Genomic DNA, 56,079 nt, shown 5'->3' on the forward strand with positions numbered 1-56,079 from the left:
ACTCGAGCACGGTGACGTCGTGGTCGGGGGCGAGTTCGTGGGCCACGGCGAGGCCGGCGATGCCGCCGCCGACGATGGTGATGTCCATGGCCCGACGCTACGCGGCAGGTGCCGGCGGCGCATCCCTGGTATCCCCCGAACGCAGCCCTGTCAGGCAACAGAGCCGCCCCATCACCCGGCACCCTCGCCGAGATCTACGTTCCAGGTGCCACCGCGCCCTGTGGCACCGACGACGCAGAGCTCGACCCGGCGGCGCGGGCGGCAGAGGCAGGTCTGGTCCGTCAGCCTCCGGTCGGAGGCGTTCCTCTCTCCACGGCCGTCGGCTCGCCGGCCACCGCAGCCGTCTCCCCCGTCACGGCCGCCATCTCCCCGGTCACCGCGGCCACCTCCCCGGTGACGGCGACCGACCCCTCGAGCACGGCCTCCTCCTCGTCGGGGTCGACGCCGGAGGCGAACTGCGACCAGTACAGGCGGTGGTAGGCGCCCTCGGCGTCCAACAGGGCATCATGGTCGCCCTGCTCGACGATGTCACCGTGCTCCATCACCAGGATCACGTCGGCGTCGCGGATGGTGGACAGGCGATGGGCGATGACGAAGCTGGTGCGGTCGGTGCGCAGCGCGGCCATGGCCTCCTGGACGAGGACCTCGGTGCGGGTGTCCACGGAGGAGGTGGCCTCGTCGAGGATCAGCAGCGCCGGGTCGGCGAGGAAGGCGCGGGCGATGGTGATCAGCTGGCGCTCGCCGGCGGAGATGTTCGCGCCCTCGTCCTCGATCACGGTGTCGTAGCCATCAGGCAGGGTGCGCACGAAACGGTCCACGAAGGTGGCCCTGGCGGCGGCGATCACCTCGTCGTCGCTCGCCTCGAGCCGGCCGTAGCGGATGTTCTCGACGATGGTCCCGCCGAACAGCACCGCATCCTGCAGCACCATGCCGATCTGGCTGCGCACCGCGCCGCGGTCCAGCGCACGGATGTCCACACCATCCAGGCGGATCTCGCCGGCGTCGATCTCGTAGAAGCGCATGATCAGGTTGACCAGGGTGGTCTTGCCGGCCCCGGTGGGCCCGACGATCGCGACCGTCTGCCCGGGTTCCGCGACGAGCGAGAGATCGGTGATCAGCGGTTTGTCCGGGCTGTAGGAGAAGGCGACATGGTCGAACTCGATGTGACCGCGGGTGGGTCCGGTGAGCTCGGCGCGCTCGATGCGGCGCTCCGCGGCCTCCCCGTCGGGCCCGGACGAGGCCACGGTGATCTCCCCGTCGGCCTCCTGCTCCTCGGCGTCCAGCAGCTCGAAGATCCGCTCGGCCGACGCCACGCCGGAGATCAGCATGTTCGCCATCCCGGCCACCTCGCCCAGCGGTGCGTTGAACTCGCGGGAGTACTGGATGAAGGCGACGACCTGGCCGAGACTCATCTGGCCGCCGGCGATCCGCAGGCCGCCGACCACGGCGATGCCGACGTAGCCGAGGTAGGTCACCCACTGCATGATCGGCATGATCATGCCGGAGTAGAACTGCGCCTTGAAGGAGGCCTCGAACAGCTCCTCGTTGCGCTCATCGAAGGTCTCGCGCATCGCGTCCTGGCGGTCGAAGACGGTGACCAGATCGTGCCCGGTGAAGGATTCCTCGACGTGGCCGTTCAGCCGGCCCGTGTTGCGCCACTGGGCGGTGAACAGCTTCTGCGACTTCGCGCCGACGATGCCGATGACCACCGCGGAGATCGGCAGCGCGATCAGGGCGATCACCGCCAGCTGCCAGGACAGCCAGAACATCATCGCGGTGATGCCGACGATGGTCAGCACCGCGTAGACCAGCGAGGCGAAGGCCTGCTGGAGGGCGGTCTGGACGTTGTCGACGTCGTTGGTGGTGCGCGAGAGCAGGTCCCCGCGCTGGCGGGTGTCGAAGTAGCTCAGCGGCAGGCGGTTGACCTTGGCCTCGATCTTCTCGCGCAGCACGTACACGATGCGCATGACCACGTCGTTCAGCAGCCGGCCCTGCAGCCAGTCGAACAGCGAGGCGATCACGTACATGCCCAGCACCGCCAGCAGCAGGCGGCCCAGTGCCGGGAAGTCGACGCCGGCGCCGGAGCGGACCCCGTCGTAGATGACGTCCATCGCATCGCCGAGGATCGAGGGTGCCCACACCGTCAGCGCCGTGGAGACGATCCCGAAGACCAGCACCACGGCCAGTCCCATCTTGTGGTCGGCGAAGGTGCCGGCCAGGCGGGTCGCGGAGGGCCAGAAGGCCTTCGCCTTGCGGGGCGCGGATTCGCCCCACTCTCCGCTCATGGAGTCCTGCATCTGAAGGATCTCCGCCTCGGTGAGATCCGCGGTGGCGCCCCCGGTCACGGCCGAGCCGCCCGGTGCGGCAGAGTTCCCCGACGTGGCAGAGCCGCCCGACGCGGCCGAGCCGTCGGGTGCGGCCGACGGTCTCGTCGCGGACTCGCCCTGGGAGCCCCGGTGCTTCTTCGCGCGGCTCATACCGGCTCCTCCACGGTGATCTGGGAGTCGACGATCTCCCGGTAGGTCCGATTCGTATCGAGCAGCTGCTCGTGCGTGCCGCGGCCGACGATCCGCCCCTGTTCGAGCACGAGGATCTGGTCCGCGGCGGTGATGCTGGAGATACGCTGGGCGACGATGATCATCGTCGCGCCTTCGGTGTGCGCGTCCAGGCCCTCGCGCACCGCGGCGTCGGTGGCGACGTCGAGCGCGGAGAAGGAGTCGTCGAAGACGAACACCCGCGGCCTGGCCACCAGGGTGCGGGCGATGCACAGCCTCTGGCGCTGACCACCGGAGACGTTGGTGCCGCCCTGGGAGATCGACGACTCCAGCCCGGTGCGCAGGGCCTCCCCCTCGCCGGTGGTGCGGTCGGCGACGAACTCGGTGGCCTGGGAGACGTCGAGCGCCTCCCACAGCTGTTCATCGTCGGCCGTCGGATCGCCGAAGCGGAGGTTGTGGCCGACGGTCCCGGAGAACAGATAGGGCCGCTGGGGGACGAGGCCGACGGTCTTCGAGATGGTCGCGCGGGAGAGGTCGGTGACCGCGGCGCCGTCGAGCAGCACCTGCCCGCTGGTGGCGTCGTGCAGGCGCGGGATCAGACTGATCAGGGAGGTCTTTCCGGAGCCCGTGGATCCGATGATCGCGGTGGTGCGGCCGGCCTCGGCAGTGAAGGAGACGCCGTCCAGAACCGGCGCGTCGGCGCCGGGGTAGGAGAAGGTCACGTCGCGGAACTCGACGCTCGCTCCGCCGCCGGCATGATCGAGTGCGGTGGGGTCGGCGGGCTCGGCCAGGGTGGGTGCGGTCTCGAGGACCTCGCCGATGCGCCGGGCGCTGATGATCGCGCGCGGGAACATCATGAACATGAAGGTGCCCATCATGACGGCCATGAGGATCTGCAGCAGGTACTGCATGAAGGCCGTCAGTGCGCCCACCTGCACCAGACCGTCATCGACGCGGTGGCCGCCGAACCAGAGCACCGAGGCGGTGGCCAGGTGCAGCACGATCGTGATCGCCGGCCCCATGATCACGAAGAGTCGGCCGATCCGCACCGAGGTGTCGGTGAGGGTGGCGTTGGCGTCCTCGAAGCGGGCGGTCTCGTGCTTCTCCCGCACGAAGGCCCGCACCACGCGGATGCCCATGATCTGCTCGCGCATCACGGAGTTGATCGAGTCGATGTTGTCCTGCATCCGCTGGAACAGCGGCATCAGCTGCGTGACCAGCAGCCCGACGATCACCACCAGGATCGGCACGGAGACCCACACCAGCCAGGACAGCCCCGGGTCCTCCTGGATCGCCATCACGATCCCGCCGATCGACATGATCGGCACCATGACCATGACGTTCAGCGTCATCAGCACGAGCATCTGGACCTGCTGGACGTCATTGGTGGCGCGGGTGATCAGGGTGGGGGCGCCGAAGCGGGCCAGCTCCTCGGTGGAGAAGCGGTCCACCCGGGTGTAGATCGAGCGGCGCACGTCCCGGCCCATCCCCATGGAGACGCGCGCTCCGAACCAGACGGCGGTGATCGCGGTGATGACCTGCACCATCGCGACGATCAGCATGACTCCGCCGACGCGCCAGATGTAGTCCGTGTCCCCCGTGGCGACGCCCTGGTCGATGATGTCCGCATTGAGGCTGGGCAGGTACAGGGTGGCCAGCACGGTGGCGAGCTGCAGCACGACCACGGCCGCGATATGCGGGAGATAAGGGCGCACGTGGCGCCGGATGACGGTCCAGAGCATGGAGTTCCTCGGTCAGAGCAGGATGCGGAGGGCACAGGTCGACGACGTCGTCGCGGTCGGCGGCGCTATCGCAGTCGGCGACGGGATCGACAGTAGGAGCGAAGGCGGACAGATCCCGTCCGCAGAGCCGATCGTGGAGCGGGGCGCGGTCGGGTGGCGGGACGCGGTCGGGCAGGGCAGATCTCGGGCGGACCAGGGCTCGGGCAGGGCTCAGGGCGGGCCAGGACACGGGCAGGACGCGCACCGTTGCCCAGGCACGACCACGGCGCTCCATCCTCCCGGATTCAGGACGGATTCGCACCCGACTTTCGGAGGAGGTCCCCTACCCGCGCCGAGCTCTGCGCTCTCGTTTCCACCGGACGATGTGGCAACAGAACCGCAGAACTCGCCCGCCCTTCTGCGCTGCGAAGCACATGATCCACGCGTCGGCGGCTCGGCCGCCCGGGGCAGTGCTGCCGCTGCCGGCACCGTCCATCTCCTGCTCGAACGGCCGGACAGTCAGACCCCGGCGTCCTCCCGCGAGGCGAGCACCAGTCGTTCCACGAGCTCGTCCGGGATCGGTCTGCTCGGGGAGAAGGTGATCCCGGTCTTCGTCGCCTTGAGGCCGGCGGCCGCGATGTCCTCGGCATGCTCGGAGAGGGCGCCCGCCTGGAGATACAGCCCGCACTGCTTGCTGAAGGCCGCATAGCTCGCGACGACCGTGCCGCCGATCCGGAACCCCGGCATGTCGTAGGCCACCATCTCCTCTGCGTCCGGCAGGACGCGGCCGAGAATCCCCCGCAGCCTCTGCAGCGAGGGCTGGAAACGTTCGGGTGCCGCGGCGATGTAGGCGTCGTGGTCGGCTGTCGCCATCATGGAGAGGTCCCACCTTCGGTTCCTGGTTGCGGTCAGCGTCGTCGCTCACCCCTGCCCGAGACTACCGTCCGCCGCCCGGCCCCTTCAGGCGTTCAGACCGCGGGCCCGTCGGCCGTGAGCTCCTCGAGCAGCTCCTGCACCCGGTGATCGATGTCGTCCCGGATCAGGCGCATGCGTTCGGCGCCCTCGATGCCGCGCTCGGAGGGCTCATCGGTGCGCCAGGTGGTGATTGTTCCGGCCATCCCGGGGACCGGCTCGACCACGGCCTCCTGCCCCAGCACCACGACGCGATCGACGCGCACCAGCAGCGAGGGATCGATCAGCTTGGTGGCCCCGGCGGACATGTCCGCGCCGGCCTCGGCGACGACCTCGGCCGACAGAGCATTGATCGATGTGCCGGGCCGGGTCCCGGCCGAGTGCACCTCGACCGTGCCGGCGGCGCGGGCCTCCATCAGGGCGGCGGCCATCTGGGATCTGCCGCCGTTCTTGACGCAGACGAACAGGACGGACGGTACCGAGGACGAACCGGATGCCGCGGACGAGCTGTGGTGCGGGGTCTGGGCGCTCATGCGGGGACCTTCTCTCGGGAACGGGCGGGGACGGTGGGGTCGCCGGGGAACAGGCGTCGGCCCAGCCACAGCGAGACGTAGACCAGACCGACCAGCACGGGGACCTCGATGAGGGGGCCGACGACGCCGGCGAGCGCCTGTCCGGAGCTCACGCCGAAGGTGCCGATGGCGACGGCGATCGCGAGCTCGAAGTTGTTCCCGGAGGCGGTGAAGGCGACGGTGGTGGAGCGGGCGTAGTCCATGCCGACGGCGCGGCTGAGCAGCAGGGATCCCAGGAACATCAGCACGAAGTAGGCCAGCAGCGGCAGGGCGATCCGGGCGACGTCCCCGGGGGCCGACAGGATCGCGTCCCCCTGCAGCGCGAACAGCAGCACGATCGTCAGCAGCAGCCCGTAGAGGGTGAACGGGCCGATGCGCGGCAGGAAGCGCTCCTCGTACCAGGCGCGGCCCTTCGCCCGCTCCCCCAGCACTCGGGTGAGGATGCCGGCCAGCAGCGGGATCCCCAGGAACACCAGAACGCTCAGCACGATCGCGCCGATCGAGAAATCGGCCGAGGTGGTGGACAGCCCGAGCCACGAGGGCAGCGCCTGCAGGTAGAACCAGCCGAGCGCGCCGAAGGCGATCACCTGGAAGACGGAGTTGATCGCCACCAGCACGGCGGCGGCCTCGCGGTCCCCGCAGGCCAGGTCGTTCCAGACCAGCACCATGGCGATGCAGCGGGCCAGGCCCACGATGATCAGCCCGGTGCGATACTCGGGCAGGTCCGCCAGGAAGATCCAGGCCAGGGCGAACATGAGCGCGGGACCGACGATCCAGTTCAGCACCAGCGAGGTGATCATCAGCCGGCGGTCGGCGCTGATCCGGCGGGTCTCGTCGTAGCGCACCTTGGCGAGCACCGGGTACATCATCACCAGCAGCCCCAGGGCGATCGGGAGGGAGACGCCGGCGATGCTCACGGCCTCCAGTGCCGGACCGATGCCGGGGACCAGGCGGCCCAGCAGCAGACCCACCACCATGGCGAGCAGGATCCAGACCGGCAGGAACCGATCCAGGAACGACATCTCCCCGGCGACACCGGTCGGTGCGCCGGGCGCGGTGGTCGTCGTCATGACGGCGCTACCTCTTCCTGTGGACGGACATCGATGCGAACGGTACCCCGCGCCGAGCTCTGCGCTCTCGTTGCCACCGTCGCTCATGGCAACGGCAGTGCAGAGCTCGCATGCAGCGCTCAGCAGACGCAGCGCTCAGCCGACGCAGCGCTCAGCCAGTCACCAGCGCGGCCACGATCGGCAGCACGATCGTCATGACCAGGGCGTTCATCACCATCGCTGCGCTGGACCAGCCTCCCGCGACCGGGGACTCGGCGAGCGCGCGCGAGGTGCCGATGCCGTGGGACGTCATGCCGATGGCGAAGCCGCGGGCCCGCTCGTCGCGCACCCGGGCCAGGTTCAGCAGCGCCGGTCCGAGGGCGGCTCCGAGAACCCCGGAGATCAGGGTCAGCACCACCGCCAGCGGCACGGACGCGCCGAGGGTCTCGGCGATCGACAGGCCCACCGGGGAGGTCACCGATCGTGGCAGCGCGGCGCGCAGCATGTCCTCGCCCGCCCCGAAGGCGGTCATCGCCCCCACGGTGATCGCGATGCTCACGGCACCTCCGACGGCGAGGGTCGCCATCACGGCGAGGGCCGAGGAGCCCAGGGCCCGCCCGTTGCGCAGCAACGGCAGCGCGAGCGCCACCGTGGCCGGGCCCAGCAGCAGTGTCAGCACCGTGACCTGCTCGAGGTACTCGGCGTACGGCAGCCCGGTGAGCTGCAGGACCGCGGCGACGAGGACGATCGTGACCAGCACCGGGGACAGCAGCCCGAGCCGACCGGAACGCTGATGGAGCCACAGCGAGAACAGATAGGCGCTCAGGGTCAGGACCAGACCGAAGGCCGGGAGGTGGATGAGCGTGTTCATGCGCCGGCCCTCCCCGGGTTCCGTCGGCGGTCCTGGCGGCGCAGCAGCGCCTGCAGCAGCCACCCGGCGACCAGCAGGGTCGCCACGAAGGACCCGCCGACGGCGAGCGCGATCGGCAGCGCGTTCTGCGCGAGGGAGTTCATCTCCAGCACGATCCCGACGCCGGGCGGGACGAACAGCAGCTGCAGGTGCGCCAGCAGCGGGGTCGCGGCCGGTTCCGCCACGCGCAGCACCGCCCGTGTGGGGCGCAGCAGGCCCAGCACCACCAGCAGCACGATCCCGAGCACGACCCCGGGAATGGGCAGGCCGAGCAGCTCCGACACGGTCAGGCCCACCATCTGCGCGAGCAGCAGGACCACGAGGCCGAGCAGCACGGGAGGCAGGAGGGCGGCGCGGGACATCGTCGCCAGGGTAGCCCGAGCGGCGTCGCCGGAATCGCGTTGACCACCGCCGACGGGGCACCTCACACTGCCGATATGCCGCTCTCCTTCCCGCTGCTCGGCGACCGCGTGCTGCTGCGCCCGTTCGAGACGGCCGACGTCCCGGCCGCGCACACCGTCTACGGGGACGACGAGGTCATGCGCTTCGTGGGCGAGGGCGGAGCGGTCTCGCCCGAGGTGACCGCGCGGATGGTCGAGGACTATCGCCGCCACCAGGACGAGCACGGCTTCGCCTTCTGGGCCGTGATGGCCCGGGACACCGGCGAGCTGATCGGGGACGCCGGGCTCGAGGTCACCGGGCACGGCGTCGAGCTGGGATACACCCTGTCCCGTCGCTGGTGGGGACGGGGCCTGGCGACGGAGGCGGCGAGCCTGTGCATGGAGGCCGCGGTCGGGCCGCTGGGTCTGGGGCAGGTGGTGGCGCTGGTCGACGACGACAACCCCGCCTCGGCCCGGGTGCTGGAGAAGATCGGCTTCACGGACCAGGGACGCACCACGGCCCACGGTCGTCCGCATCACCACTTCGAGCTCGCAACTTACCAGCCGGTCACCACGGGCGGCTCACCCTTCTGGTCCCCCTGACCAGCAGGAAGGCGGCGCATCGCGTCATGTCGATCGCCGTGTTGCTCACGACACCGAGCGCGGTGCATCACTCACGCCTTGCCGGGCGGGCCTCGACTCTCACAGCGTGGAGCCCGTGGGACGACGACCTGCGATCCAGGCGATCTCTCCCCTGCCCCTCAGGAACTCATCGGAGGAACCCGGGATGACCACCCCCCTGACCACCCCCATCAGCCGACGCACCGCCTTCCGCGGCCTCGGCGTCGCCGGCCTGGCCGCGGCCACCGGTCTGCTCGCCACCAAGAAGGCGAATGCCGCGAGCGATCTCGTGGTCGTCGACCAGATCGGGACCGGCCCGTGGGACGACGAGAACTGTGGCCCGACCTCGGCCGTGATCGCGCTGGTCGCTGCAGGCAAGGCACCGGAGCATTACGTCTCCGGGTCGGAGGGCGCTGCCGTGGGCGGCAACGCCACCGCGGTGAAGAACATGCGCGTCTCCAGCGGCCTGTCCCCCGCGGGCGACCCCGCCGCCAAGAGCGTCGACTACTGGGGCGCCTATCTCAAGGACCTCGAGAAGGGGATCCGCGAGCACGACGGCACGGCCACCCACTCCCAGTACGAGGAGGGCGTGGACGCCGCCGCGAGCGGATCGGTCGTGATCCTGCACGTCCATCACGGAAGACTGATCGACGAGGAGGCGGACTACGGCCACTTCGTCGTCGCCCAGGGCAAGGACTCCGACGGCAACATCCTGGTCTCCGACCCGGGGCGAGCGCAGACCATCGGCATCACCGGGTACTCGCGCCAGCATCTGCTGGATGCCCAGCGGGCCGACGCCACGATCGTCAGCTGACCGGCCCGATCATCCACGGACCGAGCTGGCCTCGTCCGCTCGCAGCTCAGGCGGCCGGGCCGTCGGCTCAGCCGGCCGGGCTCACCGCTCAGCCGTCCGGGCCGTCGGCTCAGCCGGCCGGGGTCGTCACCGGGCCGTGGGACCAGCGCCCACCCTCGCGGACGTATCCGGCACGGACATGGTTGCGGTCCGCCCGGGCCTGCAAGAACTCGAACCGCTCCGGCCGCAGCGCATAGACCTGCCATTCGGGGTTCGGCTGCCCGTCAGAGGTCGGGCGGGCGAGCCAATCACGCTGGGAGACGTCCTCGCCGAGCGCGACCACGGTTCCCGCGATCTGCACCTGGCGTCCGCTCTCGCGCCAGAAGAACGTCATCGCGGCCCGCGGATCCTCCCGCACCTGCTGTGCCTTGCGGGAGGTGTTCCGGGTGGAGACGTGGAAGCCGGCCTCGTCGAGGTCCTTGAGGATCAGGGTGCGGCCGACGGGACTGCCGTCGGCCAGGAGGGTCTGGAAGGTCATCGCGTGCGGCTGCCGGGCGCCACTGGCGATCGCATCCTCGAGCCAGGCCAGGAACAGCTCGGTCGGGTCCTCGGGCAGGGCCTCGAGGTCGAGGTCGGGCATCTCCTCGGGGAAGGCGGGCAGGGTGCGCAGTCGCGCGGCGAGATCGCTCATGGGGGTCATCCTGCCTGCAGCCGGTGGCCGCGTCCAGGAGCGGACGAGGGAGCGGGCCCAGGGGATCAGGGGTCGACGAGGCCGGTGCGGTAGGCGATCACGGTGGCCTGGGTACGGTCGCGGGCCCCGAGCTTGCGCAGCACGGCGGCGACGTGGGTGCGCACGGTCTCGACCCCGACCACGAACTGCGCGGCGATCTCCGCGTTGCTCGCGCCACGGGCCACGGCCTCGAGCACCTCCTGCTCGCGCGGCGTGAGCTGCGGGCCCGTGTACGCGGCGGTGCGGGCGCGAGGACGCAGCAGCGAGCGCACCGCGTCGGGGAACAGCAGGCTGTCGCCGTGGGCGATGGTGCGCACGGCCTGGACCATCTCGACGGCGCTCGCGCGCTTCAGCAGGAACCCGGAGGCGCCGGCCAGCAAGGCGTCCCGCACATATCCGTCGTGCTCGAAGGTGGTCACGACCAGAACTTTCGGCGGGTCGGGCAGGCGCAGCACGAGCTCGGTGGCGCGGATCCCGTCGAGGTCGGGCATGCGCACGTCCATGCAGACGACGTCGGGCGCCTCCCCGCGCACAAGGGCGACGGCCTCCGCCCCGTCACCGGCCTCGCCGACCACCTGAAGGTCCGTCTCGGCCGCGAGGATCATGCTCATCCCCTGGCGGACCAGGGGCTCGTCGTCGACCAGCAGGACCCGCACCGGTGCGCGGTCATCGTCCGGGGTCGCAGGGCGATCGCCCTCCGGGGTCTCGGCGGGACTCATCGATCGCTCCTCTCGGGCAGCAGCGGCAGGACGGCGCGGGTCCGCCAGATGCCGGGAGCATCCGCGGGACCGGCGTCCAGGGTCCCACCCCAGAGGTCGAGGCGCTCGCGCAGCCCGGCCAGCCCGCGACCGCCGCCCGTGGTGTGCGCAGAGGCGGGTGCCCGGTGGTTCTCGCACCCGATCACGGTGGCACGCTCCCCCGTCGGTCCGTGCTGTTCGTGCAGGTGAAGGTGCACGGGGCCGGAGCCGCCATGACGGTGAGCGTTGGTGAGCATCTCGGTCACGATCCGCACCAGGTGCTCGTGCTGGGGGACCGGCACACCCCTCGGCAGAGTCAGATCAGCACGCAGATCCATCCCGGCACGGCGGTGATCCTGGAGGATGTGATCCAGACGGGTCTCGAGCGAGGGATCCGCGACAGCCGGACGCCCGGGCGTGCTCGTCGGCCGGGCCTCACCCGGGGCGTCCGCCGGCCCGGCGTCATGGGGCGCGCGCGTCGGCCCCGGCTCGCCGGGCGACCCCGCCCGGTCGGCTCCCTCGTCCCGCAGATCCGCGAGCACCTGATCGAGCTCGGCGAGCGCCTCGCGCGCGGTGGACTCGATCCGTGCGAGGGCCTGAGCGGCCGCGGCGGCGTCCTGGTTGATCACGCGTCCGCCGGCGGCGGCCTGGATGCTCACGATGGTCAGCGCATGGCCGATCCCGTCGTGCAGCTCGCGGGCGATGCGCGTGTGCTCGGCCTCCTGGGCGGCGCGGGCCAGGGCCACGTCGAGCCGGTCGCGCGAGGTGGGGCCCAGCAGCCGCGGGGCCAGGAGGGCCGCGAGCGCACCGACCGGGCCCGCGGCGGTGAGGGCGAGGAGCGTCGTGGCCAGTGCCGCCGCCGCGATACCCAGCCGTCCGATCGCCGAGTCGGCCGTCGGCACCAGGGGGTTCTCCGCGCCGCGGACGGCCTCGATGAGAGTGAGCACCGCGACGGGCATCAGCATGGTCAGGCACGCGGCGACGAGCAGCCCGGCCAGCAGGTGCAGCTGCACCCACACCACATCCTGCAGGCGGTGGAGGAGCCTCGGTCGCTGCGGGACGATGAGCTCCCGGCGCACCCCGAGCATCGAGCGGGCCGCGGTGACCTCGAGCTCGCGCACCCCCGGGACGAGGCCGAGCAGGCCACCGACAAGCACGCTGACCAGCACCCCCGCCGCCAGGGCGCCCAGCGGCAGAGGCACCTCGAGACGGACGAGGCCCACGAGGGCGAGGACGAGCACGACGGTCGTCCCGATCGCCGCGCCCGTCATCAGCCACGCGAACCGCGCGCCGTGCCGTCGGATGTTCACGCCCCCATCCTGGACCGGGAACGGTCCCCGGCACGAGGGTCGATGGTCGAGCGTCGGTGGCCGATGTACCCCCAGACCGCGAGGGCGAGCATCGGTCCCCAGAACCAGCAGGGGAACGCCAGGGCGAAGGCCAGGGCCGCGACCGGCCCGATCGTGGCGGCGCTGAGCACCACCGGCACGGCGGCGAAGCACAGCAGCGCGGCGACGGTGAACCCGGGGATCGCGGCCGTGGCGATCGGGACGGGGCGCCCGCCGACGGCGGGGAACCAGCGCGGGAACGTCTCGCCCCAGGGGCGGATCAGCCCGATGGTCAGGAGCACACCGAGCCAGGCCCCGGTGGACAGCATGAGCCCCCAGACCCGCGTCGTGACGTCCATCTCGGCCGCGCTGCCGCCGAGCACCGGCCAGGGCGTGAGCCAGGTCAGACGGGCCAGCGCGTAGGGCAGCGGTCCGCAGGCCGCGAGCAGGGTGAGCGCCCGACGGTGCCGGCGCGTCCAGTCCCCGACCCGGCCCACAGTCCCGGAGGTGCGCAGCGCGAGCACCACGACCGCCGCCCAGACCGCGCCCTCGACGAGGACGTGGGCCGTGACCAGCAGCTGCGCGGCATCGGCCAGCAGGACGGGCAGGATCGACCCCGCGACATGGCCGACCACCTCGCGGCCGACGACGAGGCCGAGCACGAGAAGCAGCAGGATCCCCGCGCCGACAGCCCGGCGCGCAGGGCCTCCCCCGCGCAGCAGTGCGATGCCGCAGGCGACCACGATGACGGGCACGACCAGGGCCAGGAGGTACCCGGTACCTGCCAGAGTTGTGAAGCTCGCGAATCCCAGTCCGAACAGGAGCACCTGAGCGGCGCCGACGACGGCGACGAGACGCGCGATGCGCCCAGGCACCTCGTGCACGGCGAGGAGGGCGGCACCGGTGGCGACGCCGAGCAGGGCCACCACCATCTGCGCCGCGTACATCGGACCGGGTCCGATCAGCGTCAGCAGCGGCGGCGGGATCGCCATCGCGGTGAGCGCGGAGGTGTCCGGCGCGAGCAGCCAGCGGATGCCGAGCCCGGCGGAGATCAGACTGGAGAGAGTGGCCAGGAGCAGAAGGAGGCGGAGGGGGCGGTATGTCGTATCCATGCCTCGAGCCTCGGCCCCCGGCAGTCGTGCCGCCTCCCCCGAGCGGGTGAACCGTGTCCCCCGGGCGGCGGCACCCAACCCCGATGTCCGAGGCGCGTCCCGGGCGCGCGGGAGGCTCGAGCGCGCAGGAGACTCGAGCGCGCAGCTGGCCCGAGCGCGCAGCTGGCCCGAGCGCGCAGGAGGCTCGAGCGCGCGGGTCGCTCGGGCGCGCAGCTGGCTCGCGACGGGCGGCCTCACCTCGACCGTGCCCGGTCCCGGGATCGAGAACGTCATCTGCGGCGTCTCGCCGACCCGGGAGGCGCCCACAACGACGCTCTCGATCAGAGCGGCATCGGAACCGTCTGCAGAACCACGGCTGGGCCCAGCGCCGGGACCGCCACCGAGCCCACCGCCGTGCCCATCGCCGGAGCCGCCACCGAGGCCACCGCGGTCACTGCCCCAGGAAGATCCCGTTGCCCGGCCCCAGCGGCAGGTCGAAGACGAAGAAGATCGCCAGGATGATCGTCCACACGATCCAGAACGGCACCACGAAGGGCAGCATGCGCGCCATCAGGGTGCCGAAGCCCGCGCCGGGCTCGTACTTCCGCACCATGCCCAGCAGCACGATCATGTAGGGGTTCATCGGGGTGATGACCTGGGTGGCGGAGTCGCCGACGCGGAAGGCGGCCTGGGTGAAGGCCGGTTCGTAGCCGATCAGCGCGAACATCGGCACGAACACGGCGCCCATGATCGCCCACATGCCGGAGCCGGAGATGATGAACAGGTTCAGGCAGCTGGCCAGCAGGATGAACCCGAGGATGGCGGCGAAGCCGTCGAGCCCGGAGGCCTCGAGCCCGGCGGCGCCGGTGACCGCGATCCAGGTGCCGATGCCGGACCAGTTGAACAGGGCGATGAAGTTGCCCAGGATGAACGCCAGCACGACGAAGGGCAGCATCTCCTTGATGGCATCGGACATCATGCGCACCGCGTCGCGGCTGTTGCGCAGGGTGCCGACCACCGCGCCGTAGGCGACGCCGACGACCATGAAGTACGCGACCACGATGAACACGATCGAGCTCAGCAGCGGGGACTTGGGCAGGAAGCCGCCGTCCTCGTTGCGCCACGGCGAGGCGGGCATCAGGAACGCGACCAGGAATGCCGCGGTGAGCACGACGGCGCTGATCACGGCGATCAGCAGGCCCTTGTTCTCGGCCGGGCCGAGCTTGGCGCGCATGTGCTCGGAGTCGGTGGTGTCGGACTCCTCGCCGTCCTCGACCATCTCGTCGCGGCTGATGCCCATGCGGACCAGGCGCGGCTCGACCAGCTTGTCGATGACGAAGCCGGCCACGAAGCCCAGGATGATCGAGCAGACGATGTTGAAGAACCAGTTCGAGACCGGGTTGACGGGGGTGAACTCGTACCCGGGCAGCGCCCCCATCACCGAGGTGGTGATGCCGGCGAACAGGGCGTCCAGCGAGGTGGGGAAGATGTTGGTGGAGTAGCCGGCGCCGGCGGCGGCGAAGCCGCCCAGCAGGCCCGCCATGGGGTGGCGCCCGGCGGCCTTGAACACCAGCGCCGCCAGCGGGGGCACCACCACGAAGGCGGAGTCGGCCATGATCGAGGAGATCACGCCGACGAACCCGACTACGTAGGGCAGGGCCCAGGCCGGCGAGGTGCCGAACAGCTTGCGGATCGCGGCGCCGAGCAGCCCCGAGTGCTGGGCGATGCCGATCGCCAACAGGATCGGCATCACCGTCACCAGCGGTGGGAAGCCGATGTAGTTCTCGCCGAGGTTGGTGGTCAGCCAGGTCATGCCTTCGCCGGTGAACAGGCCCCTGATGACGGTGGGCTCATCCGAGCCCGGCACCGTGACGGACACGTTCCCCCAGGCCATCGCGGTGGAGACGACGCCCGTGATCGCGAAGAGGATCAGGAACAGCATGAAGGGCTCGGGCAGCTTGTTGCCCGCTCTCTCCACCCCGTTCAGGAGCTTGTCGGTGATGCCGGTCGGTGCCGGCTCGGTCGGTGCTGCGCTCATGGGGACTCCAGAGGGGGACGACGCAGTCCGCTCATCAGCGAACGGACCGGGGAACGGGTCAGGGGATGGGGTCGGTGGACAGTCGATCATTCCCGGCGGCGGCCAGCAGAGCGGGCCGGTCGCCCACCGGCCAATGGATCAATAGGTCAGTCGTTCAGTCGTTCAGTCGTTCAGTCGTTCAGTCGTTCAGTCGTTCAGTCGTTCAGTCGAAGAAGCCCGGCACGTCGATCGCACCGCCGGCCTCCTCGAACTCGGTGGCCATGGCGGCGGCCAACTGCGGGTCGTGCAGGGCGTCCAGCACGGTCGCAGCCAGACCGTAGGCCCCGTCGGCCGCGGCGGCGCGGGCGTCGTCGGAGACGGCCCAGGTCGCGAACTCACGGGTGTGCAGGGCGACCTCGGGCGGGGAGATCCGGATGACCGGGTGGATGCCCGGCACCCGGTAGCTGACGTTGCCGAAGTCGGTGGAGGCCGCCAGGATCGGCGAGACGACGCCGAAGGGCAGCGGGTCGCGGCCGCGGCGGCGCTGTGCGAGGACCCAGCGGCCGGTCAGCGCCTCGTTGGTGCGCACCGGCAGCGAGGGCGGGTGCTGGTCCCAGCCCACGGTCACGCCGACCCCGGCCATCAGGGCGGCGCCGCGGGCCACGTCCTCCACGCGCCCCGAGAGGTCCTTGAGGGTCTCGGGACGCTGGGAGCGCACGTACAGGTCGAGCCTGGCGTGGTCGGGGATCACGCTCGCGCGTTCGCCTCCCTCGCGGATCACGGCATGGATGCGGTCCGAGGGCGGGGTCTGCTGCCGCATCAGGCCGATCCCCTGGTACATCAGGTTCGCGGCGTCCAGAGCGTTGCGGCCCATGAACGGCTGCGCGGAGGCGTGGGCGGTGCGGCCGTGGTACTCGACGGTGAGGGTCCGACGGCCCAGCCACATCTGATCGGCCAGGTCATAGCCATAGGGGTGAGCCATCACGGCCGCGTCCAGCCCGTCGAACGCGCCCTCGCGGGCCATGTACTCCTTGCCGGTGTGGCCCTCCTCGGCAGGGGTCCCGAGGAACACGACCCGCCCCGGGACAGCCGACGGGTCGGCCTGCGCGAGCGCAGCCAGGGCGAGGAAGGCGCCCAGTCCCATCACGGCGATGACGTTGTGGCCGCAGCCGTGGCCGATACCGGGCAGCGCGTCGTACTCGGAGAGGATCGCCAGCGTCGGCGCATCCTCCTGCTCGGCACCGGCGCCACGGATCTCGGCGCGGATCGCGGTGTCCAGCCCGTGCACCCCGAGCTGTGCGTCGATGCCGTGGGCGGCGAGGACATCGACGATCGCGCGGGCGGAGCGGTGCTCCTCGAAGGCGACCTCTGGGTGCCTGCCGAGGTCGAGCATGAGCGCGGTCATCTCCGCGGCGTCCTGCTCGACCTGCGACTCGAGGCGATCGTGCAGCGCGGCGTCGGCCCCGGCGAAGGTGGAGCCGGGATGGGAGGCGGTGCGCATGGCGGCCTCCCGCTCCTCGTCGAGCTGGGCGAGATAGGCGGTGGACACCTCGGTGTGCTGCGCCTCCGGCGCCGAATGCTGGGACGTCATGCGGATCACCGTAAGGCACCGGGCGCCTCGTCCGGCTGAGCGTTGCCGCAGTTTTCCCGCGTCGTGACATCGGCCCGGTCACCACGGAGGCTCCGCCCGCCGGATGAGGACGTACGCTCGGGGATCGCCCCCGGGGCCGTTCAGGATCGCTCGTACGCGGATCGGAGCCCCTTGCGCCGCTCGGGGCGTTCCCTGTCTCATGCAGGCATCACTCCGGCTCCCATGCGGGGCCGTCCCCTGTTCCCTCCCCCTTCGGAGAACACCTGCCATGTCCGAGCTCACCGACCTCCTCGAGCCCGCCGCCATCCGTCTCGACGCGCCGGCCACGGACCGCTCCGACGCGATCCGACGCTCCGGCGATCTGCTCGTCGCCACCGGCGCGATCGATGCCGCCTACATCGACGCGATGCTGCGCACCGTCGACGAGCACGGCCCCTACATCGTGATCACCCCGGGCTTCGCGCTCGCCCACGCCCGGCCGGACGAGTCCGTCCACCGCACTGCCCTGTCGTTCCTCCGCCTGGCCGAGCCCGTCGTCTTCGGGCACGAGGCCAACGACCCGGTGCAGCTGGTGATGACCCTGGCCGCCGCCGACGACTCCGCCCATCGGGCCGCGCTCGCCGCCCTGGCAGGAGTGCTGGCCGATCCCGAGCGCCGCCGGGCCCTGGACACCGCGGAGAGCGCGCAGGAGGTGCTCGCGGTCCTGGGAGACGGGGCCACCGAGGCATCCGACGGCCCGGGCGCCTCGCACGGTGCCTCCGTAGCCACCGGGGCCACCGGGGCCACCGGGGCCACCGGGGCCACCGGGGCCACCGGGGCCACCGGGGCCACCGGGGCCACCGACGATCCCAGCACCTCTCCCGGCGACACCGGGCAGGCGACCCCCGCCGCGATCTCGAGCGACCCCGAGGCGATCCCCTCGAAGAACCTCCTGCTGACCGTCTGCGGCAACGGCCTGGGCACCAGCCTGTTCCTGAAGAACACCGCCGAGCAGGTCCTGGACCATTGGGGCTGGTCCTCGTATCTGAGCATCGAGGCGACCGACACCATCTCCGCCAAGGGCAAGGCCAAGGACGCCGACCTCATCCTCACCTCCGGCGCGATCGCCGAGACCCTCGGCGAGGTCGGCGTGCCCGTCGAAGTGATCGAGAACTTCTCCTCGCAGGCGGAGATCGACGCGGCGCTGCGGCGCCGCTACGCGATCTGACGCCGCTGACGCCGCTGCAGCCGCCGCTCCCCTCCGTCCCCCGACCGACCTGTCCCGCATCTCCGCCGGGAAGATCCCCACTGCACGACCGGGCGACCATCCCGCCGGCGACGCCGTCGGCCGTCCCGTCGGCCGCCTCTGCCCCTGACCCGACCCCCACCCCGGAGCCAGACCATGAACGTGCTCGTCTCGATCGCCGAATTCCTCGTCAACGAGTTCCTCAGCGTCCCCGCCTATCTCATCGGCCTGATCACCGCGATCGGCCTGATCGCCATGCGCAAGTCCGCCGGCCAGGTGACCGGCGGCGCCGTCAAGGCCGTCCTCGGCTTCCTGCTGATCGGTGCCGGCGCGACGCTGGTGACGGCCTCCCTCGCCCCGCTGGGCGTGATGATCCAGGGCGCGCTCGGCGCCCAGGGCGTGGTCCCCACCAACGAGGCGATCGCCGGCATCGCCCAGGCGGAGTTCGGCGCGCAGGTGGCGTGGCTGATGATCCTCGGCTTCGTCGTCGCGATCCTGCTGGCCCGCTTCACGCCGCTGCGCTACGTCTTCCTCACCGGTCACCATCTGCTGTTCATGGCCACCCTGATCACCGTGGTGATGGCCTCGGCGGGCATGCCCACCGTCGTCGTGGTGGTCCTGGGCGCCCTGCTGCTGGGCATCCTCATGGTCTCCCTGCCGGCCCTGGCCCAGCCCTGGACCCGGCGCGTCTCCGGCGACGACTCGATCGCGATCGGGCACTTCGGCACCGCCGGCTACATCGCCGCGGGGGCCGTCGGCCGCCTGGTGGACCGCAAGGGCACCAGCCGCTCCACCGAGGACATCAAGGTGCCCGAGTCGCTGCGCTTCCTGCGCGACTCGATGGTCGCCACCGCCCTGTCGATGGTGCTGATGTACCTGGTGGTGGCCGTGGTCTACCTCGCCCGCGCGGGTCGCGCCACCGCTTTCGAGGCCTTCGAGGGCGGCGCGAGCGACGTGGGCAACTACCTCATGCAGTCGGTGACCCAGGGCCTCCAGTTCGGGATCGCCGTGGCCGTGATCCTCTTCGGCGTGCGCACGATCCTCGGCGAGCTGGTCCCCGCCTTCCAGGGCATCGCCGCCAAGGTGGTCCCGGGGGCGATCCCCGCGCTGGACGCCCCGATCGTGTTCCCCTACGCCCAGAACGCCGTGCTGATCGGCTTCCTCTCCAGCTTCGCGGGCGGCCTGGTCGGACTGCTGACCCTCGGCGTGTGGCTGGGCCCCGTGTTCGGTCTGGCGCTGATCCTGCCGGGGCTGGTCCCCCACTTCTTCACCGGCGGTGCGGCCGGGGTCTACGGCAACGCCACCGGTGGCAGGCGCGGTGCGGTCGCCGGCGGCTTCGTCAACGGCCTGCTGGTCACCTTCCTGCCCGCACTGCTGCTGAAGGTGCTGGGCACCTTCGGCTCGGCCAACACCACCTTCGGGGACACCGACTTCGGCTGGTTCGGCATCCTGATCGGCTACTCGGCGCGCGCCGGCGTGCTGCCGGGCATCGTGCTGCTGGTGGTCATCGGTGCCGTGATCCTGGGCGGCGCGATCCTCATGCAGCGCCGCGTGGTCGACGCCGGCTGGGATCCCGCCCCGGCCCGGGCACAGGCCGCCGGCGGCGCCACGGCCGCGGTCGACGCCCACCACGAGGACGGCGGAACGGGCGGCACCGCCGACCCGTCGGCCCACCCCCGGGTGGCCCCGCCGGTCGGCGCCCCCGCGCCCCCGCCGCCGCTGCGCGACTGAGCCGGCCCGTCCCGGACGCGGGCACGGAAGCGAGCGCGGCCCTCGGCACGGCGCCTCCGCCGCGCGTCCGGACCCGGCCCGCGCCGCGCGACGGACCCGGCCTGACGAATCCGCCGGGCCGCTCCCGGACTCAGCGATGATGTCGCCCCGCCCGTCGGACGCGTATCATCAATCGGCACAGTGCATGGAGGCACACCCCGCCGCCGTCGCACGTCCCGGCCGTCGCACGGATGCGAGACCCGCGACCCGTGCGCCGCCCGAGCCCCTGTCGGCCCTTCCCCGTCCTGACCCATCCGGCGCCGCCCGCACGGCGCCCTCCCCCGGAGGCGAACAGTGACCGCATCCACCCCTTCCCCGACCACCGCGGGCAAGCGCGCAGACCGCGGGGCCTTCTCCGGCCGGACCGCATTCATCTTCGCGGCGATCGGCTCGGCCGTCGGCCTCGGCAACATCTGGCGCTTCCCGGCCGTGGCCTACGAGAACGGCGGCGGCGCGTTCATCCTGCCGTACCTCGTCGCCCTGCTGACCGCCGGCATCCCGCTGCTGTTCCTCGACTACGCGATCGGCCACCGCTGGCGCGGCTCGGCGCCGGCCGCCTGGCGCCGCTTCAGGCGCTGGACCGAGTTCATCGGCTGGTGGCAGGTGCTGATCGCCCTGATCATCGCCCTGTACTACGCGCTGATCCTGGCCTGGGCGACGAACTACACGATCTTCTCGTTCGACCAGCGCTGGGGCGATGACGCCGCCGGGTTCTTCAACGAGTACACGCAGGCCCTCGGCGGGGCCGACGCCACGATCTCCTTCGACGTGGTCCCGGCCGTGCTGATCTCCATGATCGTGGTCTGGCTGGCCGTCATCGTGGTGATGGCCCTCGGCGTCCAGAGGGGCATCGCGGCAGCCTCGGTCGTGTTCATCCCGCTGCTGGTGATCATGTTCGTGATCCTGGTGGTGCGCTCGCTGTTCCTGCCCGGCGCGATCGACGGCCTCGAAGCGCTCTTCCAGCCCAACTGGGCGGCGCTGACGGATCCGGCGGTGTGGATCGCGGCCTACGGTCAGATCTTCTTCTCGCTGTCGGTGGCCTTCGGCATCATGCTCACCTACTCCTCCTACCTGAAGAAGAAGACGGACCTGACCGGTTCCGGCCTGGTCGTCGGCTTCGCGAACTCCAGCTTCGAGATCCTCTGCGGCATCGGCGTGTTCTCCGCGCTGGGCTTCATGGCCCAGGCGCAGGGCGTGGCGATCGACGAGGTCGTCACCGACGGCGTCGGCCTGGCTTTCATCGCCTTCCCCACGATCATCAGCGAGGCTCCTGCCGGCGCCGTGATCGGCGTGCTGTTCTTCGGCTCCCTGGTGCTGGCCGGCTTCACCTCGCTGATCTCCATCGTCGAGGTGGTCATCGCCGCGATCCAGGACAAGTTCGGCCTGGCCCGGATCCCCGCGACTCTCGGGGTCTGCATCCCGCTGGCCGTGGTCTCCACCGTGCTGTTCTCCACCACCTCGGGCCTGCCGCTGCTGGACGTGCTGGACAAGTGGGCCAACGAGTACGGCATCGTCGCGGCCGCCCTGGTCTCCACGATCGTGGTCACCTACGCGGTGCGGGGACTGCCCACGCTGCGCGATCACCTCAACCTCAAGGGCACCTTCCCGATCGGGCGCTGGTGGCTGGTGTGCGTCGGCGCCATCGCGCCGATCGTGCTCGGCGTCTCGCTGGCCTTCGGCACCCGGGATCTGCTCATGGAACCGGGCAACTACGAGGGCTACCCCGGCTGGTTCGTGCTGCTGTTCGGCTGGCTGATGGCGATCGGCCTGGTGGTCGTCGCCATCGGGCTCTCCCTGATCCCGTGGCCCGCCAGGTCGAATCTGTACAAGGACGACTCCGACGGCGATCCGATCGCCCCCGAGGCCGTGGCCGGCAAGGGCCTGGTCACCACCCCGGAGGCGTCCACCCCGCACGAGCTGCGCTCGTCCGAATGATGCGGGAGGGGCGACCGTACGCGCTGCTCGGCCCGGCCGTCGCCCCTCCCCCGTCATCTCCCCCATCGACACCCTTCCGTCAGGAGTGACCATGTCCTTCGCTTCCATCGTCATGATGATCGTCGCGATCGTGACCGTCTGGGGCGGCCTCGTCGCCGCCGTCGTCAACCTCGTCCGCCATCCCGAGAAGGACGACTGACCGCGGGCCGCGCGACCCCGTCGGTCGCCCTGGCCCGGCCGCACCCCCTGCAGGCCGCTCTCGTAACCCCCGGCGTCCGCACCCCCGCAGGCCGCCCTCGTAACCCCCGGCGTCCGCACCCCCGCAGTCCGCCCTCGTAACCCCCGGCGTCCGCACTCCCTGCAGGCCGCTCTCGTATCCACTGGCGTCCGCACCCCCGCAGGCCGCCCTCGTAACCCCCGGCGTCCGCACCCCCGCAGGCCGCCCTCGTAACCCCCGGCGTCCGCACCCCCGCAGGCCGCCCTCGTAACCCCCGGCGTCCGCACCCCCGCAGTCCGCCCTCGTAACCCCCGGCGTCCGCACTCCCTGCAGGCCGCTCTCGTATCCACTGGCGTCCGCACCCCCGCAGGCCGCCCTCGTAACCCCCGGCGTCCGCACCCCCGCAGGCCGCCCTCGTAACCCCCGGCGTCCGCACCCCCGCAGGCCGCCCTCGTAACCCCCGGCGTCCGCACCCCCGCAGTCCGCCCTCGTAACCCCCGGCGTCCGCACTCCCTGCAGGCCGCTCTCGTATCCACTGGCGTCATACGAGCACGCAACGCCCTCTGAGCGGCTCGCTGCTCGCATACCGCCCGTGGATGCGCCCCTGCCCGGTGAACACCACCGCGGACCACACATTCCGGAGTCGCCGCCGGCTCACCCGCTGCCGGGGCAGGCCTCATGGCGTCACATTCTTGGCGACGAGGAGACACAGCCCCTAGATTCGCTTCTGTCACTCAAAAGCATCTTGGGGACCGAGGAGTACCGAGCCGTTCCCGTCGAGGAGGAAACTCCATGTCGTCAGACCCCACGACCACCGCCAACGGCACCGCGAGCGCCGACGGCGTCCTGGACCGCGAGACCTTCGCCGCGCTCTTTCGCCGTCACCCCGCCGGCGTCGCCGTCGTCTCGCTGACCGACGGGACCGAGCCCCTCGGGTTCACGGCCACCTCCGTGATCTCCGTGTCGGCGCAGCCCGCCGTGCTCGCGTTCACCATCAACGACACCTCGTCGTCATGGCCGGCGCTGAGCCGGGCCGAGACCGTGACGGTGAACCTGCTGGCCGCGGACCAGCGCCAGGTGTCCACGATCTTCGCGACCTCCGGGATCGACCGGTTCGCGCAGGTCGCGTGGCATCAGCTGCCCACCGGCGAGCCCGTTCTGGACGGCACCGCCGGTTGGATCAGCGGGAGGATCCTGGAGCGGGTGCCCGCCGGCGGCAGCCACGTCGTCCTCGTCGCCGCGGACCGGGCCGAGATCGCCAACGAGGAGCCGCTGGTGTATCGCAACCGCAGCTACCATCAGCTCCTCGAGTACGAGATCTGATCCAGGAAGACACCCGGATCGATCGTCCCGGCCCGGCCCGCCCCGAGTGCAGGATGCCGAACACCGATCTGCGGCTGGCCCCGCTGGACGAGCCGGAACCATGAACCGCGGTGAGTGTGACCTGTGCCAGCTCGGTTCGCACCACCCCGGGGCGTCGGGTACGCTGATGCCTGCTCTTACGAGCGCTGGAGGATTCGCCTAGCGGCCTATGGCGCACGCCTGGAACGCGTGTTGGGTTAACGCCCTCGGGGGTTCAAATCCCCCATCCTCCGCCGACGGAAATGCCCTCTCACCTGCAGGTTCACCTGTGAGTGAAGGGGCATTCCGCATGCCCGGAACGTCGCGACTGCGGGAGTGATCGACAGTCCCTCCGCCGAGCGGCTTCCCGCCGGACGGGGCGTCGCCGGACCGGGCGTCGCCAGACCGGGCGTCGCCGGACGGGGCGTCGCCGGGCAGGCGTCTCCGGCCAGGCGCGCGGTCCCGTCAGAGTGGGCGACCGGTCAGAACAGAGCGGGCTGCGTCCCCAGATCGAGCGCGACCGGAGCGGTGCGAGGGCGCGAGGCGGCGTCGGCCGCGCGGCGTCGCTGCTCGGGCTGGTCCTCGTCCTCCTGCGCGTCGAGGCCATGGCGTCGCAGCAGCGGTCGCAGCCGGCGCGCGAGGGTGCGACGGTACCCCGCGGGCGCATACGAGGCGTGCTCGTAGAAGCGCCGATACCCGGTGACGAGCTCGGGGTGCTCCCGCTCGATCCACTCGAGGAACCACTCCTTGGCACCGGGACGCAGATGCAGGGCGCCATGGACCACACGGACGGCGCCGGCGTCGGCGATCCGGGCGAGGGCGTCGTCGAGCTGGGCGTCGGAATCGGTCAGCCAGGGCATGATCGGCATGAGGAAGACCGTCACGCGGAATCCGACATCGGCCGCGGCACGCACGGTCGCCAGGCGCGCGGCAGTGGTCGGCGTCCCGGGTTCGACGGCCTTCTGCAGCTCGTCGTCGAACACCGCGATGGACATCGACAGGTCCACCGGAACTCGTTCCGCGGCCTTCTCCAGGAGCGGGAGGTCCCGCCGCATCAAGGTGCCCTTGGTGAGGATCGAGATCGGCGTACCGCTGTCGGCGAGGGCGGAGATGATCCCGGGCATCAGTCGATACCGTCCCTCGGCGCGCTGATAGGGATCGGTGTTGGTGCCGAGTGCGACGAGGTCATGCTTCCAGGAGCGCTTGGCGAGCTCGGCGCGCAGCACCTCGGCGACATTGACCTTCACGATGACCTGCTGGTCGAAGTCGGCACCCGCGTCGAGATCCAGGTATTCGTGCGTGCTGCGCGCGAAACAGTAGACGCAGGCGTGGGAGCACCCGCGATAGGGATTCACGCTCCACTCGAACGGCATCGAGCTCGAGGCCGGCACGCGGTTCAGCGCCGACTTCGCCGTCACCTCGTGGAAGGTGACGCCCTGGAACTCCGGGGTGCGCACGCTGCGCACGAGCCCGGACATGCCCAGCAGGGCCTGCTCGCGCTGTTCCGCTCCGAGTGTCTGCCCGCTCCATCGCATGCCTGCAGTCGAACGTACGTTCGACCGATTGTCAAGTGGTGCGGCTCCCTCCGGCGAGCCCCGGCAACCCCCTCGGTCGTGCGGTCGCCCGGTCGTGCAGTCGAGCGGTCGTGCGGTCGTGCGGTCGTGCGGTCGTGCGGTCGTGCGGTCGTGCGGTCGACCAGCGGGGCAGCCTGTCGGCCGTCCGCTCGATCCGGCCGCCCGGTCGACAGCCTGTCGGCCATCCGGTCGATCCGGTCGCCCCGTCGACCGCCCCGCCGACCGCCCCGATCGCGGCGACGCATCTAGCCTGAGGCGATGATGACCACTGCCGACCCCTCGTCCCCCTCAGACCCTGAATCCCGGCCCCGTCCGCTCTACACCGCCCGCGTCGACAATTCCCGGGGCACCTCCGGGCAGGTGCGCATCCACGACGGTCCCGCCTCGCTGGACGTGGCACAGCGGCGCGACGATGCCGCCGTCGAGCCGGAGATCGAGCTGCCCACCGGGGGCCCGCGCTCACCGGCGCAGGGCTTCAACCCCGAGCAGTTCCTGGCCATGGCCTGGAGCACCTGCCTCGGCGAGACGCTGCGCGTGGTCCTGTCCGAGCGGGGTCTGGCCCACGAGAGCCGGGTGAGCGTCGAGGTCGAGATGCACCGCGACCCGGCCGGTGGTTTCCGGTTCACGCCGCGCGCCCTGGTCTCGATCGAGGAGATGGCACCGAGGGAGGTTCGTGAGCTGGCCGAGGCCGCGCACACCCGATGCCCCGTCTCCAAGCTCCTGACCGCCCCGGGAGCGTCGGACGTCGAGCTGGTGGTGGCCGCGAGCGGCTGACCCGATCCGTCCGACCCTGCCGGAACTCCTCCTGGTCGGACCCCGCCCGGATATCCTGCAGGGAAGGGAACGGATCCTCAGGGGGAACAGATGTCGGATGCAGGGTCGGCAGGCGGCGGAAACGGGCGAGGCCACGGCGGCCCGTCGGGCCCGGGGGACCCGAACTCGCCCGGCGGAGCCTACGGCGGGCCGAGTCGTCCCGCCGCCCCGGGCAGCTTCTCCGCCCAGGGCGCACCCGGCGGGAACGAGCGCTACGGCGGGCCCGTCAGCCCCGGCCATGACGGCCCCGCGCGTGCAGGCCAGGTCCCTCCCGGTCACGGGCCCGGTGGCCCGGGCGGACCCGGCCCGGGCAACCCCGGCACCGGGGCCGCCCCCGGCCCGGCCGGCCCCGGTGCCGGCGGTCCCGGCCCCTCGCGGGCGCGGCCCTGGGCGCTGATCGCCGTGGCCCTGGGGTGCGTGGCGGTGCTCGTGATCGCCATCGGCGGCGGGCTCACCGCCTTGATCCTCACCCGGAACAGCGGGGAGGGCTCCCCGCCCGTCGCGGCCAGCCAGGACCCGACGACCAGCGAGGAACCGACCGCCGAGGAGCCGACACCGGCCGAGGGGACCCCCAGCTTCGAGGTGGTCGTCCCCTACGACGAAGTGCCCGGGAGCCCCGAGGAGATCCACGACATCCTCGCCGACAACCCGCTGACCCGCGGGACGCTGCCGACCGTCGGCAGCTGCGAGCTGCCCGCCACCCCGGCGTCGACGCAGAGCCCGGAGGAGATCCAGGCCGTCCTCGATGCCGGCGGCGGCTGCCTGAACTCGATCTGGTCCACCGCCAGCTCCGACCGCGGCCTGCCCTGGAACTCCCCGTCCGTCACGGTCTACACGCCGCCGGAGGTCCCCGACAGCGCGTCCTGTGATCCGGAGAGCTTCGATCCGGACTCGGCCCGGATGTGCAACCTCGACTCGACGCTCTACTGGCCGGCGGGAAGCGGCATCGGCGCCGAGATCGCCGACGCCGAGAACGTCCCCAGCACCTATCTCTGGGACCTGGCCGTCGCCGAGGTCTCGACCGTGAACTGGAACAGCTCGGTGGGCATCTACTACGTCTCCATGCTCAACAAGATCGCGGAGCAGGAGGCCGACGGCGAGGAGTCCGAGGCGTACAAGGAGGCCACGCGGCGCTATTCGCTGCAGAAGCTCTGCCTGGGATCGGCCGCCGCGATGCAGGTGCCCTCCTCGGCGGAGCCCACGACGGCGGTGCGCGCCTGGCTCACGGACGAGGCGAACTGGAAGGACGACGGGCTCGACCCCGCCTCCCGCGTGCACTGGATCCAGGCCGGCCTCACCTCCGGCGGCGACCTCAGCGCCTGCAACACCTGGGAGGCCCCCGCGGATCTCGTGGCCTGATCCCGGCCCGCGCACCCCGGCGCGTCGCACCCCGGGCCGCGACGCGCCGGGCTCTTCGACCCCGGCTCTTCGTCGTCAGTCAGCCGAGCGTCGCAGGCCGCTCCCAGGCCTCCCCGCGCACGTGCTCATCGAGGAAGCCGAGGAAGGTCTCGTACCAGACCTGCGCGTTGCCCCGGCCCTGGATCCAGTGCCCCTCGTCGGGGAAGTACAGGTAGCGGTGCCGGGTGCGGCCCTCGGCGTCGCGCGGGGTCGCGGAGAAGGCGTTGAGGTCGTACCAGAGGGCGTGGCCCTGGGCGATCGGGACGCGGTAGTCCTTGTCGCCGTGGATGACGAGCATCGGCACGACGATGTCGGCCACGGCGTCGCGCGGGTTGTAGAGCGCGTTCTGCTCCCGCATCGGCCGCTCCCAGGCGGCGTTGTCCGTGGTGCGCCCCATGCTCACGGTGTCCCACAGGGAGGCGTGGGTGACGATGCAGCGGAAGCGGTCGCCGGTGTGCCCGGCCACCCAGTTGGCCATGTACCCGCCGTAGGAGCCGCCGGCGAAGGCTGTGCGCTCGGCGTCGATGTCCTCGCGCGCCACGGTGACGTCGGTCAGCGCCATGATGTCGGTGAACGGGGCGCCGCCCAGCTCGTGCTGGCCGCGGTCGATCATCGCCTGGCCGTAGCCGGTGGAGATCGCCGGGTCCGGCAGCAGCACGGCATACCCGGCATCCGCGAAGGGCCCCGGGTTCCAGCGGTAGGTCCAGGCGTTCCAGGATCCCCAGGGGCCGCCGTGGGCGAAGACGACCAGCGGGTGCGGCCCCTCCCCCGCGGGCAGACGCAGCCAGGCCCGCAGCGCGGTGCCGTCCTGCGCGGTCGCGGTGACCTCGGTGAGCGAGCCCTTCTGAGCGACCGCGTCGGCCGGGTTCGCCAGCTCCTGGATCTGTCCGGTCGCCGGCTCGATGCGCACCGGATGCGGGGCGACGGAGATCCCGGAGGCCGACGCGATGACCGCTCCGCCGGCGACCGATGCCGAGTCGAAGGCGAGATCCTGCTCGGGTCCTCCGGCGAGCCGCCGGGGCGCGGGGTCGTCGAGGCCGCCGATCCACACGGAGCCTCGGCCCTGATCATCACTGGTGGCGATGAGCGTGGAGTCGTCGAGCCAGACCGGATCGACCCACTGGTCCAGCTCGGGCCACACCGGGGTCGAGGTCCCGGTGGCCAGGTCGAGCAGCTCGACGCTGGTGGACAGGCTCGCCTCCTGGGTCCAGTTCCGGCCGCGGCCGATCAGCGCCCGGGTGCCGTCGGGGCTGAACTCCCCGGGACCGTGCTCGGCCTCGGCCGTGCCCTGGCGCAGCAGCCGCGGCGGCTGGGCGCCGATGAGGTCCAGCAGGTAGAGATCGGAGGCGGCCAGCAGGTCCCCGCGGGAGTCGGCCATCGCGACCAGGGCGCGGGAGCCGTCGCGGTCGACGGTCCATTCCTCGAGGCGCCCGGGCGGCATCGTCACATAGCGGAAGTGCAGCACCTGCTTGTGCGGGGAGTCCCCGGGCGAGCCGCCGTCGCCGCTGCCGGCCGACGGTCCTGAGCCATCGGTCGAGTCGCCCGAGCTGCCGATCGAGCCGCCGGGCCCGCCGGAGGCCGCGGCGCTGCTCGACGGGGCCCCGCCCCCTGCGCCGACGATCGCGGTGGCCTCGGCCCAGGAGAGGTCCGAGGGCAGCGCGGCCAGGGCGAGCACCGGGCGGGAGGGGCCGAGGTCATGGTCCCAGGAGCGGGTGGGGAACTCGGCGTGGAGAGCCGCCGTCACCGTCGCCTCCTCGCGCTTCGCCGAGAGTCGGTCGTGCTCGGTCTCGTCGGAGGCCTGGGAGTGCACCTCGAGCTCCGTGATGAGGTGGCTGCCTGCCAGGCGCAGACCGCCGAAGCCGCCGGGCCGGGCGGCGAGCTCGCGGGCCTCGCCGCGCGGGGGCAGCGCCCACAGTTGGGCGTCGTCGGCCTCGGTGCCGTCCTCGCCCAGACGCTTCGCGGTGAAGAAGGTGGTGCCGTCCTCGGCGGCGGCGACCGCGCCGATCGATGCCTCGCCCCGGGTCAGCGGCAGCAGACGATCTTCCTCGATCTCCACCAGCGCGGTGCGATAGGCCGTGCCCTTCGCGGTCGTCGAGGCGACCTTCGCGAGGATCCTGCCCCCGTCCGTGGTCTCCAGCCCGGCGAGCCGGGACGCGTCCAACAGGGCTTCGATGCTCTTGGATGTCATGACTCACCATCCTGTCACCGTGACTCGGTGGTGCGCACCCTTTTCGACGGGCGCGGGGCCGTACCGACGGGGCGCTCACCGCCCCTCCGCCGCCCGCCGTCGGTCACCGACCGGCGCGACCGATCGCCCGGATGACCAGGGCCACCAGTTCAGCCACGAGCCCGGTCAGCACCCCGATGACGGTTCCGGTGAAGAGGCTGGAGATCGCCGTCGCTCCGCGGAAGAAGACGGCCTGCAGCGCCGGATCGATCTGGGAGAGGTTGCCGCCCAGCGACGGCGGCCCGTCCGGGAACGAGGCACCCCAGAACACCTGGTGCACGGTCGCCAGGAGCACCCCGTAGCAGATGCCGACGACCAGCAGGGTCAGGAACGGGCGTGGCACCCGCGCGGCGATCACGACGACGATCCACACGATCAGGGGCACGAACACGAACAGCGAGTTCACCCACGTGCCCGACTGGATGATGCTCAGGTCGTGCAGGACCACTCGCGGGACGGCGAGGAGCGCGAGACCGAGGATCGCCGGGATCGTCAGTCCCAGCGGGTGGCGGGCGGAACGGACAGGGGCGGAGGACAGCGGCTGGTTGTTCATGCCCGGAACACTAGGAACCGGCTCGTCACCTCCACATCCGTCCGTCATCCAGAGGTCGGTACGTCGCGAGGCGACCTGATCTGTCGCCTCCCGGCCGATGCGGCGACCACCGGCGCGACCTACCCTGGTGCCGTGACCGCGCCCTCCGCCTCCCACCCGGCTGACCCGCAGGCCGGACCGCGTGGCGTGCTCTCCGGGCACCTGGTCGACGCCGTCCTGGCAGCAGCAGTCACCGTCATCCTGGTCCTCATCATCTCGGCCGACATCGGCGGGGAGACCGACTCCGATCCCTTCGCCTACCTCTGGGCCGTGGGTCTTGGAGCGCTGATGCTGGTCCGCCGCCGCTATCCGGTCCTGGTGCTGGCGGTCTCGGTGCTCGGATTGTTCGCCTACTACTCCTTCGGCTATCCGGCCGTGGGGGTGGCGGTACCCGTGGCGGCCGCCCTCTTCTCGGCGGCGGAGGCCGGGAAGCTGCGCTGGGCGATCGGCGCCGCCCTCGTGGTCCTCGCGGCCAGCGTGTTCTTCCGCCTCACGGAGGGAGCGCCCGCGTCCGTCGTGGTCGGCTACGAGCTGGCCGGTCATGTCCTGCTGATGGCGGCCGCGATGGCCCTCGGCGACGGTCTCCGGTCGCGACGACGCCTGGTCGCCGAGGCGCGGCGGACCATCGAGCTGACGGCCGAGTCCGAACGTCGCCGCACGTTCGAGCGCGCTCGCGCTCAGCGGGAGGCTGTCGCGCGGGATCTGCACGACGCCCTCGGCCACCGCACGACCGTCATCTCGCTGCACGCCGACGTCGCCCGCGAGGCGCTCGGCCGCGGCGACTCCTCCGACGCCGGTGCCGCACTGGACGTCGTCACCGAGTCCTCGCAGGCGATCCTGGCGGAGCTGCGGCGCACCGTCCGGCTGCTGCGCGCGCCGGAGGAGGCTTCCGCGCCCGCCGGAACCCTCGCCGGCGTTCTCGAGGGACTGCCGACCCTGGTCGGCCCCGGCATGGAGCTGACGACGTCGGTCGAGGTCGACGCGCCGCTGCCCGGAGTGGTCGAGGCCGCAGCGGTGCGGATCCTGGAGGAGGCGGCCGTCAACATCGTCCGTCACTCCGGTGCGAGCCGTGCCGCCGTCGATGCACGGGTGCGCGACGGGGAGCTCGAGCTGAGCGTCGTGGACGACGGGTGCCCTGGTCAGGGGCCACCCTCCGTCCCGGCGGCGTTTCGGACCTCGCCGTCCGCGCCGTCCCAGGCATCGCCGGCAGCGACCGGATACGGCATCATCGGGATGCGCGAGCGCGCCGAGGCGCTCGGCGGGAGCCTGATCGCCGGCCCGGAGAACGGCGGGTTCGCGGTCCGTGGCGTGCTGCCCCTGGTGCCCGACGGCCTCATGGGCGACGGGCGCGGCGGGGACGACAAGAACGACAGGAACGATCGATGATCCGGGTGCTGCTGGCCGATGACCAGGACCTGGTCCGCGCAGGGCTGCGGGCGCTGCTCGACGGCGACGACGGCCTGAGCGTGACCGCCGAGGCGCACTCCGGGCGCGAGGCGGTCGAGCTGACCCGCCGGCACCGCCCCGATGTCGTGCTGATGGACATCCGGATGCCCGGCACCGACGGCATCGCCGCCACCGCCGAGATCACGGCCGACCCGGACCTGACCGCGGTGCGCGTGCTGATCCTGACGACGTTCGACGAGGACGCGGAGGTCTTCGCCGCGATCCGCGCCGGCGCCGCCGGATACCTGCTCAAAGACACTCCCGCCGCAGAGCTGCGGGCCGGGGTGCGCACGATCGCCGGCGGCGAGAACCTGCTGTCACCACGCGTCGCGCGGCAGGTCATGGCACAGCTGGCCACGACCGCGGCACCCGTGGCGCCGGACCCGCGGCTGGAGAGGCTCACCGAGCGGGAGCTCGCCGTGCTGCGCCGCGTCGCACTTGGCGACACCAACGCCGAGATCGCCCAGCACCTGGTCGTCTCCCCCGCGACCGCCCGCACCTACATCAGCCGCATCCTGGCCAAGCTCGACGCCCGCGACCGCACCGAGCTCGCCGTCCTCGCCCACCGCTGGGGACTGTTCTCCGAGGACGACGCGTAGGCGGACGGTCGCGCAGCCTCCGGCGAACGGCGCCCGCGACGCGGGTCTTCGTCACGTCCTGATGCCGAGGACTTGATCATCTCTTCCAAGTAGTTTAGTTTTGAACTATTGATCGGCGGAGCCCGAGCCCGCGGATCGCAGAGACCTACCGCGAGGAGCGACCATGCAGTTCGGAATCTTCACCATCGCCGACATCACGCCGGATCCCACCACCGGCAAGGTCCCCACCGAGAACGAGCGGCTGCAGTCCATGGTCGCCCAGGCGAAGCTCGCCGAGCAGGTGGGCCTGGACGTCTTCGCGGTCGGTGAGCACCACAACCCGCCGTTCGTGACCTCCTCCCCCACCACCACGCTGGCGTACATCGGCGCGCAGACGAAGGACCTGATCCTCTCGACCGCGACCACGCTGATCACCACCAACGACCCGGTGAAGATCGCCGAGGACTACGCGATGCTGCAGCACCTCACCGGCGGCCGCGTGGACCTGGTGATGGGCCGCGGCAACACCGGCCCGGTCTACCCCTGGTTCGGCCAGGACATCCGCAAGGGCGTCGAGATCGCGATCGAGAACTACGATCTGCTGCGTCGGCTGTGGACCGAGGACGTGGTGGACTGGGAGGGCAGCTTCCGCACCCCGCTGCAGCAGTTCACCTCCACCCCGCGCCCGCTGGACGGCGTGGCGCCGTTCGTGTGGCACGGCTCGATCCGCTCCCCGCAGATCGCCGAGCAGGCCGCGTACTACGGCGACGGCTTCCTGCACAACAACATCTTCTGGCCGATGAGCCACACCGCGCAGATGGTCCAGCTGTACCGCGAGCGCTACGAGCACTACGGCCACGGCACCGCGAGCCAGGCCTACGTGGGCCTCGGCGGCCAGGCCTTCATGCGCAAGAACTCCCAGGAGGCTTGGAATGAGTTCCGTCCCTACTTCGACAACGCCCCGGTCTACGGCGGCGGCCCCTCGATGGAGGACTTCACCCGCGCCACGCCGCTGACCGTCGGCTCCCCGGAGCAGGTCGTGGAGCGCTACCTGTCCATGGCCGACAACGTCGGCGACTATCAGCGCCAGATGTTCCTCATGGACCACGCGGGCCTGCCGCAGAAGACCGTCATGGAACAGATCGAGCTGCTGGGCACCGAGGTGGTCCCGGTGCTGCGCCGCGAGCTGGAGGCCCGCAAGCCGGCCGACGTCCCCGAGGCGCCGACCCACGCGGCACGGGTCGCCGCCGCGGAGGCTGAGCGCGGGGCGTTCGACGACGCCTACAAGTTCGAGACCGGCGACAACTGGACGGGCCTGCGCGCCGAGGACGCCCGCCGCTGATCCCCGGCTCCGCAGGACGCGACCCGACCCGGGCGTCGTCCCGGCCGCCGCCCACACTCCGCCCTCTGAGAGGATCCTCCCCATGACCGACACCTTCCGTCTCGTGGCCCTGTCCGCGGGGCTGTCCACCCCCAGCTCCACCCGCATGCTCGCCGACCAGCTCTCCCGGGCGGCCGCCGCGGCTCTCGGCCGCGACGGTGCCGAGGTGGACGTGACGACGGTGGAGCTGCGCGAGTACGCCCACGACATCACCGACGCGCTGCTGACCCGCTTCCCGAGCGAGAAGCTGTCCATGGTGATCGAGTCGGTGCGCGCCGCCGACGCGGTCATCGCGGTCACGCCGGTGTTCAACGTCGGCCCCTCGGGGCTGTTCAAGACCTTCTTCGACGCGATCGACATCGACGTGTGGGCCGGCAAGCCGGTGCTGCTGGGCGCGACGGCAGGCACCGCCCGCCACTCCCTCGCGATCGACTACGCGATCCGGCCGATGTTCGGGTACCTGAAGGCGGAGGTCGTGCCGACGGTCGTCTTCGCCGCGTCGGCCGACTTCGGGGCCGACACCGAGGGGCAGGCCGACGAGCAGCCGCTGGCAGCGCGGGTGCGGCGGGCCGCCGCGGAGCTGACCACGATGCTGCGGGCCGGCACCGGCGCCGCAGCGGAGAATGCCGAGGAACCTGCGGACGGGGACGAGTCGCCCGCCCCGACGGGCGCCGACTCGACGCGGGATGCGGAGTTCTCCGACTTCGTGCCGATGGGGACGCTGCTCGGCAAGCGCTGAGGCTGCGGCGGGACGCTGCTCCCGCCTCAGCGCGATGAGGAATCTCAGACGGCGGCGAGACCCTCCCGCCACTGCTCATGCAGCGCGGTCAGCTCGGCGACGACCTGCGGGTGCTCGGCGGCGACATCGGCCGCTGCGGACTCATCGGCATCGGATGCTCCGGGCCCCATCGGCACGAGGGTGAGCCCGGCGCCGACGTCGGTGTGCTCGACGGCGAGCAGATGGTCGCGGTGCCCGGTGGTGGGATCGACGCTGCGCAGCTTCCAGTCCGGGGTGCGCACAGCCCATTGGAAACCGGTGTCGAAGTGCAGCACCTCATGGCCCCCGCCGTCGGCCGCCCGCGCGGCACCAGCGGCACCCGTCTCCCCGGTCCCGCCGGCCGAGTCGGCCGTCGCCGGCTCCCCCTCACTCGATCCCGCCGCCGCGTCCCACGCCGGCAGCAGGGATATCCCGTCGAAGAGGGCGTCCGACGGGAGCTCCGCGCCGGCGGCGGCCGCGAACGTCGGCAGCAGGTCGAGGGCGGAGACCAGCGCTGTCGAGCGTGCCTCGGCGGGGACCGTTCCGGGCCGGGAGACGAGCAACGGCACCCGCACGCCGCCTTCCAGGAGGCTGTACTTGGTGCCGGCCAGCGGGGTGTTGTCCCCGTAGTTGCAGGTGGAGCCGCCGTTGTCGGTCAGGTAGACGACCAGGGTGTTCTCGCGCCGGCCGGTGGCCTCGAGGTGGTCGAGCAGGCGCCCGATCTCGCGGTCCATGATCTCGAGCTGGGCGAGGTAGTAGTCCCGCCCGTGCTCGAGGTGCGGAGAGATCGCCCCGTCGTACCAGTCGACGTAGTCACCGGCTGCGGGATCGAAGTCTTCATGGCTCGGCAGGGCGCGGGCGGCGAGCTCGTCCTCGGGCAGCTGCCAGGCGAAGTTGTGCACGGCGTTGTAGGCGACCAGGCAGAGGAAGGGGTCCTCGGCGTGCGGGTCGGAGACGGCCCCCTCCTGGGCTCCCGCGGTGCCGGTCCTCTCCGCGGCCCCTGCGGTGCCGGCCCCCTCCGTGGCCCCCGCGGTGCCGGCCGTCGACCCGCTCGCCGCGCCGGGCCCCATGAAGTCGATCGCGCGCTCGGTGAAGGCGACGGTCAGATGCTGCTCGCAGTCCACCTCGCGCCCGTTCTCCAGCAGCGGGCTGACGCCGTGGACCCCGCGCGCCTCCCCCAGCGCCTCCTCGGCGCCGCGCGAGTGGTGCAGGTAGTGCAGGCGCCCCATGCTCTGCCCGGCGAGCCCGTACAGCGACGTATCGAAGCCGTGCCGGTCGGGGCAGGCGCGGTCGCCGGCCTGTTCGGGTCCGTAATGGATCTTGCCGAAGTAGCCGGTACGGTACCCGGCCCCGCCCAGGATCTCGGGCAGCACGGGCCGCTCCGCAGGTGGGAAGGCGGAGGTGTCGAACCACTGGGCGCCCCAGCGCTGCTGGTACGCGCCCGCGATCAGCCCGGCGCGGGAGGGGGAGCAGATCGGGGCGGTGACGTATGCGTCCTCGAAGGTGGTGCCCGTCGCGGCGAGGCGGTCCAGCTGCGGGGTGCGGGCGTCCGGGCTGCCGATCGAGGAGCGATCACCGTATCCGTGGTCGTCGGAGACGATCAGCAGGATGTTCGGCCGGTCGGGGCAGGAGGTGGACATCGGGCGGGCTCCTCGCAAACGGTGGTGTCCGGCGTCGGACGGTGGTGTCAGGATGGACCGCGTACGCGACCATCGTGCACCGACACAGCAGGAAGACGCGCCGAGGACGCGCGTCAGTCCCCGGCGCGCGTCGGTCCGGCGTGCATCAGTCCCCGGCCGCCTCGCGCACCCCCTCGAGCGCGAGGCGCAGCAGCCGCTGGAGCTCGACCTGCTCCTGCGGACTCAGGTGCGAGACGGTGCGCGCGTCGAGCGTGTCCCAGATCGCGAGGACGCGGTCGTGCGTGCGTTCGCCCTCGACGGTCATCCGCACCTCCACCTGGCGCCGGTTCTCCGCGCTGCGTTCCTTCCTCACCAGGCCTTTCTTCTCCATGCGCTGGATCATGACCGTCATGGTGGGCGCGGTGACGTGCAGGATCTCGGCGAGCTCGGCCAGGGAGCGCGGGCTCGACTCCGCCAGGAGCATCAGGGCCAGCTCCTGGCCCGGATGCAGGCCCAGCGGCTGCAGCAGCTCTCCGGCCAGGGAGCGGTGCTCGCGGGCGACGACGGGGATCAGGGCACTGACGTTTCTCGGGACGGGCACCTTGCCATCCTACAGTTAGTCGGCTAATAATGGTTCGTGCAGGGGCCGCCCGGCCCCGTCACGAGAGGAGCACGACCATGACCGACACGACCATCCCCGGCGCCCTGACGCCGCGCCGCCGCACCGATACCGTCGCCGTCATCGGCGCCACCGGACAGCAGGGCGGAGCCGTCGCCACCTCCCTGCTGGAGGCCGGCATCCCGGTCCGCGCGGTGACCCGCTCGGCCACCTCCGCCGCCGCCCAGGCCCTGCTCTCACGGGGTGCCGACGTGGTCGAAGCGGACCTGGAGGACACCGACAGCACCGCCGCCGCTCTCGACGGGGCGCGCCGAGTCTTCGGTATGACCAGCATGGATGGCGGCGCCGAGGCGGAGTTCTCGCGCGGGCGCTCTCTCGTCGACGCCGCCGTCCGCGCTGGAGTCGACCACATGGTGTTCAGCTCGGTCGGCGGCGCCGATCGCGACACCGGGGTCCCCCACTTCGAGAGCAAGTGGGAGGTCGAGCGATACCTCGCGGCCTCGCCGCTCTCCGCGGCGGTGGTGCGGCCGACGTTCTTCATGGAGAACCTGGCCGTCCAGGACGGCGCCGTCGACCCGGACGGCGCACCGGGCACGGTGCTGCCGCTCCCCCTGCCGGACGAGGTGCCGCTGCAGATGATCGCCGTCGCCGACATCGGCGCCGCCGCGGCCGGGATGCTCATCGATCCGACGTCCACGCCGAGCGCCGTCGAGATCGCAGGCGATGAGAGGACCGGGTCGCAGATGGCCGACGCCTTCGCCGCCGCCCTCGACCGCCCGGTGCACTACACGCCGCTGCCGACGTCGGGGCTGCCCAGCGAGGATCTGAGGGCGATGTTCACCTGGTTCACCGAGCCGGTCGCCTACCGCGCCGACTGGGAGCTGACCCATGCGCTCGTCGGGGAGCCGATGACGCTGAAGCGCTGGGCCCGCGGCGCCGTCGCGGCCTGACGATCCCCGCCGCGAACCGGGTCAACCGAGGGGTCGGCGCTGACCGGCGCCGTCGACCGCGGCGTCCCAGCCGCTCAGCGCCGCCGTCTCATGGGCCGCGAACCACGACGTCAGCTCATCCCCCAGCGCGCGACGCCGGGCGGCGTGCACCGGGTCGCGGGAGAGATCGTGCTCCTCGCCCGGATCCTCCTGAAGGTGGAACAGCTCCGTGGGCCCCTCGCGGCGCAGCACGAGCTTCCACCCGTCGGTGCGGATCATGCGGTGGGCGCCGTACTCGTCGTGGATGACGATCGGCTCGTCGGCCGGGTCGACCCCGCACTCCTCCCCCGCCCTGGTTCCGTCCGGCGCATCGCGCCCGCCCACCAGGCGTGCGGCGAAGGAGCGTCCCGCCCGCAGCGGGTCCTCGCGGGGGACGGCGCCGGTGAGCTCGGCCAGGGTCTCCAGCAGGCCGGTGGCCGAGGTCGGGGTGCGATCACGCGTTCCCGCGGGAACGTGTCCGGGCCAGCGCACGATCAAGGGCACCGTGATCGAGGGCTCCCAGAGATTCAGCGGAGCGGTGGCATTGCCCTTGCCCCAGATGCCGTGGTGGCCGCAGGAGAAGCCGTTGTCGGAGGTGAACACGACGATCGTGTTCTCCAGCATCTCGGTGCGCTCGAGCTGGGCGAGGATCGCCTCGATGCTGCGGTCCACGCCGCTGAGCGCCGCGCAGTAGCCGGCGAGCGCGCCGTGGCGGTCCGCGACGGCGCGGGAGAAGTTCTCCCGCACGAACCAGGGGTGCGGAGGTGACTTCGGGACGGAGGGGAAGTCCGTGTCGGCGTAGAGGTCCAGCAGATCAGCGGGATGGTTGCCGTCGAACCAGGGGTCGTGCGGCGCGGTCCAGGTCACCTGGAGAAAGAAGGGTCGCCGGTCCGCGGCCGTTCCGCGCAGGAATTCCAGAGCGCGGTCCGTGATCGCGTCGGTGAGGTAGGAGGGTTCGGTGCCGGGCTGCGCGGGGGACGCCGGAACCCCCGTCCCGTCGGCCTGCTGCCAGATCGGCGCGTCGTAGTAGGGGCCGCCGCCGAGCTGATGGGCGTACCAGTACTCGAATCCCTCCGCCGGGCGGTCCGCGGAGCCGAGGTGCCATTTGCCGGTCATCCCGCAGCGGTACCCGTGGCGGGAGAACATCGCACCGAGCGTGTCCGCGCCGGGGAGGTCCTCCAGGAAGTCCGGATCGAACGGCCGTCGGGGCGCGTCGGTGCGGGCCAGGGCCTCCGGATGGAGCCAGTCGTGGATGCCGTGTGCCGACGGCATGCGCCCGGTGGCCATGCTCGCGCGAGCCGGCGAGCACACCGGGGAGGCGCAGAAGTACTGCTCGAAGGTCCTGCCTTCGCGCTGGAGACGATCGAGGGTCGGCGTGCGCAGCTCGGGCATCAGGGACGGCAGCGCCCAGGCCCCCTGATCGTCGGTGACCAGCAGCAGCACGTTCGGGGGACCGCCGTCGGGCCCGTCGATGTCCATCATCTTCGCTCCGCTCCGCCGCTCCGCGCTACCCTGTGGGTAACCGCTTGCCGTCCGTGGTGCGGCCCGATCGAGGACCCACGACGCCTCGTGCGCCGACGGCTCGGTTCACCGTACCGACACCAGGAGGCTCCATGCTCCGTCCCGGACTCTGCTCCGTCACCTTCCGCGGGCTCGAGGTCGAGCGCGTCGTCGACCTCGCCGCCGATGCCGGGCTCGCCTGCATCGAATGGGCCGGCGACGCCCACGTCCCGCCCGGGGACACGGTGGCCGCCGAGCGTGCCCGCGCCTTGACCGAGCGGGCGGGGCTCGCCGTCGCCTCCTACGGCTCCTACCTGGGCTTCGAGGGATCCGACGAGGAGTTCGCCGGTCAGGCCGAGGCGGTGCTCGTCGCCGCGCGGGCGCTCGGGGCACCGCGGATCCGGGTGTGGGCCGGCCGCAGCGGCTCCGCCGACGTCACTGCGCAGCAGCGGGCCCGGATCGTCGGCCGGATCCGTGAGTTCTCCGATCGCGCCGGGGAGCACGATCTCGACGTCGGCCTGGAGTTCCACGGCGGCACGCTCACCGACGAGATCAGCTCGACCCTGGATCTGCTCGAAGAGGTGGGTCGCGAGAACGTGAGCAGCTACTGGCAGCCGCACCAGGACATGACCGCCCCCGCGGCGATCGAGACCCTGCGCCGGGTGCTGCCGTACACATCGACGATCCACGTCTTCTCCTGGTGGCCGAATCACCAGCGCCATCCGCTCGCCGAGCGCACCGAGCTGTGGCGCGAGGTCTTCGCAGTGCTCGCCGCCGAGGGATCGGACCGCGACGCTCTGCTCGAATTCATCCCCGAGGACGACCCCGCCGTGCTGCCCCGCGAGGCCGAGACCCTGCGCGGCCTGATCGCCGCCGGCCAGGAGAACGCCCGATGAAGGCACTGCTGGCGATGCCCGAGGGTCTGCCGGGCCGGATGTTCGATGCCGCCCAGCTCGCCCGCCTGGCGAAGCTGGTCGAGATCGACACCGACCACCCCGTCCCCGACATCGCGGCCGCGACCGACCGGGAGCTCGCCGACGTCGAGGTGCTGATCACCGGCTGGGGTGCACCCCGCGTCGACGCCGCCGCACTGGCGCGGATGCCGCGGCTGCGGGCGGTCGTCCACACCGCCGGCACCGTGCGCTTCGTGGTCTCCGAGGCGGTCTGGGAGCAAGGCGACATCGTCGTGACCTCGTCGACCGAGGCCAACGCCGTGCCGGTCGCGGAGTTCACCCTCGCCCACATCCTGCTGGCCGGGAAGCGCTCCCTGGCCCGGGAGGCGCGCTACCGCGGCGACCATCAGGTCCACCCCGGCGCGGCCGCAGCCCCGGAGATCGGCAACTACGGCGGAGTCGTCGGTCTCATCGGCGCCTCCCGGATCGGGACCCTGGTGGCCGAGCACCTGCAGCGCTTCGACCTCGAGGTGCTGATCACCGACCCCTTCGCGAGCGCGGACCAGATCGCGGAACTCGGCGCGTCGGCGGTGGAGCCGGAGGAGCTGTACGCGCGCAGCGATGTGGTCAGCCTCCACGCCCCCGACGCCCCCTCGACCCGGGGCATGGTCAGCCGGGAGCTGCTGGCGCGGATGCGGGACGGCACCACCTTCGTCAACACCGCCCGTCCCGCCCTCGTCGACCTCGACGCCCTGCGCGAGGAGCTGGTCTCCGGCCGGCTCGCCGCGGTGCTGGACGTGCACGACGACCTGCCCGAGGACGATCCGATCTGGGGCCTGGAGAACGTGTCGATCACGCCGCACATCGCCGGCTCCCAGGGCAACGAGCTGCACCGCATGGGCGAACATGCCTTGGAGGAGGTGCGCCGCCTCGCGGTCGGCGAGCCGCCGCGCTTCCCCGTCGATCCGGGCCGACGGGGCATGGAGGCCTGACCCTCGCCCAACTCGGCGCCACCCGCACCGAAGGAAGCAAGCTCACGCAGCCCGAGGCCGTGATTCCCGGTGCAGATCGCTCCCGCCTCGTTATGCTGACTCACGTCGGGACAGCGTTTCCCCGCTCCCGATCCGACCGTCATCCCCAGCTGGAGGAGCCTCGATGCCCGCCGTCCGTCTCAGCGACGTCGCCCACGACGCCGGGGTCTCCCTGGCCACCGCCTCCCGCGTGCTCAACGGCTCCAGCCGCGTGCCCGGCAAGGCCGTCGCCGAGAAGGTGGAGGCCGCCGCGCTCAAGCTGGGCTATGTCCCCAACGCCCAGGCGCAGGCCCTGGCCCGCTCGCGATCGGGCCTCATCGGACTGGTGGTCCACGACATCGCCGACCCCTACTTCGCGACCATCGCCCGCGAGGTCCAGCAGCAGGTGTTCGCCTCCCAGTCCCAGGTGCTGCTCACCCAGACCGACCGCGAGATCGACACCGAGATCCGGGCGCTGCGCTCCCTGATCGCCCAGCAGGTCGACGCGCTGGTGCTGGTGGGCTCGCACCGCTACGGCCACGACTCCGACGCCTCGATCAGCGCGATGCTGGAGGGATTCGCCCGCAACGGCGGGCGCGTGGTGGGCATGGGACAGTCCGTCGGCGTCGGTCGCACGATCGTCCCCGACAACGCCGCGGCCGCCCATGAGCTCGCCACCGCGCTGGTCGTGGGCGGCCACCGGCGCTTCGCGGTGGTCCAGGGCATCTCCGGGATCCCCTCGGCGGCGGATCGCACCGGCGGTTTCATCGCCGCGCTGACCGAGGCCGGCATCGAGCCGGAGCTCGATGTCGAGGCGGGCCTCACCCGCGACGGCGGCTATGAGCTGGCCCGGACGATCCGGGCGCACCTCGCCGACGCCCCGGGCGAGGGCTCCCAGCCGCTGTGCGTCTTCGCCCCGGCCGACGTCATGGCCCTCGGGGCGCTCGGCGAGCTGCGCCGCCTGGGCATCGATGTGCCCGGCCAGGTGTCCGTCGCCGGCTTCGGCGGCGTGCCCGACGCGGAGGATGCGAACCCGACGCTGACCACGATCGCCCTGCCCCTGCACGAGATGGCGCGGCAGGCCGTCGAGTGGGTGCTGGAGCAGCCGGGCCAGGACGCGCCCGAGGGCCCGTTGAGCACGAGCGCCGCCCCCGCCCCGGAGAGCTCGAGCAGCACCGAGGCGACCGAGGTGCACGTGCGCGGCGACGTGCTGCTGCGCGAGTCGACGGCCCTGGCCGTCTCCTCCTGACGACGCCTGGTCCCGGCCGCGTCCGATGCCCGGGGAGCAGACGTGCCGCTCCCTGTCGACGCGACGCCCCATCCATTAAGGTGAGCCTCACCTCACTCACGGATCGGAGAGGTCGATGACCGCGGAGACGACCGGCCACCTGCGCACCAGCGCCCCCAAGCGCGGCCTGAACGGCGCGATCATCACGGCCTGGGGCGGCCGGGACCTGCGGTTGCGCGTCCTCGCCCGGGACGAGGTCGCCGAGAACTTCCTGCGCCTGGAGGTGGACGTCGACGGGCTCCTCGCCCGGGCCGAGGTTTACCCCACGTACTGGTTGCGCCTGTGGTTCACGACCCCGACCGGCAAGGGTCACCAGCGCGCGTACACCCTGGTCGCTCCGGATCCGGGGACCGGGACGGCCTGGCTGGAATTCTTCCTGCACGAAGGGGTCGCCTCCGATTGGGCGCGCGACGCCCGGATCGACGATGAGATCGATGCGACGGTGCTGAGCGGGAAGAACCCGGTCGAGGACTCCCCCGCCCACCTGCTGATGATCGGCGACGGCGCCTCCTATCCCGCCATCGCGGACACGCTGCGACGGTGCCCCGACATCCCTGCGACCGTCCTCCTCGAGCAGCATCACGGCGAAGGCCCGCAGATCATGGCGCTGCCGGAGCGCGAGAACGCCGCTGTGCACTGGCTCGCGCCGGATCAGGAGGTCTGCGAGGTCGCGCTCGAGGAGGCCCAGGTCGCTCCGGCCGGAACGCGGTTCTTCGTGGCCCTCGAGGGAACGCCCACGCGACGCCTCTCCTCCGCCCTGCGCAAGCAGCTGGGGGTGCCGAAGGAGTCCGTCCACTCCCTGGCCTACTGGAAGCGGCGCTGAGCGCAGCGCCGACGGGCACCGATTGCCCAGGGGCCGTCGACATGGTCCAGCAGCTGCTGGATCTGCTCCCACGGCAGGCCGGCCAGACCGATGAAGCGACCCAGAGGGATCTGCTCGCCCATTGCACGCATCTCCGGGCCCTGGAACAACGGGGGTCACCCAGCAGCGCCTCGAGTTGCTCCCGCCCGCCCGGGATCTCCGCCAGCTCCCGCGGTGTGGTCTCCATCGTCGCGATCAGGATCAACTCGTCCCCGGCGAGCTCGACGCCGGCGTACTCGAAGGTGGTGCAGCTGCGGCCGTGCTCGAGCGCACCGATCTCCTGGTCGGCATCGACCTGTTGCTGGACGGGCTTCAGCGACGCATCACAGGTCAGGGAGCACCAGCTGCTGGTACCGCTCCGTGACGATGCCGGTCGCCTCGTCGGCCGGGGTGGCCCAGACGTCCTGATTGAAGATCTCGACCTCGATATCCCCGGTGTACCCGGCCGCCGTGACCATGCGCGTGATCGACGGGAAGTCGATGTAGCCGTCGCCCATGTAGCCGCGGGAGAACAGCGGCTCAGCGGCCAGCGGCAGGTTCCAGTCGCAGACCTGGTAGCTCAGCAGGCGCCCGGTCCTCCCGGCGCGGGCGATGGCCTGCGGAAGCGCCGGGTCCCACCACACGTGGTAGGTGTCCACGACCACGCCGACGGAATCGCTGCCCGTGGACTCGGCGATGTCGAGGGCCTGGTCCAGGGTGGCGATCACGGCGCGGTCCGCGGTGAACATCGGGTGCATCGGCTCCAGGGCGAGCGTGACGCCGGCCGCTTCCGCGGAGGGGGCGAGCGTCGCGATGTTCTCGGCGACCCGGGCCCGGGCGGCGGCGATGTCCTTGTCCTCCGGCGTGATCCCGCCGACGACCATCACCAGCGTGGGGGCGCCGAGCGCGGCGGCCTCGTCGATCGCGCGGCGGTTGCCCTCGAGGGACGCGGCGCGGGCGGTCTCGTCGGCGGCGGTGAGGAAGCCACCGCGGCACAGGCTGCTCATGCGCAGTCCGGCGTCGTCGACCCGGCGTCGCAGCGCGTTCAGCCCGACCTCCTCGACGTCCTGGCGCCACAGGCCGACGGCGTCGATCCCATGGGAGGCGGCGGTCTCGAGGAACTCCTGGATCGAGGTGGTGCGCAAGGTCCAGCGGTTCAGGGACAGGCGCGGGGTGCCGTGGCCCAGCTGCTGGGAGGGCGGGGTGTTCATGGGCGGGCTCCTGTGGCGAGGGCGGATGCGGGCTCGTCGACCACATCGGCGGCTCCGAGGCGGCCAGCGCCGGCGTCGGATCCCACGTCGTAGCCGGCCAGGCGGAGCATCGCGTGCCAGCGCTCGGCGGCCAGGGCCGGGTCCTCGAGGTTGCCGGTGGTGGCGGCGAGCTCGATGGTGCGCGAGAGATGGGGCAGGCTGCGTGCGGAGTGCATGCCGCCCACCATCGTGAACGCCTGCTGGTGGCCGTTCAGCCAGGACAGGAAGGCGACGCCGGTCTTGTAGTGGAAGGTGGGGGCGGAGAAGACGTGCCGGCCCAGCTCCTCGGCGGCGTCGAGGATGCGTCGCGCCTCGTCGGGGTCGCCGCGGTCGAGGGCCTGGATCGCGGCGGAGGCGGCGGGGGCGGTGGCGGCGAAGGCGCCGAGCAGGGCGTCGGAGTACTCGCCGGGCACCTGCTCCGCACCGGGCTCGGGGGTGGCGGTGCCGTCCCCCACGATGAGATGGGAGAAGTGGAAGTCGTCGCCGGTGAACATCCGCACCCCGGCCGGGAGCTTCTCGCGGACGGCGATCTCCGCCTCGGCGTCCAGCAGGCTCATCTTCACGCCGCGGATCTTCGCGGGGTCGGCCTCGATGATCCGCAGCAGGGTCTGCGCCGCGACGCTGGTGTCGGCGTCCCCGAAATAGCCCTCCAGCTGGGGGTCGAAGGCGGTGCCCAGCCAGTGCAGCACGACGGGCTCGGCGGCGGCGTCCAGCACGCGGCGATAGACCTCCTCGTACTCGGACGCCGAGGTGGCGACCCGGGCGAGATGGCGGCTGGCCATCAGCACGGCGCCCGCGCCGGTGGACTCGGTGGCGCGCAACTGCTCGACGTAGGCCTCCACGATCTCGTCCAGGCTGAGCTCGTGCTCGCTGCGCTGGTCGGTGGAGACGCCGGCGACCACGAGGTCGCGCACCTGCGACCCGGCGGGGAAGACAGCGGCGATCTGCGGGTCGGCGAGCGCCGCGCGGGCGGCGTCGGCGGTGCGGGAGATCAGCTCGCGGGTCGCGGCGGGGTCCAGGCCCATGTTGCGCTGGGCGGTGTCCATCGCGTCCGCCACGCCCAGGCCGCGGGACCACATGGTGCGGCGGAAGGCGAGAGTCGCCTCCCAGTCGATCTCGGCCGGGGCACCGGGGGTGTTGTCCCCGTGCGCGTCGGAGACCACGTGCACAGCAGCGAAGACGACGCGGGAGCGCAGCGGGGTCGTCGGCGGAGCGAACGCGGCGGTGTCGCCGAGCTCGATCGTGCGCAGGGCGCCGTCCGTATCCAGCAGGGTCAGCGGCAGTGCCATGGTGCTCATACCTCCGTCAGGGGGTCGAGGGCGATGCGGCGGCCGTCGGCGGCGCTGGCCAGGCCGGTCTCGGCCAGCCGCACGCCGCGGGCACCGGAGAGGAAGTCGTAGGGGTACTGGCGACCTTCGGCGAGATGGCGCAGGAAATCCTCCCACTGCACCTTGAAGCCGTTGTCGAAGCCGTCGGGCCCGGCGTTGTCGGGCACCTCGATCCAGTCGGCGTAGTAGTCGTGCGGATCCTTGACGTCGGGGTTCCACACCGGCTTGGGGGTCGCCTCGCGCGGCTGGATGCGGGCACTGTGCAGGCCGACGACGGCGGAGCCCTGCGTGCCGTCGACCTGGAACTCGACCAGCTCGTCGCGGTGGACGCGCACGTCCCAGCTGGAGTTCATCTGCACCACGGTCCCGCCCTCGAGACGGAAGATGCCGTAGGCGGCGTCGTCGGCGGTGGCGGTGTACTGCCGGCCCGTCTCGTCCCAGCGCTGTCCGATGTGGGTGGCGGTCTGGGCGTAGACGTCCTCGATGCGCCCGAACAGCTCCTCGATGACGTAGTTCCAGTGCGGGAACATGTCCGCGACGATGCCGCCGCCGTCCTCGGCGCGGTAGTTCCAGGAGGGGCGCTGGGCGCTCTGCCAGTCCCCTTCGTAGACCCAGTAGCCGAACTCGCCGCGCACGGAGAGGATCTCCCCGAAGAATCCGGAGTCGATCAGGCGGCGCAGCTTGAGCAGGCCGGGCAGGTAGAGCTTGTCGTGGACGACTCCGTTGACGGTGCCGGCGTTCTTCGCCAGGCGAGCCAGTTCGAGGGCGTCGGCGAAGGTCTCCGCGGTGGGCTTCTCGGTGTAGATCGCCTTGCCGGCGGCGATGGCCTTCTTGAGGTTCGCGACCCGCAGGTTGGTCACCAGCGCGTCGAAGTAGACCTCGTAGTCGGGGTCGGCCAGCGCGGCGTCGACGTCGGTGGTCCAGCTGCTCAGCCCGTGGCGCGCGGCCACAGCCGCCAGCTTCTCCTCGTTGCGGCCCACCAGCAGCAGATCGGGCAGCAGCCGGTCGCCGTCCGCGAGTTCGACGCCGCCCTGCTCCTGGATCGCCAGCAGCGAGCGCACCAGGTGCTGGCGGTAGCCCATGCGCCCGGTGGCGCCGTTGACGATGATCCCGATCCTGCGTGTGGCCATGCGGGGGTGCTCCTCGATTCCGGCCGTGATCGTCGAGGATCCGGCGGGGCTGACAGTGGGGCCGCGGTCCATCGCATCGGCGACTCTTTTCCAGGAGGTGCCGACGGTAACCGCTTTCCTTCGAATCAGTAGACCATGGAGGGGCGCGAGTTTCAAGTCACCCCCGTCGACACGCCGACCGCTGGTCGGCCGTGACTGCAACAGCCTGCAACCTCTGGTGATCCAGGTCGCACACCCCGTAGGAATGCCCTTACCAAACGTCCGGGACATGCACCGGAGCATCGCCGCACACCCCGCGGTGACCAGGACGTCCACCTGTCAGGTCCGCGACACCCAGCGGCCGCGGGTCCGGATCTGCACCCTCGCGCGTCGGCCGCGCCCGCTCATCCAGGGCCGACCGCCGCGCTCACACGCCGATGACCACTCGAGGACGCCCCCACGGGACAGGCTCCTCCGAGGCCGCCGGCCCGACCAGACCCGATGAAGGGACCACCGTGAGACTGACACGACGCGGCCTGCTGAGCGCCGCCGGAGCCGCCGGGCTGACCTCGGCCCTCGGCGCCTGCGGCTACAGCGGCCTCGGCACGTCCGAGGCCAACGAGCTGTCCATCCTGACGCCGCTGTTCGAGGACGCCGCCGGCAAGGAGGCCCTCGAGGGCGTCATCGGCGCCTCGTTCCAGGAGCAGCATCCGGGACTGGGCATCTCGGTGGACTACACCCCCTGGGACAAGCTCAACGAGAAGCTCTCCACCGCCTTCGCCGGCGGTCTGGTGCCGGACGTGATCATGTCCGGCGTCGGCTGGACCCCGCCCTTCGCCGAGAAGGGCATCTTCGGCGAGCTGCCCGAGAGCACCCTCGACGGACTCGCCGTCCATGAGCGGATCCTGGACTCCTGCCGCTACGACGATCGCCTGTTCGCGCTGCCGTACCAGATGGAGGGCCGCTTCTTCGCCTATCGCCGGGAGATGCTCGAGGAGCACGGCATCTCCGAGACGCCCACGACCCTGGAGGATTTCCGGGCGATGGGCAAGGAGCTCCAGGGCGGCGACGCCGTGCCGATCGACCTGTTCTCTAACAACATCCGCCAGACCTGGATCCATCTCATGGCCGCCTACGGCGGGAAGCTGTTCTCCGAGGACGGCACCCAGGTCACCTTCGACGACGGCACCGGCGAAGCCGCCATCGAGTTCATGATCCATCTGATCGAGGACGGCTCGACCGAGTTCGGGCTGCGCTGGGCCCAGGGCCAGCCCCGACCGATCCAGCAGGGCCGGGTCGCGATGGAGCTGCTGAACAACGCCGTGTGGCCCACCGTCGCAGAGCAGACACCGGAGCTGGTCACCGAGGAGAACATGGGGATGTTCCTGCTCCCGGCGGCCTCCGGCGGGGACCCTGTCATGTTCCAGGGCGGCACGTTGATCAGCATCTCCGGGACGACGGAGCGGCCCGATCTCGCCCGGGCCTATCTCGCGCACTCGCTGACCCCCACCCCGCTGATCGCCGCCTCCCGGCACGGCGGGCGCGCCCCGGGCGTCACGGACCTGCCCGAGGACGAGGTCCTCAGCCGCAACCGCTTCTCCGAGTACGTCCTGGAGAACCTCGACTACGCCGGCGGCGCCGAGGGCGGCAGTCCCGCGTGGATGGAGATCCGCGATCAGGTCGGCCCCCAGGTCGAGGCCGCCGTCACCGGCGCCCAGAGCCCTGCCGAGACCATCGCCGAGCTCAAGCGGCTCTCCGAGGACGCCCTGCGGCGCATCTGAGCCGGGACCGCGGTGATCGCCCGCCGCGATACCGCGCCCTCGGCCCCTCCCCTCCCCGACCTCCCTGTCCCGACCGCTCCCTCCTGGAGGACCCATGACAGCCGTCCGCTCCCGTCCCCCGACGACGAACTCTCAGGCAGCGTCCCCGCAACCCCGCCGCGGACGCTCCGGTCCCCGTCGCACCGAATCCCGCTGGGGACTGCTGCTGGCGGCCCCGGCCGGTCTGCACGTGCTGATCTGGACCGGTTTCCCGGTGCTGGCCGCCTTCATCTTCAGCTTCACCGATTACGACATGATCGAGCGACCCGGGTTCATCGGGATCGCGAACTACATCGAGCTGCTCGGTGACACGATCTTCTGGAAGGGGATCCTGAACAACCTGATCATCGCCGTGGTCGGGATCCCGATCTCGATGCTCGCCGCCCTGGTGCTCGCCACGCTGCTGAACCGGGGCCTGCGTGGCGAAGGACTGTTCCGCACCCTGGTGTTCCTGCCGCACGTGACCGCCACCGTGGCCGTGGCCATGATCTGGCTGTGGATCTACGCGCCGACCGGCAACGGCCTGGCGAACATGGCGCTGTCCGCGCTCGGGCTCCCGCAGCAGGCCTGGCTGACCGACGCGAGCCTGGCGCTGCCGGCCGTCATCGTCGTGACGATCTGGCAGGGCATCGGCCTGAAGATGCTCATCTACCTGGCCTCGCTCCAGGGGATCCCGCAGGAGCTGTACGAGGCCGCAGAGATCGACGGCGCCGGCCCGGTCCAGAAGTTCTTCCGGATCACGGTGCCGATGCTCAAGCCCGCCACCTTCTTCGTGCTGGTCACCTCGATCATCGCCAACTTCCAGACCTTCGATCTGATCTACAACCTGACCTCGGGCGGACCGGCCAACTCGACCACCGTGGTCACCTACGAGATCTACCAGACCGCGTTCCAGCAGTTCCGCATGGGCCTGGCCACGGCGCAGTCCGTCGTGCTGCTGCTGATCCTCGTGCTGCTGACGATCATCTCCCGCAAGCTCGTCGGAGGGACCGACAATGACTGACCTCGCCGTGGAGCCGCAGAGCGGCCCCGGGGGCCCCGCGCCCCGCACCGCCCGCCCGTCGGACCGGGACCGTCCCCGCGGCGGACACCGTGCTCGCAAGCGCACCGTCCGCATCCTCACCACCATCGGTCTGGCGATCGTGTCGCTGCTGATGGCCGCCCCCTTCCTGTGGATGTTCCTGACGTCCGTCCGCTCCCCCGAGGAGCTGGCGAGCACGGAGATGTCCCTGCTGCCGAAGACCTGGGAGTGGGGCAACTATGCCGAGGCGATGGCGCAGGCACCCTTCGCGATCTACGCCCGCAACAGCTTCCTGCTGGCGCTCGCGCAGACCGCCGCCTCGGTGACCATCGGCGCCGCCTGCGGCTATTCGCTGGCGAAGATGCGGTTCAAGGCGGCCCCGTGGATCTTCGGAGGCATCCTCGCCTCGATGATGGTCCCCTTCTACGCGACCGTCATCCCGCAGTTCCTCATGGTGCGGTTCATGCCGTTCTTCGGCGGCAACAACGCACTCGGCCAGGGAGGCAGCGGCTGGATCGACACCTGGTGGGGCCTGATCGTGCCGGGTGCCATCAGCGCCTTCAACATCTTCCTGCTGCGCCAGTTCTACGTCGCGACCCCGACGGAGCTGATCGAGGCGGCGCGGCTGGACGGGGTGAGCGAGCTCGGCATCTTCGCCCGGATCGTCACGCCGCTGATCAAGCCGGGGCTGCTCACGGTCGCGCTGCTCAGCTTCGAGCAGGGCTGGAACAATTTCCTGTGGCCGCTGCTGGTGACCTCCTCGGAGGGGCTGCGCGTCATCCAGCTGGGCCTGTCGGTGTTCCGTCAGGAGGCCGGGACCGACTTCCACCTGCTGATGGCCGGCACCACCGTGGCGGCCGTTCCCATGATCATCCTGTTCGCGATCTTCCAGAGGTACTTCGTCAATGGTTTCGTCAGCTCCGGCATCAAGTGATCCCGGTCCTCTCCGCGCGGCGCAGCGGCCCCGGCGAGCCGGCTCCGACGAGCATCCCCACGCGATCGTGCGCTTCCTGGCGATGCCGGCGGCCTTCTTCGCCGCGAACTGGGCGGCGCTGCTGATGATCCCCACCGTGCTGGGCACGGTGCCGGCGCTGGTGGCGACGACCCGGACCACCACCGATCTTCCCGAGCACGGCGACCGGGCGTTCTGCGAAACGCTGACCGCCTCGGTGCGCCTGCTGCGCCGGGACGGGCCGGCATCGCTCGTGCTGTGGGCCGTGATCATCCTGCTGGCCGGGGACATCGCGATCCTGACCCTGCTGGTCGAGGGCGGCACCCGGGTGCTGCTGGTGGGCATGGCGCTGCCCCCGCTGTGGGTGGCCGTCTCGGTGCTGAGCGCCTATGTCGTCGCGGCGGCGTCGCAGGGGATCGACGCAGGTCGGCGGGACGTGGTCCGTGCCGCGATCACCCTGGTGCTGAGACGTCCTGGGCGGGCGCTGCTGGCGCCTGCGATGATCGTGGCGCTGGCACCGCTGTGGCTGCTCGCCCCGCTCACCATCGCGATCGGCGTCAGTCTTCCTCCGCACGTCCTCGCCCGCTTCTGGACGCCGTCGAAAGGTCTTCCCGCATGACGGACCCGACCCTGCTGCGCCGTCCCGGTGCCGCCACCCGCTGGCTCGAGGCCCTGCCGCTGGGCAATGGGCGGATCGGGGCGATGGCGTGGGGCGATCCCGTCCGCGCCCGCTTCGGCCTGAACGAGTCCACCTTCTGGTCCGGCTCCCCCACCGCCACCCGGGACCGCCGCACCTCGCGGGAGGAGGCCTCGCAGATCCTGGCACGGGCCCGCGAGCAGTTCGAGGCCGGGCAGGTCGCGCGGGCGCAGCAGATGCTCGAGGGGCTCGGGGCCGCCTGGTCGCAGGCGTATCAGCCGGTCGGAGACCTGATCGTCACGGGCGGTGCGAGCGTCGAGGGCGTCGGCGCGCGAGCGGACACGGGCGGCGCCGACTCGGCCGACATCGGCACGAGCGGCGCCGGCGGCACCGCCGGGGATGCCGCCGAGCGCGTGCTCGACCTGGCCCGGGCCGAGCACCGGGTGCGCACCCCGGCCGGTGAGCAGCTCAGCTTCGTCAGCACCGCGGACGACGTCCTCGTCCACGCGTTCCCGCTGGCCGGGGATTCCGCGATCGAGGTCGAGCTGGATTCACCGCAGGTCGAGGAGCATCGGAGGACGGCGTCGGGTCAGCTCGCGGTGGTGCTGCGGGCCCCGTCGGACGCCCCGCCCTCGCACCAGGGCGCCCCGATGGCCTGGAACGAGGAGGGGCCCGGTCGCATCGCCGTCGTCGTGCGCAGCCGCCACGAGGGCGATCGCGCGCTGGTGGTGTGCGCCCTGGTCACCACCTGGCGAGGATTCGGCGCGCAGCCGGACCGACCGGTGGCCGACGCCCTGGCGGAGGCGAGGCGGCAGGCCGAGGCGGCGCTGGCCCACGGCGAGGACGAGCTGCACCGTCGCCACCTCGCCCAGCCGCTGCCCGGTGCGCACGAGGTCGCCCTCACCCTGGACGGGGCGGAGGACTCCGCGCTGCTGGCCACCTGCTTCGCCTACGGGCGTTACCTGCTCGCCTCCTCCTCACGTCCGGGTCTGCCGCCCGCGACGCTGCAGGGCATCTGGAACGCGCAGGTGAGCGCTCCCTGGAACTCCAACTACACGGTCAACATCAATCTCGAGATGAATCACTGGGCCGCCGGCGTCGCCCACGTCCCCGCCGCCGCCGCGGCGCTCGAGAAGTACACGGCGATGCTGCGCGAGGTCGGGCAGGAGACCGCCCGGCGGCTCTACGGGGCCGACGGGTGGACCGTCCACCACAACTCCGACCCCTGGGGATACTCCGATCCGGTCGACGGCGACCCGAAGTGGGCGACCTGGCCGATGGGCGGGCTGTGGCTGGAGCGGGAGCTCGACTCCCTGGCCGCCTTCAGCGGGGAGGACGCCGCCACGATCGCCGCCCGCCGCTTCCCCGCTCGTCGCTCCGCGGCGGCCTTCGCCCTGGACCTGCTGCACGAGAGCGCCGACGGGCACCTGGTCACCTTCCCCTCCACCTCGCCGGAGAACGAGTGGATCGCCTCGGACGGGCAGACCGTCGCGCTCAGCGAGGGTGCCGGGATGGATCGCTGGCTGCTGCGCGAGGTGCTCGAGGCCGTCGTCGCCGACGCCGAGCTGCTGGGGCGCCTGGAGGATCCGGTGGTCTCCCGCGCCGTCGCCGCGCTCGCCCTGGTCCCGGAGCCCCGCATCGGGGCCGACGGGCGGGTGCTCGAGTGGCATGCCGATGCTCTGGCCGAGGTCGAGCCGACCCACCGCCATGTCTCCCACCTCGGATTCCTCTACCCCGGCACCCAAGAGGTCAGCGCGGAACTGGAACGGGCCGCGGCCGCCTCTCTCGACGGCCGCGGCGACGAGGCCACCGGCTGGTCGCTGGTGTGGAAGACCGCGCTGTGGGCGCGACTGCACCGACCCGACAAGGTCCAGGACCTGCTCGAGCTGTTCCTGCGCCCTGCCGAGCGGGCCGACGGCTCCGAGCGCAGCGGGCTGTACCCGAACCTGTTCTCCGCCCATCCGCCGTTCCAGATCGACGGGAACCTCGGCATCGTCGCCGCGCTCGCCGAATGTCTGCTCCAGAGCCATCGCGAGGAGATCGAGCTGCTGCCCGCGCTGCCGCCGATCATGGCCGACGGGTCCGTGCGCGGGTTGCGGGCCCGGCCCGGGATCGCCGTGGACATGAGCTGGACCGATGGGGTGGTGACCGCGGTGCGTCTACGGGCGCTGGGACCCGGTGCCCGGGGAGTCCATCACGTGCGGTGCGCGCAGCGCACGACCGTCGTCGAGCTCACCGACGAGCAGGCGGTGGAGGTCGAGCTCGCGGGACCGCCCGCCTCCGCGCAGCGACCGATGACAGCGGCCGAGCGCTGAGAGCCCCACGGGCGCCGCTGAGCCCGGGCGCCCGTCGACCGACGATCGACCTCTGCGGTGTCGTCCCCACCGGGCATCTTGGCAACGTCACCGCAGAGGTCGACTTGGTCGGGCCTCAGCGCGCGGGGCGCAGCCCCGCGATGTAGGTCCGGGCCATCCAGTCAAGCGGCGGCATCAGCGTCGGCGCCGACGGCGCGATCACCATCACCACCGCCGGCGGCGCAGGCACCCCGTACGCGAACGTGCTGAACGGCTTCGGCTCCGGACTCGAGCAGACCGGAGCGACCGTCACCTACGACGACGTCGCGCCGCTGACCGAGGAGGACCCGAACGGGACCGGCCTCAACGCCCTCGCCCTGCCGCTGATCTTCGGCGGCATGATCTCCGCGGTGCTGCTGTCGACCCTGCTGAAGAAGCGCCCGTGGCTGCGCATCGTCGGCTCCCTGGCCGCGTCCGTGGCGGTGGGATTCGCGGTCGTCGCCATCTTGCAGTTCGGCTTCGGCTCGGTCGACGGGAACTACATCGGGACCGCTCTCGCCCTCACCTTGGACATGGCCGCGATCTCCCTGTTCATCCTCGGGCTCGAGTCCCTGCTGGGCTTCCCGGGCCTCGGTCTCGGCGCCGTGCTCATGATGTTCATCGGCAACCCGCTGTCGGGCATGGCAACCGGCTGGCAGTGGCTGCCCTCGCCCTGGGGAATCATCGGCCAGCTCCTGCCGCCGGGCTCCGCCGGCACCCTCCTTCGCTCCGTCGCGTTCTTCGACGGGCACGGGGCGGCGACCTCGATCATCGTGCTCAGCTGCTGGGCCGCGCTGGGCATCGTGCTGACGGCGCTCTCCGCGCTGCGCACGAGGCGCACCGCCGAGCTGAGGGCCTGACCGCCGGGCACGCCGATACCGCCGGGCACGCCAATTTCGGGCTGAGCCCACTCCTGGCCGCAGAGAACCCGTGCTCCGGCCCGCCACCCTCGCGAGTGGCCGCGCGCTCTCGAGCGTGGCACCGTGGCGGCATGCGCAGTTCGACGCCTCCTGACGACGACAGGTCGCTCGAGCACGTCCGGAATCTCGTCCGCAGCGAATACGCCGAACGCGTCACCCGAGGCCACAGCGACGCTCGAGCCCTCCAGCTCGTGGCGATCGATCTCGGTCACAGCCTCGAGGACTGCGCCCGTGCCGTGGAGCGCACCGATCTGCTCGACGTGATCGGGGACGGGCGGGTGGTGGGGCATCCCTCGACGACCGAGCCCATCACGGAAGGCAAGGGGCCGTGCTGAGCGACTGGCGTGAGGACAGGGTCGGCAGTGCGCTGGCGGGCGAGAACCCGACCGTGCTGTTCCGCCTGCCCGGCGGCTTCGCCGTCATCGGCGACGTGCAGTTCCTCCCCGGGTACTGCGTGCTGCTCACCGACCGCCCTGGCGTGGACGGGCTGTCCGATCTTCCTCCGGCTGAGCGCACGCAGTTCCTGGCGAGCATGGAACTGCTCGGGGAGGCCGTCGAGACGGTGTGCGCGTCGCGCGACGACGCCTTCCGCCGCGTCAATCTCGAGATCCTCGGGAACACCGACGCCTTCCTCCACGCCCATGTCTGGCCGCGCTACGACTGGGAGCCGGCCGATGTCGTGACGAAGCCCGTCTGGCTGCACCCGGCGCAGCGCTGGTCCGATCCCTCCACGCGCTTGGGCCCGCCGCACGACGACCTCCGAGCGGAGCTCACCGCAGCGATCGGGGCGCTCGCACGATCAAGAGCTCCGGACGCCTGACTCGTCCACCACCGTGGCCGCATTCGGCCGGCAGAAGGCGAAGGTGCTCTCGGACGGATGCCGGTATTCGTCGGCACAGCGGAACCCGCGCAGCCACGACACCCCGTCGACCAGGCGGAGATAGAAGCCCTTGGGGTATTCGTCGTCGTCCTCGCGGAGCGGAGCGGAGGCGACGTGCACCGCGCCGGTCGGCGCCCGTCCGGCGGAGAGCACGGAGTCCGGTGCCTGCTCCTGGTCCGTCATCGCCAGGCGCAGGTAGGGCCCGGTATCGGGAGGGCACAGCAGGAGGCCCTGGTTCTGCGCGGCGGCGAGGATCTGCGACAGCGATCCTCCGCTCCTGAGGCCGAGCTCGCCGACGGTCCGCTGGATGACGACGATTGACTGCGCAGAATGGCCGTCGAAGCACCCGTGATCGAGCAGCGTCTCCGCGTACGCATTGCACCGGACGCCGCCCTCAGCCAGCGCCTCCCGCAGTTCACGCCGGGTGCACCCGCCGACGTGCAGTCGCAGATCGTGGTCACCCATGTGCCCAGTATGCCGGGGCGCGGCGGCGCCGCAGTGCGCACCGTGTGTCCTCAGCGATCCTTCGTGAGTCGGTCCCGCAGCTCCTGGGCCGTGGGATTGCGCAGCACGTCCTCGCCCACCAGCACCGTCGGGGTCAGTTCGTCGCCGCGGTTCACCGCACGCACGCGGGCCTGCGCATCCTCGTCCCGCCAGACGTTCACCCAGATGACCCGAGGGTCGCCTCCCAGCTGCAGCAGCAGCCGCTCGCAGTAGAGGCACCCCGGCTTCCACAGCACCAGCGCCCGGCCCGGTGCGAGCGTCGCGATCGCTCGGGGCCAGGGGGTGTGGCGCCCCCGGCGGCCGGCCCATACGGCCACGACGAGGACCGCGATCTCGCCGACCACCCCGACCATCACCCCCGTGCGCAGGTCGTCCCCTCCGAGGAC

General features: G+C 71.6%; 52 protein-coding genes and 1 tRNA gene (2 of these 53 cut by a window edge). 27 read left to right on the top strand and 26 right to left on the bottom strand.

Annotation, left to right across the window (positions count from 1 at the left end):
- The 8 genes from JOF44_RS10275 to JOF44_RS10310 all read right to left on the bottom strand — a co-directional run.
- Positions 1-88, bottom strand: partial view of an FAD-dependent oxidoreductase gene (locus JOF44_RS10275; RefSeq protein ID WP_209890595.1) — the 5' end (the start) only. The gene continues 1,058 nt to the left of window position 1, outside the view; only the first 88 of its 1,146 coding nucleotides appear in the window; the start codon lies at positions 86-88; its stop codon lies beyond the left edge, outside the window.
- Positions 89-281: 193 nt separating this feature from the next.
- Complete coding sequence (locus JOF44_RS10280) at positions 282-2,297, bottom strand: ABC transporter ATP-binding protein (RefSeq protein ID WP_209895899.1); 2,016 nt, start codon at positions 2,295-2,297, stop codon at positions 282-284.
- Between the two features lie 176 nt (positions 2,298-2,473).
- Complete coding sequence (locus tag JOF44_RS10285) at positions 2,474-4,237, bottom strand: ABC transporter ATP-binding protein (RefSeq protein WP_209890596.1); 1,764 nt, start codon at positions 4,235-4,237, stop codon at positions 2,474-2,476.
- Positions 4,238-4,735: 498 nt separating this feature from the next.
- A complete protein-coding gene (locus JOF44_RS10290) occupies positions 4,736-5,092 on the bottom strand; it encodes an iron chaperone (RefSeq protein ID WP_209890599.1) in 357 nt (118 codons plus the stop codon).
- 92 nt (positions 5,093-5,184) lie between these two features.
- Positions 5,185-5,661, bottom strand: coding sequence for an arsenate-mycothiol transferase ArsC (locus tag JOF44_RS10295; RefSeq protein WP_209890602.1), 477 nt, complete (start codon positions 5,659-5,661; stop codon positions 5,185-5,187).
- Positions 5,658-6,770, bottom strand: coding sequence for an ACR3 family arsenite efflux transporter (gene arsB / locus JOF44_RS10300; protein ID WP_209890607.1), 1,113 nt, complete (start codon positions 6,768-6,770; stop codon positions 5,658-5,660). The genes JOF44_RS10295 and arsB overlap by 4 nt, the downstream gene beginning before the upstream one ends.
- 151 nt (positions 6,771-6,921) lie before the next feature.
- A complete protein-coding gene (locus JOF44_RS10305) occupies positions 6,922-7,620 on the bottom strand; it encodes an LrgB family protein (protein ID WP_209890610.1) in 699 nt (232 codons plus the stop codon).
- Complete coding sequence (locus JOF44_RS10310; RefSeq protein WP_209890613.1) at positions 7,617-8,021, bottom strand: CidA/LrgA family protein; 405 nt, start codon at positions 8,019-8,021, stop codon at positions 7,617-7,619. Before JOF44_RS10310 ends, JOF44_RS10305 begins: the two co-directional genes overlap by 4 nt.
- Positions 8,022-8,096: 75 nt before the next feature.
- Between JOF44_RS10310 and JOF44_RS10315 the strand changes: the two genes are divergently transcribed.
- Both JOF44_RS10315 and JOF44_RS10320 read left to right on the top strand, forming a co-directional pair.
- A complete protein-coding gene (locus JOF44_RS10315) occupies positions 8,097-8,642 on the top strand; it encodes a GNAT family N-acetyltransferase (protein ID WP_209890616.1) in 546 nt (181 codons plus the stop codon).
- A 184-nt stretch (positions 8,643-8,826) separates the two neighbouring features.
- Positions 8,827-9,474, top strand: a complete 648-nt coding sequence (locus JOF44_RS10320; protein WP_209890619.1) for a cysteine peptidase family C39 domain-containing protein — start codon at positions 8,827-8,829, stop codon at positions 9,472-9,474.
- A gap of 109 nt (positions 9,475-9,583) precedes the next feature.
- Here the strand turns inward: JOF44_RS10320 and JOF44_RS10325 are convergent, their stop codons facing one another.
- The 6 genes from JOF44_RS10325 to JOF44_RS10350 all read right to left on the bottom strand — a co-directional run bounded on the left by JOF44_RS10325 (position 9,584) and on the right by JOF44_RS10350 (position 16,947).
- Positions 9,584-10,144, bottom strand: coding sequence for a pyridoxine/pyridoxamine 5'-phosphate oxidase (locus tag JOF44_RS10325; protein ID WP_209890621.1), 561 nt, complete (start codon positions 10,142-10,144; stop codon positions 9,584-9,586).
- A 65-nt stretch (positions 10,145-10,209) separates the two neighbouring features.
- Complete coding sequence (locus JOF44_RS10330) at positions 10,210-10,902, bottom strand: response regulator transcription factor (protein ID WP_209890624.1); 693 nt, start codon at positions 10,900-10,902, stop codon at positions 10,210-10,212.
- Positions 10,899-12,230 carry a sensor histidine kinase gene (locus JOF44_RS10335; protein WP_209890627.1) on the bottom strand — a complete coding sequence of 444 codons (1,332 nt, stop codon included), beginning with the start codon at positions 12,228-12,230 and terminating at the stop codon, positions 10,899-10,901. Before JOF44_RS10335 ends, JOF44_RS10330 begins: the two co-directional genes overlap by 4 nt.
- Entirely contained in the window at positions 12,227-13,360 is a 1,134-nt protein-coding gene (locus tag JOF44_RS10340) for a hypothetical protein (RefSeq protein ID WP_209890630.1), read from the bottom strand. The genes JOF44_RS10335 and JOF44_RS10340 overlap by 4 nt, the downstream gene beginning before the upstream one ends.
- 430 nt (positions 13,361-13,790) lie before the next feature.
- Positions 13,791-15,377 (bottom strand): AbgT family transporter, encoded by a 1,587-nt coding sequence (locus JOF44_RS10345; protein ID WP_209890633.1) that lies wholly within the window; start codon positions 15,375-15,377, stop codon positions 13,791-13,793.
- Between the two features lie 202 nt (positions 15,378-15,579).
- Positions 15,580-16,947, bottom strand: a complete 1,368-nt coding sequence (locus tag JOF44_RS10350; protein WP_209890636.1) for an amidohydrolase — start codon at positions 16,945-16,947, stop codon at positions 15,580-15,582.
- A 268-nt stretch (positions 16,948-17,215) separates the two neighbouring features.
- Here JOF44_RS10350 and JOF44_RS10355 point away from each other — a divergent pair, with 268 nt between their 5' ends.
- The 6 genes from JOF44_RS10355 (at position 17,216) to JOF44_RS10380 (ending at position 23,689) form a co-directional block, all read left to right on the top strand.
- On the top strand, positions 17,216-18,154 hold the full coding sequence (locus tag JOF44_RS10355; protein ID WP_209890639.1) for a PTS sugar transporter subunit IIA: 939 nt from the start codon (positions 17,216-17,218) through the stop codon (positions 18,152-18,154).
- A 174-nt stretch (positions 18,155-18,328) separates the two neighbouring features.
- Positions 18,329-19,903 carry a PTS ascorbate transporter subunit IIC gene (locus JOF44_RS10360; protein ID WP_209890642.1) on the top strand — a complete coding sequence of 525 codons (1,575 nt, stop codon included), beginning with the start codon at positions 18,329-18,331 and terminating at the stop codon, positions 19,901-19,903.
- 333 nt (positions 19,904-20,236) lie between these two features.
- Positions 20,237-21,877: a sodium-dependent transporter gene (locus JOF44_RS10365; RefSeq protein ID WP_209890645.1), complete on the top strand. Its 1,641-nt coding sequence runs from the start codon at positions 20,237-20,239 to the stop codon at positions 21,875-21,877.
- A 91-nt stretch (positions 21,878-21,968) separates the two neighbouring features.
- Complete coding sequence (locus JOF44_RS10370; protein ID WP_209890647.1) at positions 21,969-22,076, top strand: methionine/alanine import family NSS transporter small subunit; 108 nt, start codon at positions 21,969-21,971, stop codon at positions 22,074-22,076.
- Between the two features lie 810 nt (positions 22,077-22,886).
- Positions 22,887-23,417: a flavin reductase family protein gene (locus JOF44_RS10375; RefSeq protein WP_209890650.1), complete on the top strand. Its 531-nt coding sequence runs from the start codon at positions 22,887-22,889 to the stop codon at positions 23,415-23,417.
- A gap of 187 nt (positions 23,418-23,604) precedes the next feature.
- Positions 23,605-23,689, top strand: a tRNA-Ser gene (locus JOF44_RS10380).
- Between the two features lie 228 nt (positions 23,690-23,917).
- Here JOF44_RS10380 and JOF44_RS10385 read toward each other — a convergent pair.
- Complete coding sequence (locus tag JOF44_RS10385; RefSeq protein WP_209890653.1) at positions 23,918-24,970, bottom strand: Rv2578c family radical SAM protein; 1,053 nt, start codon at positions 24,968-24,970, stop codon at positions 23,918-23,920.
- Positions 24,971-25,267: 297 nt separating this feature from the next.
- Between JOF44_RS10385 and JOF44_RS10390 the strand changes: the two genes are divergently transcribed.
- On the top strand, positions 25,268-25,783 hold the full coding sequence (locus tag JOF44_RS10390; RefSeq protein ID WP_209890657.1) for an OsmC family protein: 516 nt from the start codon (positions 25,268-25,270) through the stop codon (positions 25,781-25,783).
- Positions 25,784-25,873: 90 nt separating this feature from the next.
- Positions 25,874-27,181, top strand: coding sequence for a hypothetical protein (locus JOF44_RS10395; RefSeq protein ID WP_209890660.1), 1,308 nt, complete (start codon positions 25,874-25,876; stop codon positions 27,179-27,181).
- Between the two features lie 79 nt (positions 27,182-27,260).
- On the opposite strand, the gene JOF44_RS10400 is transcribed toward JOF44_RS10395, so the two are convergent.
- Together JOF44_RS10400 and JOF44_RS10405 are read right to left on the bottom strand one after the other, a co-directional pair.
- Positions 27,261-29,408: a S9 family peptidase gene (locus JOF44_RS10400; protein ID WP_209890663.1), complete on the bottom strand. Its 2,148-nt coding sequence runs from the start codon at positions 29,406-29,408 to the stop codon at positions 27,261-27,263.
- Between the two features lie 103 nt (positions 29,409-29,511).
- Positions 29,512-30,000 carry a hypothetical protein gene (locus JOF44_RS10405; protein ID WP_245348917.1) on the bottom strand — a complete coding sequence of 163 codons (489 nt, stop codon included), beginning with the start codon at positions 29,998-30,000 and terminating at the stop codon, positions 29,512-29,514.
- Positions 30,001-30,132: 132 nt separating this feature from the next.
- Here JOF44_RS10405 and JOF44_RS21150 point away from each other — a divergent pair, with 132 nt between their 5' ends.
- The 4 genes from JOF44_RS21150 (at position 30,133) to JOF44_RS10425 (ending at position 34,183) form a co-directional block, all read left to right on the top strand.
- Positions 30,133-31,425 (top strand): sensor histidine kinase, encoded by a 1,293-nt coding sequence (locus JOF44_RS21150; RefSeq protein ID WP_209890666.1) that lies wholly within the window; start codon positions 30,133-30,135, stop codon positions 31,423-31,425.
- Positions 31,422-32,084 (top strand): response regulator, encoded by a 663-nt coding sequence (locus JOF44_RS10415; RefSeq protein ID WP_209890669.1) that lies wholly within the window; start codon positions 31,422-31,424, stop codon positions 32,082-32,084. The genes JOF44_RS21150 and JOF44_RS10415 overlap by 4 nt, the downstream gene beginning before the upstream one ends.
- A gap of 163 nt (positions 32,085-32,247) precedes the next feature.
- Positions 32,248-33,405, top strand: coding sequence for an LLM class flavin-dependent oxidoreductase (locus JOF44_RS10420; RefSeq protein ID WP_209890672.1), 1,158 nt, complete (start codon positions 32,248-32,250; stop codon positions 33,403-33,405).
- Between the two features lie 82 nt (positions 33,406-33,487).
- A complete protein-coding gene (locus tag JOF44_RS10425; protein WP_209890676.1) occupies positions 33,488-34,183 on the top strand; it encodes a CE1759 family FMN reductase in 696 nt (231 codons plus the stop codon).
- A gap of 44 nt (positions 34,184-34,227) precedes the next feature.
- Here JOF44_RS10425 and JOF44_RS10430 read toward each other — a convergent pair whose 3' ends face one another.
- Positions 34,228-35,841 (bottom strand): sulfatase family protein, encoded by a 1,614-nt coding sequence (locus JOF44_RS10430; protein ID WP_209890679.1) that lies wholly within the window; start codon positions 35,839-35,841, stop codon positions 34,228-34,230.
- Between the two features lie 145 nt (positions 35,842-35,986).
- On the bottom strand, positions 35,987-36,421 hold the full coding sequence (locus tag JOF44_RS10435; RefSeq protein ID WP_209890682.1) for a MarR family winged helix-turn-helix transcriptional regulator: 435 nt from the start codon (positions 36,419-36,421) through the stop codon (positions 35,987-35,989).
- A gap of 77 nt (positions 36,422-36,498) precedes the next feature.
- Between JOF44_RS10435 and JOF44_RS10440 the strand changes: the two genes are divergently transcribed.
- Positions 36,499-37,389, top strand: a complete 891-nt coding sequence (locus JOF44_RS10440; RefSeq protein ID WP_209890685.1) for an NmrA/HSCARG family protein — start codon at positions 36,499-36,501, stop codon at positions 37,387-37,389.
- 21 nt (positions 37,390-37,410) lie between these two features.
- Here the strand turns inward: JOF44_RS10440 and JOF44_RS10445 are convergent, their stop codons facing one another.
- Positions 37,411-38,889, bottom strand: a complete 1,479-nt coding sequence (locus JOF44_RS10445; protein ID WP_209890688.1) for a sulfatase-like hydrolase/transferase — start codon at positions 38,887-38,889, stop codon at positions 37,411-37,413.
- A 131-nt stretch (positions 38,890-39,020) separates the two neighbouring features.
- On the opposite strand from JOF44_RS10445, the gene JOF44_RS10450 reads away from it, so the two are divergent.
- From JOF44_RS10450 to JOF44_RS10465, 4 genes are all read left to right on the top strand, one after another.
- Complete coding sequence (locus tag JOF44_RS10450) at positions 39,021-39,803, top strand: sugar phosphate isomerase/epimerase family protein (RefSeq protein ID WP_209890691.1); 783 nt, start codon at positions 39,021-39,023, stop codon at positions 39,801-39,803.
- Positions 39,800-40,792: a hydroxyacid dehydrogenase gene (locus JOF44_RS10455; protein WP_209890694.1), complete on the top strand. Its 993-nt coding sequence runs from the start codon at positions 39,800-39,802 to the stop codon at positions 40,790-40,792. The genes JOF44_RS10450 and JOF44_RS10455 overlap by 4 nt, the downstream gene beginning before the upstream one ends.
- A 163-nt stretch (positions 40,793-40,955) precedes the next feature.
- Complete coding sequence (locus JOF44_RS10460; RefSeq protein ID WP_209890696.1) at positions 40,956-42,059, top strand: LacI family DNA-binding transcriptional regulator; 1,104 nt, start codon at positions 40,956-40,958, stop codon at positions 42,057-42,059.
- A 115-nt stretch (positions 42,060-42,174) separates the two neighbouring features.
- Positions 42,175-42,921, top strand: a complete 747-nt coding sequence (locus JOF44_RS10465; protein WP_209890699.1) for a siderophore-interacting protein — start codon at positions 42,175-42,177, stop codon at positions 42,919-42,921.
- On the opposite strand, the gene JOF44_RS10470 is transcribed toward JOF44_RS10465, so the two are convergent.
- The 4 genes from JOF44_RS10470 to JOF44_RS10485 form a co-directional block, all read right to left on the bottom strand.
- Complete coding sequence (locus JOF44_RS10470) at positions 42,903-43,043, bottom strand: hypothetical protein (RefSeq protein ID WP_209890702.1); 141 nt, start codon at positions 43,041-43,043, stop codon at positions 42,903-42,905. The two genes, JOF44_RS10465 and JOF44_RS10470, sit on opposite strands and share 19 nt — an antisense overlap.
- Positions 43,044-43,283: 240 nt before the next feature.
- Positions 43,284-44,150 carry a sugar phosphate isomerase/epimerase family protein gene (locus tag JOF44_RS10475; RefSeq protein WP_209890705.1) on the bottom strand — a complete coding sequence of 289 codons (867 nt, stop codon included), beginning with the start codon at positions 44,148-44,150 and terminating at the stop codon, positions 43,284-43,286.
- The gene (locus JOF44_RS10480) at positions 44,147-45,487 is read right to left on the bottom strand and encodes a DUF993 family protein (protein WP_209890708.1); all 1,341 of its coding nucleotides are present in this window, start codon (positions 45,485-45,487) and stop codon (positions 44,147-44,149) included. Before JOF44_RS10480 ends, JOF44_RS10475 begins: the two co-directional genes overlap by 4 nt.
- The gene (locus JOF44_RS10485; RefSeq protein WP_209890711.1) at positions 45,484-46,647 is read right to left on the bottom strand and encodes a Gfo/Idh/MocA family protein; all 1,164 of its coding nucleotides are present in this window, start codon (positions 46,645-46,647) and stop codon (positions 45,484-45,486) included. The genes JOF44_RS10480 and JOF44_RS10485 overlap by 4 nt, the downstream gene beginning before the upstream one ends.
- 494 nt (positions 46,648-47,141) lie before the next feature.
- On the opposite strand from JOF44_RS10485, the gene JOF44_RS10490 reads away from it, so the two are divergent.
- The 8 genes from JOF44_RS10490 to JOF44_RS10525 all read left to right on the top strand — a co-directional run bounded on the left by JOF44_RS10490 (position 47,142) and on the right by JOF44_RS10525 (position 55,129).
- Positions 47,142-48,407: an ABC transporter substrate-binding protein gene (locus tag JOF44_RS10490; RefSeq protein ID WP_209890714.1), complete on the top strand. Its 1,266-nt coding sequence runs from the start codon at positions 47,142-47,144 to the stop codon at positions 48,405-48,407.
- Positions 48,408-48,501: 94 nt separating this feature from the next.
- Positions 48,502-49,449 (top strand): carbohydrate ABC transporter permease, encoded by a 948-nt coding sequence (locus JOF44_RS10495; RefSeq protein WP_209890717.1) that lies wholly within the window; start codon positions 48,502-48,504, stop codon positions 49,447-49,449.
- Positions 49,442-50,401 carry a carbohydrate ABC transporter permease gene (locus JOF44_RS10500; RefSeq protein WP_209890720.1) on the top strand — a complete coding sequence of 320 codons (960 nt, stop codon included), beginning with the start codon at positions 49,442-49,444 and terminating at the stop codon, positions 50,399-50,401. The genes JOF44_RS10495 and JOF44_RS10500 overlap by 8 nt, the downstream gene beginning before the upstream one ends.
- A gap of 67 nt (positions 50,402-50,468) precedes the next feature.
- On the top strand, positions 50,469-51,038 hold the full coding sequence (locus tag JOF44_RS10505; protein WP_209890722.1) for a hypothetical protein: 570 nt from the start codon (positions 50,469-50,471) through the stop codon (positions 51,036-51,038).
- On the top strand, positions 51,035-53,371 hold the full coding sequence (locus JOF44_RS10510) for a glycosyl hydrolase family 95 catalytic domain-containing protein (RefSeq protein ID WP_209890725.1): 2,337 nt from the start codon (positions 51,035-51,037) through the stop codon (positions 53,369-53,371). Before JOF44_RS10505 ends, JOF44_RS10510 begins: the two co-directional genes overlap by 4 nt.
- A gap of 242 nt (positions 53,372-53,613) precedes the next feature.
- On the top strand, positions 53,614-54,249 hold the full coding sequence (locus tag JOF44_RS10515; RefSeq protein WP_342591750.1) for an ABC transporter ATP-binding protein: 636 nt from the start codon (positions 53,614-53,616) through the stop codon (positions 54,247-54,249).
- Positions 54,250-54,380: 131 nt separating this feature from the next.
- Positions 54,381-54,644 (top strand): hypothetical protein, encoded by a 264-nt coding sequence (locus tag JOF44_RS10520; RefSeq protein WP_209890728.1) that lies wholly within the window; start codon positions 54,381-54,383, stop codon positions 54,642-54,644.
- Positions 54,638-55,129 carry an HIT family protein gene (locus tag JOF44_RS10525; RefSeq protein ID WP_342591751.1) on the top strand — a complete coding sequence of 164 codons (492 nt, stop codon included), beginning with the start codon at positions 54,638-54,640 and terminating at the stop codon, positions 55,127-55,129. Before JOF44_RS10520 ends, JOF44_RS10525 begins: the two co-directional genes overlap by 7 nt.
- On the opposite strand, the gene JOF44_RS10530 is transcribed toward JOF44_RS10525, so the two are convergent.
- Entirely contained in the window at positions 55,109-55,654 is a 546-nt protein-coding gene (locus JOF44_RS10530) for a hypothetical protein (protein ID WP_209890731.1), read from the bottom strand. The genes JOF44_RS10525 and JOF44_RS10530 overlap by 21 nt on opposite strands.
- Before the next feature lie 50 nt (positions 55,655-55,704).
- A protein-coding gene (locus tag JOF44_RS10535) for a glutaredoxin family protein (RefSeq protein ID WP_209890734.1) crosses the window boundary here: on the bottom strand, positions 55,705-56,079 show its 3' portion. It continues 63 nt past the right edge of the window; 375 of the gene's 438 nt are visible here — the last part of the coding sequence; the start codon falls outside the window, past its right edge — the gene reads right to left on this strand; the stop codon is at positions 55,705-55,707.

The sequence above is a fragment of the Brachybacterium fresconis genome, from assembly GCF_017876515.1.
GTDB lineage: Bacteria > Actinomycetota > Actinomycetes > Actinomycetales > Dermabacteraceae > Brachybacterium > Brachybacterium fresconis.

Coding starts and splice junctions, on each gene's coding strand:
- JOF44_RS10280 (WP_209895899.1), bottom strand. CDS start 2,297: ATGCAGGACTCCATGAGCGGAGAGTGGGGCGAATCCGCGCCCCGCAAG.
- JOF44_RS10285 (WP_209890596.1), bottom strand. CDS start 4,237: ATGCTCTGGACCGTCATCCGGCGCCACGTGCGCCCTTATCTCCCGCAT.
- JOF44_RS10290 (WP_209890599.1), bottom strand. CDS start 5,092: ATGATGGCGACAGCCGACCACGACGCCTACATCGCCGCGGCACCCGAA.
- JOF44_RS10295 (WP_209890602.1), bottom strand. CDS start 5,661: ATGAGCGCCCAGACCCCGCACCACAGCTCGTCCGCGGCATCCGGTTCG.
- arsB (WP_209890607.1), bottom strand. CDS start 6,770: ATGACGACGACCACCGCGCCCGGCGCACCGACCGGTGTCGCCGGGGAG.
- JOF44_RS10305 (WP_209890610.1), bottom strand. CDS start 7,620: ATGAACACGCTCATCCACCTCCCGGCCTTCGGTCTGGTCCTGACCCTG.
- JOF44_RS10310 (WP_209890613.1), bottom strand. CDS start 8,021: ATGTCCCGCGCCGCCCTCCTGCCTCCCGTGCTGCTCGGCCTCGTGGTC.
- JOF44_RS10315 (WP_209890616.1), top strand. CDS start 8,097: ATGCCGCTCTCCTTCCCGCTGCTCGGCGACCGCGTGCTGCTGCGCCCG.
- JOF44_RS10320 (WP_209890619.1), top strand. CDS start 8,827: ATGACCACCCCCCTGACCACCCCCATCAGCCGACGCACCGCCTTCCGC.
- JOF44_RS10325 (WP_209890621.1), bottom strand. CDS start 10,144: ATGAGCGATCTCGCCGCGCGACTGCGCACCCTGCCCGCCTTCCCCGAG.
- JOF44_RS10330 (WP_209890624.1), bottom strand. CDS start 10,902: ATGAGTCCCGCCGAGACCCCGGAGGGCGATCGCCCTGCGACCCCGGAC.
- JOF44_RS10340 (WP_209890630.1), bottom strand. CDS start 13,360: ATGGATACGACATACCGCCCCCTCCGCCTCCTTCTGCTCCTGGCCACT.
- JOF44_RS10345 (WP_209890633.1), bottom strand. CDS start 15,377: ATGAGCGCAGCACCGACCGAGCCGGCACCGACCGGCATCACCGACAAG.
- JOF44_RS10350 (WP_209890636.1), bottom strand. CDS start 16,947: ATGACGTCCCAGCATTCGGCGCCGGAGGCGCAGCACACCGAGGTGTCC.
- JOF44_RS10355 (WP_209890639.1), top strand. CDS start 17,216: ATGTCCGAGCTCACCGACCTCCTCGAGCCCGCCGCCATCCGTCTCGAC.
- JOF44_RS10360 (WP_209890642.1), top strand. CDS start 18,329: ATGAACGTGCTCGTCTCGATCGCCGAATTCCTCGTCAACGAGTTCCTC.
- JOF44_RS10370 (WP_209890647.1), top strand. CDS start 21,969: ATGTCCTTCGCTTCCATCGTCATGATGATCGTCGCGATCGTGACCGTC.
- JOF44_RS10375 (WP_209890650.1), top strand. CDS start 22,887: ATGTCGTCAGACCCCACGACCACCGCCAACGGCACCGCGAGCGCCGAC.
- JOF44_RS10385 (WP_209890653.1), bottom strand. CDS start 24,970: ATGCGATGGAGCGGGCAGACACTCGGAGCGGAACAGCGCGAGCAGGCC.
- JOF44_RS10390 (WP_209890657.1), top strand. CDS start 25,268: ATGATGACCACTGCCGACCCCTCGTCCCCCTCAGACCCTGAATCCCGG.
- JOF44_RS10395 (WP_209890660.1), top strand. CDS start 25,874: ATGTCGGATGCAGGGTCGGCAGGCGGCGGAAACGGGCGAGGCCACGGC.
- JOF44_RS10400 (WP_209890663.1), bottom strand. CDS start 29,408: ATGACATCCAAGAGCATCGAAGCCCTGTTGGACGCGTCCCGGCTCGCC.
- JOF44_RS10405 (WP_245348917.1), bottom strand. CDS start 30,000: ATGAACAACCAGCCGCTGTCCTCCGCCCCTGTCCGTTCCGCCCGCCAC.
- JOF44_RS10415 (WP_209890669.1), top strand. CDS start 31,422: ATGATCCGGGTGCTGCTGGCCGATGACCAGGACCTGGTCCGCGCAGGG.
- JOF44_RS10420 (WP_209890672.1), top strand. CDS start 32,248: ATGCAGTTCGGAATCTTCACCATCGCCGACATCACGCCGGATCCCACC.
- JOF44_RS10425 (WP_209890676.1), top strand. CDS start 33,488: ATGACCGACACCTTCCGTCTCGTGGCCCTGTCCGCGGGGCTGTCCACC.
- JOF44_RS10430 (WP_209890679.1), bottom strand. CDS start 35,841: ATGTCCACCTCCTGCCCCGACCGGCCGAACATCCTGCTGATCGTCTCC.
- JOF44_RS10440 (WP_209890685.1), top strand. CDS start 36,499: ATGACCGACACGACCATCCCCGGCGCCCTGACGCCGCGCCGCCGCACC.
- JOF44_RS10445 (WP_209890688.1), bottom strand. CDS start 38,889: ATGATGGACATCGACGGGCCCGACGGCGGTCCCCCGAACGTGCTGCTG.
- JOF44_RS10450 (WP_209890691.1), top strand. CDS start 39,021: ATGCTCCGTCCCGGACTCTGCTCCGTCACCTTCCGCGGGCTCGAGGTC.
- JOF44_RS10455 (WP_209890694.1), top strand. CDS start 39,800: ATGAAGGCACTGCTGGCGATGCCCGAGGGTCTGCCGGGCCGGATGTTC.
- JOF44_RS10460 (WP_209890696.1), top strand. CDS start 40,956: ATGCCCGCCGTCCGTCTCAGCGACGTCGCCCACGACGCCGGGGTCTCC.
- JOF44_RS10465 (WP_209890699.1), top strand. CDS start 42,175: ATGACCGCGGAGACGACCGGCCACCTGCGCACCAGCGCCCCCAAGCGC.
- JOF44_RS10470 (WP_209890702.1), bottom strand. CDS start 43,043: ATGGGCGAGCAGATCCCTCTGGGTCGCTTCATCGGTCTGGCCGGCCTG.
- JOF44_RS10475 (WP_209890705.1), bottom strand. CDS start 44,150: ATGAACACCCCGCCCTCCCAGCAGCTGGGCCACGGCACCCCGCGCCTG.
- JOF44_RS10480 (WP_209890708.1), bottom strand. CDS start 45,487: ATGAGCACCATGGCACTGCCGCTGACCCTGCTGGATACGGACGGCGCC.
- JOF44_RS10485 (WP_209890711.1), bottom strand. CDS start 46,647: ATGGCCACACGCAGGATCGGGATCATCGTCAACGGCGCCACCGGGCGC.
- JOF44_RS10495 (WP_209890717.1), top strand. CDS start 48,502: ATGACAGCCGTCCGCTCCCGTCCCCCGACGACGAACTCTCAGGCAGCG.
- JOF44_RS10500 (WP_209890720.1), top strand. CDS start 49,442: ATGACTGACCTCGCCGTGGAGCCGCAGAGCGGCCCCGGGGGCCCCGCG.
- JOF44_RS10510 (WP_209890725.1), top strand. CDS start 51,035: ATGACGGACCCGACCCTGCTGCGCCGTCCCGGTGCCGCCACCCGCTGG.
- JOF44_RS10520 (WP_209890728.1), top strand. CDS start 54,381: ATGCGCAGTTCGACGCCTCCTGACGACGACAGGTCGCTCGAGCACGTC.
- JOF44_RS10530 (WP_209890731.1), bottom strand. CDS start 55,654: ATGGGTGACCACGATCTGCGACTGCACGTCGGCGGGTGCACCCGGCGT.